The 57671-nt window shown below is 36.3% G+C and carries 49 protein-coding genes and 1 tRNA gene (2 of these 50 running past the window's edge); 37 read left to right on the top strand and 13 right to left on the bottom strand.

What is annotated here, in order from left to right; genetic code table 11:
• A protein-coding gene (locus tag EM308_RS05595) for a porin family protein (RefSeq protein ID WP_231559976.1) crosses the window boundary here: on the bottom strand, nt 1-195 show its 5' end (the start). The gene continues 540 nt to the left of window position 1, outside the view; 195 of the gene's 735 nt are visible here — the first part of the coding sequence; the start codon lies at nt 193-195; its stop codon lies off the left edge, out of view.
• 320 nt (nt 196-515) lie between these two features.
• Here EM308_RS05595 and EM308_RS05590 point away from each other — a divergent pair, with 320 nt between their 5' ends.
• From EM308_RS05590 to EM308_RS05555, 8 genes are all read left to right on the top strand, one after another.
• Complete coding sequence (locus EM308_RS05590) at nt 516-1673, top strand: XylR family transcriptional regulator (protein WP_197056107.1); 1158 nt, start codon at nt 516-518, stop codon at nt 1671-1673.
• Between the two features lie 657 nt (nt 1674-2330).
• Nucleotides 2331-3308 carry a phytanoyl-CoA dioxygenase family protein gene (locus EM308_RS05585; RefSeq protein ID WP_051877645.1) on the top strand — a complete coding sequence of 326 codons (978 nt, stop codon included), beginning with the start codon at nt 2331-2333 and terminating at the stop codon, nt 3306-3308.
• Between the two features lie 182 nt (nt 3309-3490).
• The gene (locus tag EM308_RS05580) at nt 3491-6706 is read left to right on the top strand and encodes a SusC/RagA family TonB-linked outer membrane protein (RefSeq protein ID WP_081907223.1); all 3216 of its coding nucleotides are present in this window, start codon (nt 3491-3493) and stop codon (nt 6704-6706) included.
• 31 nt (nt 6707-6737) lie between these two features.
• On the top strand, nt 6738-8546 hold the full coding sequence (locus EM308_RS05575) for a RagB/SusD family nutrient uptake outer membrane protein (protein ID WP_035634194.1): 1809 nt from the start codon (nt 6738-6740) through the stop codon (nt 8544-8546).
• 364 nt (nt 8547-8910) lie between these two features.
• Entirely contained in the window at nt 8911-10749 is a 1839-nt protein-coding gene (locus tag EM308_RS05570; protein WP_156101298.1) for a hypothetical protein, read from the top strand.
• 64 nt (nt 10750-10813) lie between these two features.
• Complete coding sequence (locus EM308_RS05565; protein ID WP_035634192.1) at nt 10814-11068, top strand: hypothetical protein; 255 nt, start codon at nt 10814-10816, stop codon at nt 11066-11068.
• 23 nt (nt 11069-11091) lie between these two features.
• Complete coding sequence (locus tag EM308_RS05560) at nt 11092-12930, top strand: hypothetical protein (protein WP_051877643.1); 1839 nt, start codon at nt 11092-11094, stop codon at nt 12928-12930.
• Nucleotides 12931-12986: 56 nt separating this feature from the next.
• Nucleotides 12987-14150 carry a glycoside hydrolase family 88/105 protein gene (locus tag EM308_RS05555; protein WP_035634189.1) on the top strand — a complete coding sequence of 388 codons (1164 nt, stop codon included), beginning with the start codon at nt 12987-12989 and terminating at the stop codon, nt 14148-14150.
• A 156-nt stretch (nt 14151-14306) separates the two neighbouring features.
• Here the strand turns inward: EM308_RS05555 and EM308_RS05550 are convergent.
• The 4 genes from EM308_RS05550 to EM308_RS05535 all read right to left on the bottom strand — a co-directional run bounded on the left by EM308_RS05550 (nt 14307) and on the right by EM308_RS05535 (nt 17449).
• Nucleotides 14307-14393 (bottom strand) — tRNA-Ser (locus EM308_RS05550).
• A 58-nt stretch (nt 14394-14451) separates the two neighbouring features.
• Entirely contained in the window at nt 14452-15480 is a 1029-nt protein-coding gene (locus EM308_RS05545) for an asparaginase (protein ID WP_035634419.1), read from the bottom strand.
• Entirely contained in the window at nt 15470-16606 is a 1137-nt protein-coding gene (locus tag EM308_RS05540) for a 1-acyl-sn-glycerol-3-phosphate acyltransferase (protein ID WP_035634187.1), read from the bottom strand. Before EM308_RS05540 ends, EM308_RS05545 begins: the two co-directional genes overlap by 11 nt.
• 63 nt (nt 16607-16669) lie before the next feature.
• Nucleotides 16670-17449 (bottom strand): TatD family hydrolase, encoded by a 780-nt coding sequence (locus tag EM308_RS05535; protein ID WP_035634185.1) that lies wholly within the window; start codon nt 17447-17449, stop codon nt 16670-16672.
• A 151-nt stretch (nt 17450-17600) separates the two neighbouring features.
• Between EM308_RS05535 and EM308_RS05525 the strand changes: the two genes are divergently transcribed.
• Entirely contained in the window at nt 17601-18038 is a 438-nt protein-coding gene (locus EM308_RS05525; RefSeq protein ID WP_035634182.1) for a retropepsin-like aspartic protease, read from the top strand.
• Nucleotides 18039-18132: 94 nt separating this feature from the next.
• Here the strand turns inward: EM308_RS05525 and odhB are convergent, their stop codons facing one another.
• Nucleotides 18133-19359, bottom strand: coding sequence for a 2-oxoglutarate dehydrogenase complex dihydrolipoyllysine-residue succinyltransferase (odhB, locus tag EM308_RS05520; RefSeq protein WP_035634180.1), 1227 nt, complete (start codon nt 19357-19359; stop codon nt 18133-18135).
• Nucleotides 19360-19444: 85 nt separating this feature from the next.
• Nucleotides 19445-22216: a 2-oxoglutarate dehydrogenase E1 component gene (locus tag EM308_RS05515; RefSeq protein ID WP_035634177.1), complete on the bottom strand. Its 2772-nt coding sequence runs from the start codon at nt 22214-22216 to the stop codon at nt 19445-19447.
• Between the two features lie 117 nt (nt 22217-22333).
• On the opposite strand from EM308_RS05515, the gene EM308_RS05510 reads away from it, so the two are divergent.
• Nucleotides 22334-22897: a hypothetical protein gene (locus EM308_RS05510; protein ID WP_035634175.1), complete on the top strand. Its 564-nt coding sequence runs from the start codon at nt 22334-22336 to the stop codon at nt 22895-22897.
• Between the two features lie 200 nt (nt 22898-23097).
• Nucleotides 23098-23751, top strand: a complete 654-nt coding sequence (locus EM308_RS05505) for a leucine-rich repeat domain-containing protein (RefSeq protein WP_035634173.1) — start codon at nt 23098-23100, stop codon at nt 23749-23751.
• A 133-nt stretch (nt 23752-23884) separates the two neighbouring features.
• Here EM308_RS05505 and EM308_RS05500 read toward each other — a convergent pair whose 3' ends face one another.
• The 3 genes from EM308_RS05500 to EM308_RS05490 all read right to left on the bottom strand — a co-directional run bounded on the left by EM308_RS05500 (nt 23885) and on the right by EM308_RS05490 (nt 27009).
• Nucleotides 23885-24967, bottom strand: coding sequence for an acyltransferase family protein (locus tag EM308_RS05500; RefSeq protein WP_035634172.1), 1083 nt, complete (start codon nt 24965-24967; stop codon nt 23885-23887).
• Nucleotides 24968-25561: 594 nt separating this feature from the next.
• Complete coding sequence (locus tag EM308_RS05495) at nt 25562-25915, bottom strand: hypothetical protein (RefSeq protein ID WP_035634170.1); 354 nt, start codon at nt 25913-25915, stop codon at nt 25562-25564.
• A 119-nt stretch (nt 25916-26034) separates the two neighbouring features.
• Nucleotides 26035-27009, bottom strand: coding sequence for a polyprenyl synthetase family protein (locus EM308_RS05490; RefSeq protein WP_035634166.1), 975 nt, complete (start codon nt 27007-27009; stop codon nt 26035-26037).
• A 526-nt stretch (nt 27010-27535) separates the two neighbouring features.
• Between EM308_RS05490 and EM308_RS05485 the strand changes: the two genes are divergently transcribed.
• The 5 genes from EM308_RS05485 (at nt 27536) to EM308_RS05465 (ending at nt 34482) form a co-directional block, all read left to right on the top strand.
• Entirely contained in the window at nt 27536-28051 is a 516-nt protein-coding gene (locus tag EM308_RS05485) for a YceI family protein (RefSeq protein WP_035634163.1), read from the top strand.
• 90 nt (nt 28052-28141) lie between these two features.
• Nucleotides 28142-28747: a TetR/AcrR family transcriptional regulator gene (locus tag EM308_RS05480; RefSeq protein WP_035634160.1), complete on the top strand. Its 606-nt coding sequence runs from the start codon at nt 28142-28144 to the stop codon at nt 28745-28747.
• On the top strand, nt 28744-30096 hold the full coding sequence (locus tag EM308_RS05475) for a TolC family protein (protein ID WP_035634157.1): 1353 nt from the start codon (nt 28744-28746) through the stop codon (nt 30094-30096). Before EM308_RS05480 ends, EM308_RS05475 begins: the two co-directional genes overlap by 4 nt.
• 11 nt (nt 30097-30107) lie before the next feature.
• Nucleotides 30108-31175: an efflux RND transporter periplasmic adaptor subunit gene (locus EM308_RS05470; protein ID WP_035634154.1), complete on the top strand. Its 1068-nt coding sequence runs from the start codon at nt 30108-30110 to the stop codon at nt 31173-31175.
• Nucleotides 31176-31305: 130 nt separating this feature from the next.
• Complete coding sequence (locus EM308_RS05465; protein WP_035634150.1) at nt 31306-34482, top strand: efflux RND transporter permease subunit; 3177 nt, start codon at nt 31306-31308, stop codon at nt 34480-34482.
• A 250-nt stretch (nt 34483-34732) separates the two neighbouring features.
• Here the strand turns inward: EM308_RS05465 and EM308_RS05460 are convergent, their stop codons facing one another.
• A complete protein-coding gene (locus EM308_RS05460) occupies nt 34733-35158 on the bottom strand; it encodes a VOC family protein (RefSeq protein ID WP_035634416.1) in 426 nt (141 codons plus the stop codon).
• A 333-nt stretch (nt 35159-35491) separates the two neighbouring features.
• On the opposite strand from EM308_RS05460, the gene EM308_RS05455 reads away from it, so the two are divergent.
• The 7 genes from EM308_RS05455 (at nt 35492) to EM308_RS05425 (ending at nt 44412) form a co-directional block, all read left to right on the top strand.
• Nucleotides 35492-36001 carry a YceI family protein gene (locus EM308_RS05455; protein WP_035634147.1) on the top strand — a complete coding sequence of 170 codons (510 nt, stop codon included), beginning with the start codon at nt 35492-35494 and terminating at the stop codon, nt 35999-36001.
• Between the two features lie 84 nt (nt 36002-36085).
• On the top strand, nt 36086-36682 hold the full coding sequence (locus EM308_RS05450; protein ID WP_035634144.1) for a TetR/AcrR family transcriptional regulator: 597 nt from the start codon (nt 36086-36088) through the stop codon (nt 36680-36682).
• Nucleotides 36682-38019: a TolC family protein gene (locus EM308_RS05445; RefSeq protein ID WP_035634140.1), complete on the top strand. Its 1338-nt coding sequence runs from the start codon at nt 36682-36684 to the stop codon at nt 38017-38019. Before EM308_RS05450 ends, EM308_RS05445 begins: the two co-directional genes overlap by 1 nt.
• Nucleotides 38020-38042: 23 nt before the next feature.
• Nucleotides 38043-39185 carry an efflux RND transporter periplasmic adaptor subunit gene (locus EM308_RS05440; RefSeq protein ID WP_035634414.1) on the top strand — a complete coding sequence of 381 codons (1143 nt, stop codon included), beginning with the start codon at nt 38043-38045 and terminating at the stop codon, nt 39183-39185.
• 112 nt (nt 39186-39297) lie between these two features.
• Nucleotides 39298-42762 (top strand): efflux RND transporter permease subunit, encoded by a 3465-nt coding sequence (locus EM308_RS05435; protein WP_035634137.1) that lies wholly within the window; start codon nt 39298-39300, stop codon nt 42760-42762.
• A gap of 165 nt (nt 42763-42927) precedes the next feature.
• Complete coding sequence (locus tag EM308_RS05430; protein ID WP_035634134.1) at nt 42928-43440, top strand: hypothetical protein; 513 nt, start codon at nt 42928-42930, stop codon at nt 43438-43440.
• A gap of 351 nt (nt 43441-43791) precedes the next feature.
• A complete protein-coding gene (locus tag EM308_RS05425) occupies nt 43792-44412 on the top strand; it encodes a hypothetical protein (RefSeq protein ID WP_035634132.1) in 621 nt (206 codons plus the stop codon).
• A gap of 158 nt (nt 44413-44570) precedes the next feature.
• Here the strand turns inward: EM308_RS05425 and EM308_RS05420 are convergent, their stop codons facing one another.
• Nucleotides 44571-44843, bottom strand: coding sequence for a DUF4242 domain-containing protein (locus EM308_RS05420; protein ID WP_035634129.1), 273 nt, complete (start codon nt 44841-44843; stop codon nt 44571-44573).
• Between the two features lie 538 nt (nt 44844-45381).
• On the bottom strand, nt 45382-45744 hold the full coding sequence (locus tag EM308_RS05415) for a toxin-antitoxin system YwqK family antitoxin (RefSeq protein WP_035634126.1): 363 nt from the start codon (nt 45742-45744) through the stop codon (nt 45382-45384).
• A gap of 297 nt (nt 45745-46041) precedes the next feature.
• On the opposite strand from EM308_RS05415, the gene aspS reads away from it, so the two are divergent.
• The 14 genes from aspS to nuoL all read left to right on the top strand — a co-directional run.
• Nucleotides 46042-47796 (top strand): aspartate--tRNA ligase, encoded by a 1755-nt coding sequence (gene aspS, locus EM308_RS05410; protein ID WP_035634124.1) that lies wholly within the window; start codon nt 46042-46044, stop codon nt 47794-47796.
• A 108-nt stretch (nt 47797-47904) separates the two neighbouring features.
• Complete coding sequence (locus EM308_RS05405) at nt 47905-48099, top strand: cold-shock protein (RefSeq protein ID WP_035634121.1); 195 nt, start codon at nt 47905-47907, stop codon at nt 48097-48099.
• 239 nt (nt 48100-48338) lie between these two features.
• Nucleotides 48339-48704, top strand: a complete 366-nt coding sequence (locus EM308_RS05400) for an NADH-quinone oxidoreductase subunit A (protein WP_035634116.1) — start codon at nt 48339-48341, stop codon at nt 48702-48704.
• 86 nt (nt 48705-48790) lie between these two features.
• Complete coding sequence (locus EM308_RS05395) at nt 48791-49339, top strand: NADH-quinone oxidoreductase subunit B (RefSeq protein ID WP_035634112.1); 549 nt, start codon at nt 48791-48793, stop codon at nt 49337-49339.
• Nucleotides 49340-49344: 5 nt separating this feature from the next.
• On the top strand, nt 49345-49866 hold the full coding sequence (locus EM308_RS05390) for an NADH-quinone oxidoreductase subunit C (protein WP_035634108.1): 522 nt from the start codon (nt 49345-49347) through the stop codon (nt 49864-49866).
• 32 nt (nt 49867-49898) lie between these two features.
• A complete protein-coding gene (locus tag EM308_RS05385) occupies nt 49899-51137 on the top strand; it encodes an NADH-quinone oxidoreductase subunit D (protein WP_035634105.1) in 1239 nt (412 codons plus the stop codon).
• Nucleotides 51138-51140: 3 nt separating this feature from the next.
• Nucleotides 51141-51671: a complex I 24 kDa subunit family protein gene (locus EM308_RS05380; protein ID WP_035634102.1), complete on the top strand. Its 531-nt coding sequence runs from the start codon at nt 51141-51143 to the stop codon at nt 51669-51671.
• Between the two features lies 1 nt (nt 51672).
• Nucleotides 51673-53040 (top strand): NADH-quinone oxidoreductase subunit NuoF, encoded by a 1368-nt coding sequence (nuoF, locus tag EM308_RS05375; RefSeq protein ID WP_035634099.1) that lies wholly within the window; start codon nt 51673-51675, stop codon nt 53038-53040.
• 81 nt (nt 53041-53121) lie between these two features.
• Nucleotides 53122-54147: a 2Fe-2S iron-sulfur cluster-binding protein gene (locus EM308_RS05370; protein ID WP_035634096.1), complete on the top strand. Its 1026-nt coding sequence runs from the start codon at nt 53122-53124 to the stop codon at nt 54145-54147.
• 3 nt (nt 54148-54150) lie between these two features.
• Nucleotides 54151-55203, top strand: a complete 1053-nt coding sequence (gene nuoH, locus EM308_RS05365; RefSeq protein ID WP_035634093.1) for an NADH-quinone oxidoreductase subunit NuoH — start codon at nt 54151-54153, stop codon at nt 55201-55203.
• A 117-nt stretch (nt 55204-55320) separates the two neighbouring features.
• Nucleotides 55321-55866, top strand: a complete 546-nt coding sequence (locus EM308_RS05360; RefSeq protein WP_035634090.1) for a NuoI/complex I 23 kDa subunit family protein — start codon at nt 55321-55323, stop codon at nt 55864-55866.
• Complete coding sequence (locus tag EM308_RS05355; RefSeq protein ID WP_035634087.1) at nt 55866-56375, top strand: NADH-quinone oxidoreductase subunit J family protein; 510 nt, start codon at nt 55866-55868, stop codon at nt 56373-56375. Before EM308_RS05360 ends, EM308_RS05355 begins: the two co-directional genes overlap by 1 nt.
• The gene (gene nuoK, locus EM308_RS05350) at nt 56375-56695 is read left to right on the top strand and encodes an NADH-quinone oxidoreductase subunit NuoK (protein ID WP_035634085.1); all 321 of its coding nucleotides are present in this window, start codon (nt 56375-56377) and stop codon (nt 56693-56695) included. The genes EM308_RS05355 and nuoK overlap by 1 nt, the downstream gene beginning before the upstream one ends.
• Nucleotides 56696-56701: 6 nt before the next feature.
• Nucleotides 56702-57671, top strand: partial view of an NADH-quinone oxidoreductase subunit L gene (nuoL, locus tag EM308_RS05345; RefSeq protein ID WP_035634411.1) — the 5' portion only. It continues 914 nt past the right edge of the window; 970 of the gene's 1884 nt are visible here — the first part of the coding sequence; its start codon is at nt 56702-56704; its stop codon lies off the right edge, out of view.

The raw sequence follows: 57671 nt of genomic DNA, 5'->3' as shown, positions 1-57671 counted from the left end.
GCTTGGCTTTTTCAAAAGAGAATTATAGTTAAGTCCAGCATAAAACTGATCTTCCCTGTAAAGGCTATCAATCTTAACATGCAAAGTATCAATTGAAAATGTCTCCTCTTGAGAATACCCTCTAAAAAGTGACAAAAAAAGAAAACAGCCAAGAAATAAGCGCACCATTATTTTGTATGTTAAATTCAGATTCACAAATATACGGTTTTGTCTTTAACAATTCGCTTGCCTTGCAAAAGCACAATGTTATTAAGTTAAGGAATTCTCGATAAGATTATTCTAAATATAGCTCGCGCAAAGGCGCAAAGACGCAAAGTTTTTGACCGAATTCTTTGCGGCTTTGCGGCTTTGCGAGAAAACAAAAAGTTTAACTTAATGACATTGTGCAATAGCATCAGGGCGTTTGTGTTTTTTAAATGCAAATATCGTGTCTAACTGACGAACATTTTTCAATATCTTTGAAAGTCATTACTTTTGGTTTATAACATTCAAAAAAAACTTAAAATTACCTAAATGTGAAAAATAAGCTGAAAATAGTAGTCTTAATGGATACTTCGAGAGCGTATGACAGAGACTTGTTGATGGGTATTACCAATTTCAACAAACTGCACGATAAGTTCACCTTTTTCTTCCTTTCTCCTAAATATATTGGAAAAAGCAATCTGCATCAAATGCAAAAAAGAATAATACAATGGGAACCTGATGGTATTTTGACCAGGGAATTGGAAGGCTTTAAAAATCTTATACGATTGAACGTTCCCGTTATCCTATTTCCCCATACCAAATTATACAAAGACTTTATCAATGTGTGGGGAGATCACCTAGCCATTGGAGAAATGGCAGCCAATTATCTGACTTCAAAAGGTTTTAAAAATTTTGCTTTCCTTGGATTCAAGGATTTTAAATGGTCACTGGAACGACAACGAGGATATGAAACAACACTTGCTAAATCAGGCTGTACAGTAAATAGTTACATCTATAACAATTCTGTTGAATTATGGGAACAACTTCCAGAAAAACTCGTGGAATGGCTGGATACATTGCCAAAACCGTGTGCAATTTTTTCGGTTACAGATGAATTAAATATTCATTTATTGGAAGCGGCAAAAAACCTGCAAGCCAAGGTGCCAGATGATTTTTCCCTACTTGGGGTTGACAACGATGTAATGTTATGTGAAATGGCTTCCCCAACGCTATCAAGTATAGATCAAAATGGCAGACAAGCAGGCTTCCTGTCTGCTCAGACATTGTGCCAATGGATAGAATCTGGAGAAAAACCCTCTTCCGATATTATGGTGAACCAAAATACCATCATAACAAGGAACTCAACTGCATTGGCGGTAGAGGATGAACAGGTACGTACCGCTTTATATTACATTGTCAATACCGCAACCACCAATGATATATCCGTAGATGCTGTTGTGCGTGCCACCACCCTGTCTCGCAGGATACTAGAAAAAAGATTTCGCGAAAGCATCAATAGTACAATACTCGAAGAAATAAAGAAAGTTCGTATCAATCGAATAAAATTTTTGTTGACAAATTCTAATCTAACCCTTAGGCAAATCGCCTACGAATTAAACTTTACAAGTTTTGAGAACATTACCCGGTACTTTAAGCAGTACACCGGCATGTTACCACTTGAGTATCGTTCGAGATATAAAGAATCCTAGTTTCTTTCATTTTAGAGAATTCTGAAAAATTCATAAGTCATCAAATCATCAACCTTGCTTGCTAATTTATATTTCATTTGCAAAAGGACAATTTTAAATTACAAAAGATTACTACTTAAAAAGTTGAATCTAACTAAATCGTTAAAGTAAATTATATATTAAAAAATAGACAACAGCACAACATGTGACGTTCAATCTGTTATACAGAATTCTAAAAAGACGATATTTTGGCATAATGTTAACAGTTTTATGAATAAAAAAATAAGATAATACGTATTTATTTGCTAGATTTTAACACTTCAAACTCAACTAATCTTTCGGTAAATTTCTTATGAATTACACTTCAAAAGTTTCTTAAACACCAGCCTCCTTTTCATAATTTACAGCATAAAAACCTTATGAATACCGCATATTCGAAAGGTTTTTTATTTTTTATCTCACCCAAAAAATTTGCTGAACAACTCAGCCTCTTCACTCACACTTTATCAGCTCATTTTACCCTATTCGCAAAATGACTGTTTTTTTTCGCAAACCGACACAAACTTATTACTTGCATTGTGATTAATTTGCTAAAATCAAGATTATTGACAAAGTGAAAAGCTTGACTTCTTAGGATTATCATAAAATATATACCAATTCTTTAGATATTTAGAAATTATGAAAAACTCAACAACTGCTTTAACTTTTGACCTAGCGAATTATAATTCTCCTGTATCTGCAATTTTTGAGCAGCCGGCTAATGCAAAAGAATGGGAAAAATATGTTCTCACCGAAGACCAAATCAAAGCATTTCAAGAAGACGGATATATTTCGGGTATTCAAATAATGACCCCACAGCAAGTTGATATCTTGAACAAAGAACTAGAACACCTACAAACAATTGATAATACCGAGAAGAATTTGTTTTACCATTATGAAAGCAATGAATCCGAAGACCCGAGTAAAGTGCTATTTCACGCCATCGGTGCGTGGAGAGTAACACCAGGATTTCATGATTTGGTATGGTCTCCGGCCTATCGCATGGCTGCTTATCAATTGTTAGGACAACCTTTTCGTCTTTTTCATGACCAATTGTTTTGCAAGCCCGCTAAACACGGCGGAGTAGTGGCTTGGCATCAGGATTTCTCCTACTGGACTTTCACCAAACCTATGCACCATTTAACTTGCTGGATTGGACTTGACGATGCCACCAAAGAAAACGGCTGTCTTTATTACGTGCCGGGCAGTCATAAATGGGGATTGCTACCAATTACAGGACTTGCCGGCGATATGGAGGCTGTAAGGGGTGTATTAAACGAAGAACAAATTATTGCTTTTGACAAAAAATTTGCCAATGAATTACCAAAAGGATATGCCAGTTTTCACCATCCGTTAACGATGCATGGATCCTATGCAAATTTTTCTGAAAGACCACGAAGAGCTGTTGTTTTAAATGCCATGGAACATCAAACACTTGGAAACACAGCCAACTACGATCGTTTAAGTGCTTTGCATAATTTTCCAAAAATGGAACAGGATCAAGTACTGAATAGCAATTTTTTCCCGCTATTAATGGGAACAGATACTGAGTTGGATGAACTGTTAAAATCTGTACCAAAAGTAGATATAACCACTTTATACAAAAACCAATTTTAAATACCCTCACAAAAAATTAAAACAAATTTAAAACTAGGATATGAATTTTTACTCACCACCACACGTTTCCAAGCCAAGGGTTGAATCAGGATAACTTTCCTTATTACCCATCGTAAACAAAAGTTTTACTGACATTTACGATAGCATTAATTAATCAAAACAAATTTAAACAACCAATATTGATGACAACTAAAATTTTTCTCAGATGCTTTCTGACATCTACTTTACTCTTACTTTTCAGTCTATCGGTTATGGCGCAATCCAAAACAGTAACCGGAATAGTTAAAGATCACAAAGGTATTCCCTTGCCGGGAGTTTCTGTTATTGAAAAAGAAAGCAAAAACGGTGTAACTACCGATTACAATGGAGCGTTCACCATTGATGTAAAACAAAATGCCACCCTTATTGTTAAATTTATTGGGTTTATTTCCCGTGAAATTACTGTAGGATCAAAAACCGAACTAACAATAGAAATGAATGAAGATGTTACGTCATTAAATGATGTAGTAGTAGTTGGTTACGGTACACAAAAGAAAATAAGCATGACAGGTGCTGTCGAAACGATTACTTCTAAGTCATTCGCAAATCGCCCTGTAACCAGTGCCGTTCAGCTTTTACAAGGGGCATCTGCCAGCTTAGTAGTTTCTACACCTGCTGGAGGAAACACACCGGGTTCAAGACCAACCATTACAATCAGGGGGCAAGCCGCACTGACTGGTGGTGCTACTGAACCATTGGTGGTAATTGATGGTATCCCTGCAAGTGTGGACCAGTTTAATACACTTAATCCAAATGTTATTGAAAGTATCTCTGTACTGAAAGATGCCGCATCATCTGCAATCTATGGTGCTCGTGCTCCTTATGGTGTACTTGTAGTATCGACAAAAATGGGTAAGAAAAATGAGAAGCCTGTAATAACCTATAGCGGAAATAGTGGAATAGTTTTCCCAGTAAGAACGCCACATACAGCTGACTCCTATACTTTTGCCCTTGCAAGAAACCAAGCACAATTGAATGGCCTTTTGGCTCCATACTTCAACGACGCAGCTTTAGATATCATCAAAGACAATATCGATCACCCGGGAAAATATACTGAGGAACAACTTACACCACCAGTAAATGGTGCATGGCCAAATGTAGTACAATCATACAACAATAACGACATGATGGACGTTTGGCTTACGCCTTCAATCCGTCAGCAACATGATTTGTCGGTAAGAGGTGGTGGTGAAAAGACCAGCTACTTTATTTCGACTTCTTTTGTGAACCAACCGGGAAATTTAAATTACATTCAAGATATAGACAACTTTAGAAGATACAATCTTAATAGCGGATTGGTTACAGAAATAAGCGATTGGCTTAAATTAACCTATCGTACCAACTACTCGCTTGGCATGACAATTGCGCCTATGGGAGAGTTCGGTACAGGTAGGGATCGTATCTACGCATTCGCATACGGTGCTTGGCCAACCACACCAATAAAATATTTTACTGGTGAATATAGTAGTCTTTCTCGTATCAGTACATCAATTGGCGGTGGGGATACAAGAGTTAGTGGTCATAATTTGGACAATATTTTGGGATTGGATATGAAATTAGGAAAGGGCTGGACAGCACATGTTGACGGCGACTGGCGAGTAGCCTTTAATGACACCCAGACTTTACGCATACCTGTTTATGAAACGGGACCAACAGGAGCAGTTACTTTGCTAGCCGGAACAGAGTCCTCATTGGCCAAATCTAACGCACTATCTACTTACTGGACAATGCAGGGCTGGACGACATACGAACGTAGCCTTGACAAACATACATTCAGTCTTCAGTTAGGGGCACAAGTTGAAGAGGCAAATGCCCGCTCACTTTCTGGAAACACGAGAGACCTTATTGATCCTGAATTGCCTGCCATAGCTATATCGACAGGGACACGAAATGTAAACGATGCAATAAACACTTGGGCAACCGAAGGATTTTTCGGAAGGTTTATTTATGATTATGACAAAAAATATTTGCTACAAGTAACAGGAAGATACGATGGTTCAGGACGTTATTCTGAAGATTCTCGCTGGGGATTCTTTCCTTCTGCATCAGCGGGTTGGAATATAAGTAGAGAAAATTTTTGGGAAAAAATTGCACCTGTTGTTAATTATACCAAGTTGCGTGCATCCTATGGTACAACGGGGAATCAAGGTAATTCTGCAGGCTATCTGCATATCCCTACCATGAGTGTAGGAAGTCAGTCACCATGGATTTTCAACGGCGCACGTTTACCTTATGTAAATACACCGGGTATATTGAACATGGAGCGTACATGGGAAAAGCTTACCACACTTAATTTAGGTATTGAATTAGGCTTTTTCAATAATCGTCTTACCTCAGAGTTCGAATATTTCAACAGAGAATCATGGGACATCATTGGGCCGGCAACACCGCTACCAGCAGTGTTAGGTACAGGGGCTCCTGAAGTAAACAATGCTGCATTTGTAACCAAAGGTTTTGAATTAAGTGTTAAATGGGCCGATAATATCACCAAAGATTGGAACTACAGTGTGGGAATGACCCTTGGAGACAACCACTCTGAAGTAACCAAATACAATACAACAGTCAACTCTCTTGGCGGATTTTATGTAGGGAAACAAATAGGTGAGATTTGGGGATACACTGCTGATCGCTTTTTAAATGCAGGAGATTTTGGTGCAAACGGAAAAACTTTAATAGACCAGACTCAATTCAACGCAAAATGGTATCCGGGAGATATGAAGTATGAAGACCTTAACGGCGACGGAAAAGTAAACCCTGGAACTACAACCCTTGAAAACATGGGAGATTTACGCAGGATAGGAAACAGTACGCCTCGCTACTATTATGGCGTTAACTTGGCAACAGGTTATAATATGAAAAATGCCGGTCGATTGGATCTTTCCATATTTATACAAGGAGTAGGCAAGCGTGATGTGTTCATGGGAAGCAGTTACTTTTATTGGGGAGCAGCTACTGGGGGTAGTTCTATTGAGACAGCTGTATACCAAGGAAAACACTTGGATTTCTACCGAGATGAAAAAAGCGACCCTAGAGTACTTTCAGTTCTGGGACAAAATGTTGATGCTTATTTCCCAAGACCTTACAACAACAGTGGTGAAGGTGGTAAAAACTTCCAGACTAGTACCAAATATTTGTTGAGTGGAGCCTATACTCGCTTGAAAAATGTACAGTTGAACTATACCTTACCTCAAGATATACTAAAATCTGCGAAAATTAACAATTGCAGCCTTTATGTTTCGGGAGAAAACCTTTTCGTAGTGTCGGACTTACCGTCTTACATAGATCCTGAATTTGTGAATGGAGGTAGAACATATCCTGAAACGGCAGTGTTTTCAATGGGGGTAAATATTGGATTTTAATGATAATTGATAATAATAATAAAGGACGATCATGATAAATAAATTAACTACAAAAACGATAAAGAGATCCATTCTATTGGGAGCTTCTTTCAGTATATTCCTTTCTCTTACTTCTTGCGATGAGAATTTTTTAGACAGGGCACCTCTAGATCAGGTATCGCAAACTGAATTTTGGAAAACTCCACAAGAATTGGATTCTTATATTGTAGGTAAATACGACGTGCTCCCAGGACAATTAAGTACCGGAGGGATGGGCTACTTTGCAGATGACCAGAATTCAGATAATATGGTTAACGGTACTGGTTACAATAAATTTATGAATGGAGAAAACAGCACCACTCCAACCACCGGTGGTGGATGGGATTTTTCGAATATTCGAGGAATAAATATGTTTTTCGATAACTACAAAAAATGTACAGCGCCTTTCTCGACCATTCAACAAACTTATGGAGAAGCTTGCTTTTTGAAAGCATACATGTATCACTCTCTAGTTGCGCGATTTGGGGATGTGCCATGGTATACTCATGTTGTTTCGGATACGGACACAGAGGCATTGTATAAAGCCAGAGACCCTAGAGCGGTGTGTGTGGACTCTATTATGTCACTTATTGATAAAGCAATCGTTAATCTTAAATTACGTTCGGCTACTGGTGTAAACAGGCTGAACAAGGAAACTGCGCTTATCTATAAATCACGTGTGGCATTGTATGAAGCAACTTGGGCTAAATACCACGCTGGACAACCTTCAGCTTCGACTGTAAATGCCAATAAGTATTTCCAAAAAGCTATAGATGCCTACAATCAGTTTAAAACAGATTGTGGTGGTTTCCAAGGCAAGTTATATACCGCCGCGGGACCGCAAAAGAGTTACTACAACCTTTTCAACCAATTTGATTATGCCGGTATTCAGGAAGTTACTTTAAGCAAGAAATATTCTACGGCACTAGGAGTAACCAATAACGTAGGCTATATCGTGTGGTTATATGGTTACAGTTCCTGCTCGTACAGTTTGGATTTGGTAAAGAGTTACTTGAAAAACGATGGAACATCAACAGATATTACCAATCCAGCTGTGGTGAATACAAAAGGTGCTGCCTCTTTAACCCAAATGGCAAACCTGCTTGATCCAAGGTTCAAACAAAGTACATTTATCCCGGGCGATTTGATCAATAATAATACTCCGCCTTATAAGGACATGTTATTTACGCTACCTCAGATGAATTTGACTGATGTTACTCGAAATGCAGTGACCGGATTTTCACCAAAGAAAGGGCATACGCCTGAATCAATAATGATTAACAATGCAGATCCACTGGTAGCAGGTATTGCTTTTAGACTACCGGAGCTGATGCTTAACTATGTGGAAGCCTATGTTGAATTGAATGGAACTTTCCCAAGCCTTACGGATAATATCGATTTATTACGCCAACGTGTGGGTATGCCTACACTTACAAGCGTGAAACCGGTTGTAAATGCATCGTGGCCTGACTATGGCTATCCTATATCAGACGCTCTGGCGATAGTAAGACAGGAAAGAAGAGTGGAATTGGCTGGAGAAGGTTACAGAAGCGGTGACTGGAAAAGATGGCGTGCACATAACTTATTTGACGGAAAACGTCCAAAAGGTTTTAAATATGATGCAGCTGAATGGACTAACATAACCCCTAAACCGGTCGTAGTTCTAGATGCAAACGGTTTTGTTGATCCACTTAAGAATTTCATGGCTAACGGAGTTTACAAATTTAATGCTGCAAGAGATTATCTTTCACCAATTCCTACGAATGAACTTGTGATGAACAAAAACCTGAAGCAAAATCCAGGTTGGGCTACTCCAAACTAAACAGTGAATTTTTTTTTTGGTTCTTTAATAAAGGGTATTCTGTGTCAAAGCAGAATATCCTTTGTTGCTAGAATTAAGATAAGAAAAACAAGCCTTTCTTTGATTTTAACTTTATGAAAAAGAATACATGAGTATTGTTTTGATGCAAATAATATATCTTCCTGCTAATAACTCACCAATCTAAACCTAACAGTTAGTCCTCCCAATTCTGTTAAGCGAAATAAAAAATTAATTCTAAATTGCAAAATAATTCAGATTGTTATTTATGGGTAAAAAATACTTAACAAGCCAAAGAATTAAAAAAATAAACAAGCACGAACAATCTCTATTCAGACTCTTTCTTTAAGTTTATAAATACTATGATATGAGAAAATTGGCAATAACAATTAGTAACGCAAACAGGAATATTCGTTTAATAAAAATGTTAATGATCATTTTTGTGGTTTCATTATCATCAAAAGCATTTTCACAGGAGAAAAATGGATTATATATTCTGGACATGGTTCACAATAACCCAGGCGAAGTATTAACACAATCTGTTTTTAATGACCCAACTGTACTTGCAAAGGAAGGTTATACAGGTCAGGTTATGAATGATTTCACCTTTGCTCATGCGGCTATTACTTTTAAAAAGCTAAATCCTAATATTTTCCCCGAAGGTTCCAAAGAATTGGAGTGGGTCATGAAAGCTGCAGAAAGAGTAAAAAAGAATATTAAAGCGGCTCATGCCGCAGGGATAAAAGTATATTACTTTACCGACATCATTGTTTTGCCAAAAAAACTAGTAGAATTGTATCATGATGAAATCTGCGATAGTCAAGGCCGAATATCATTTGAACGTCCAAAAACATTGGAAATCCACAAAATCATGTTGGACGAATTGTTTGAGACTTTTCCAGATCTGGACGGATTAGTCATTCGCACCGGCGAAACTTATACAAACAATGTTCCTTATCATATGGGCAATAATCCCATTACCAACAAAGAAGAAAGCCATATCAAACTAATAAATCTTTTACGTGAAGAAGTCTGTGTAAAAAGAAACAAAACCATATTTTACCGTACTTGGTCTTTTGGCGGGATGCACGAATCACCAGACTATTACTTAAAAGTAGTCAACAGTATTGAGCCTCATCCACAGCTCATATTTTCTATCAAACATACAAAAGGCGACTATCTAAGAACTTTTGGTTTCAACCCTACCTTAACACTTGGCAAACATCCTCAAATCGTAGAAGTGCAATGCCAGCGTGAATACGAAGGAAAAGGATCCTACCCTAATTATGTCATGAATGGTGTGATTAATGGTTTTGAAGAATTTGAAACCAATACTCCGCAAAAGGGTTATAAATCACTAAATGACATTAAGAACAGTCCCAATTTCAAAGGAATTTGGAGCTGGAGCCGTGGCGGTGGCTGGGTTGGCCCTTATATCAGTAACGAATTCTGGTGCAAGCTAAATGCTTATGTAATTGCTCATTGGGCGGCCAATACTGCACAAACTGAGGAAGAAGTTTTCAATCGTTTTATGGACGAAAACGGAATTAGCGGTGCTTCCCGCAAAAGTTTCCGTGAATTGTGTTTGCTTTCCGCAAAAGCTGTCATAAGAGGACACTACAGCAATGATTTACCCTTTAATAGTGGTTCTGTTACTTGGATGCGGGACGAATTTCTTGGTGGTATTGACCCAACTTGGGAAAGTAAAGCCTATACTTCTGAAGGAATGCTATATCATGTATTTGACAGATACTACAAAGAAGGTTTGTTGCAAAAAGCCGTTGCCGAGAAATACGAAGCAGTAAACATCTGGCAAACGATCGAATCATTGAGTCGCAAAATAGCCATCCGCGACAAAGCTGACCAAACTTATGTTAGGGTATCCAGCCAATATGGATTGCTGTTACACAAAATTATTGCCGAAGGTTGGAATATTATGGCTCTGGGGTTTGAAGGAGACAAAACAGGTGCTTACGACAAGGCTAAAATCAAGTCTTCTATTATAAAATATGATAGTTACTGGGAGCAATATGAAGAATTGAAGAAACGTAATCCTTCCTGTGCAACGCTGTACAAACCCTTCGCTTTTGTATACACGGGCCCCGAATATCATTTAACAAAAGGTATGGGAGCTTCAGTTGATAAATATAGAAAGTTGGTCAACAGTGAGATATCAGATGAGAAGGCTTTGCCAGAAAAAAAATAATTTAATCATTTTGGGAGTGTCTTTAGACAAATATAAATATTGGTTCAAAATAAAAAAGTGAAGTATGAGAAGTTCTTGGTTATTGCTGTTTTCTTTCCTATTTGGACATGCATTTGGTCAACAGCCGACCGCCCTTGCTCCACTAGGTTTTATTGAATCAAACTCATCTATCTCCAGTAAATTATTTTTCATTTGCCAGACAATAAAAACATTTGTAATACAAACAATATCACTAGCAGGAAAGGACAACACTTATATACAGTCGGGGACATTAAACGGGAAGCAAATCACTAAAACAAAACTTTTTAAACAGGAATAAATTTTAACCTGATCAATTACATTATGAATATTTTACATTTTTCTAGAACAAAAGCACCAAGTATCCACAATGAAAGTGGTACTATTGGAAAACCTTTTTTAAATCATCAAGTCAAGAAAAACAGATTGCACCAAGTTAAACTGTTCTGTTCGATGATGCTAGTTATTGGCACTTGCCATGCTCAGCAAATAAAATTTTCAAAACAGGAAAAGACCTGGTTGTCAAATTCAATAAAAGAACTTGATAAAAGTTATGACCCCAAAGAAAAAATGCTGACCAAAAAAATCGAAGGTTGGAATTACCATACCGATTCTTCCAGCGGTAATTTTCATGACACACGAGCTTCGCTTTTCTATGCCATAAAATTGATGGATTATGGAGGAAAGGAAAACATCAATAAGGCAGTTGATATTATAGAAAGTACAATAGCTCTGCAAGACACCGTTAGGCGTTCAGGGACGCGCGGCGTTTGGCCTTACTTTAAAGAAGAACCTTTGGCCACCAAAAAATCACCGGTTGACTACAATTGGGCCGATTTCAATGCGGTAAGTCTGCTGGATATTTGGATGGAACACCAGAACGAACTTCCTGCTGATTTAAAACCAAAAATGCAAAAAGCCATACTTTTGGCAGCACAGGCCATTCAAAAGCGAAATGTTGGGCCTTCTTATACCAATATTGCCATTATGGGAACCTATGTTACCTATATGACAGCCGAACTTTTTAACCAGAAAGAGATGCTGCAATACGCACAAAAACGTTTGAACAACTTCTATGACTATACCGTAAAAAGAGGTGGTTTTGAAGAATATAATAGCCCAACCTATACAATTGTGGCTTTGGACGAATTAAACAGAATGCAACGCCATATCAAAGAACCATCTGCTTTGGTAAAGATAGATTCATTGTATTCATTGAGCTGGAATATGATTGCCCGCCATTACCACAAGCCTACAGGGCAATGGGTTGGACCGCACAGCAGGGCTTACAGTCCTGTCGTGGATTCTCTTTTTCCGGCAATTCTTTATAAAGCTTCGGGCGGAAAAGTAGGTGCACCTTCTTTTACTGGTGATGTTAAAACGACACACAAAATACCTCCTTATTTATTGCATTATTTCTTGAAGCCAAACTATCCCCGTACAGAATCGGATGTTTTCATCACCAGCGAACCACAAGTGAAAGGAACTGCCTATATGACTCAAAAATACGCAATTGCAACTGCTAATCGTGCCAGTCTGTGGAACCAGCGCCATCCTTTGCTAATTTATTGGGGAACCGATAAAAAACCTCAATATTGTCAGCTGAGGCTTCTCCATGATTTTTATGATTTTAGTTCGGCAAGTTTTTATAGCGCACAAGATAAAAACAAAGTGCTGGCTGGAATTAACTTTATTACAAATGGTGGAGATAAACACATTAGCATCGATCGTATAAAAAATGGTCAATTCAAGGCAAGCGATTTGAGACTTCGATTTGAGTTCCCTGTCAGCACAACCATCAGCAATCTACAATTGCCAAACGATATTCTGCAACCATTTGGATTTATGGCTGGCGATTTACCCTTTTATATCCAACCCTACAAATTAGCATTTGGTGATTTGAAAGGAAAATGGGAAACAGGAAGAGATGGTACCAAAGCATGGATTGACTTCGTTATTTATTCTGGGGATTCAAGAGATTTTAACCTCTCTGAAATCAATACTGCTTTTTTAGGTTTTGCTCTGACTATTGACGAAACTTTAGGTAAAGGTGCTAAAAATGTAAAAGTGGATGAAACTGGAAACGATCAACTGAATGTTCAGTGGAATAATTTGCAATTACAAGTTGGGACTAAACCAACGAATCAGCCACCAAATTTATAATCGGAAAGAAAAAAATTGCTACACAAAAACTATTTAAAACAACATAATTTGATAAAATGAAACAGACAAGAACAATAAACTTTAAAGGAATTATATGGGCAAAAGCACTGGTTTTTTTATTTGTTTTACAGGCAACTAGCCAACAGAAGTGTTTTAAAAACTTTCCTGCAAAAGCAAACCCTGAGACGGTAGGGATTCAAATTACCGAACGATTTTTATCGCGTCCGCATTCCACTTACGGCAATCCGTTGAAGATGCATCTTCCGGCTCCACAAATCACGTATCCCGATGTTTGCACCTGGCTTGGAGGGTTTTGGTTTACAAAAGCAACAAATAACAAAGAACTGTTCAATAAACTTGAAGCCCGTTTCCAACCATTATTTACAAATGAAGCTAATCTGTTGCCAAAGCCAAACCATGTCGACAACAATGTATTTGGAACGCTTCCTTTGGAACTTTATATGCAGACAAAAAATCAGAAGTATTTGGATATGGGAATGCATTATGCGAACACCCAGTGGGAGCTTCCGCAAGATGCAAAAGCTTCTGAAAAAAAATGGGCTGATGGAGGTTATTCTTGGCAAACCCGTATTTGGTTAGACGATATGTTTATGATAACTTCTATTCAGGCGCAGGCATTTCGTGCTACAAAGGACAAGAAATATTTAAATAGAGCAGCCAAAGAAATGACAGTCTATCTAGACTCAATTCAATTGCCTAATGGATTATTTTATCATGCTCCGGCGGCTCACTTCAGCTGGGGTAGAGGAAATGGATGGATGGCAGTGGGAATGGCGGAATTGCTTCGTGCATTGCCAGAAAACAATGCAGACCGCCCAAAAATCATGAGTGCTTATCTCAAAATGATGGCGACTCTTAAAAAATATCAAGCGCCAGATGGCATGTGGAGACAGGTTATTGACGACGAAACTATGTGGGAAGAAACTTCATCTACGGCGATGTTTACTTATGCCATGATTGTTGGCGTACGAAAAGGTTGGCTCAATGAAAAAGAATACGGAACTGTAGCTCGAAAAGCTTGGATTACGCTGACAACAAACTATATCGATAAAAATGGTGATGTTACCAAAGTTTGTGAGGGAACCAACATAGGCAACAGTAGCGAATATTATCGCAAACGCGAAGGCTTAACGGGTGATTTGCACGGACAGGCTCCTGTACTTTGGTGCGCTTATGCATTGTTAGCTCCGAAATTGTAAAAGCTACATACAAATGTGAAGGATTTCAGAAAATAATATTACAGAAAAATTCATATCCAACTGATCCTTACACTAACTAGCAATACAAAAATCGTACAAATACCAAAATTAAAAAACCGTAATCACTATTTATAAGTTGATTACGGTTTTTATTTGCAGAGAGGATGGGATTCGAACCCACGATACAGTTACCCATATACAAACTTTCCAGGCTTGCTCCTTCAACCACTCGGACACCTCTCTATTATTTTGGAGTGCAAAGAACACTAAAAAAAATGAATTTAGGAAATAAAAAACAAGATTATTGCATTTCTCCTCTCAAAGAAGTTTCGAATGCATTTTTGAAAGCAGATGGAGTAATATTTTGACCCAATAAATACATTAATTTGGCTACCGCAGCTTCGGTTGTTATATCTTTTCCCGAAATAATTCCGAGTTTTTTCATAGTTGTACTCGTTTCATAATGCCCCATACTCACGCTTCCTATCGAACATTGCGTAACATTGACAATGTACAATCCTCTGTTTATAGCTTTTTGTAAAAGCTCCAAAAACCAATCTTCTGTCGGTGCATTTCCAGCGCCATAGGTTTCGAGTACAATTCCTTTTAAACTTTCAATATTCAAAATAGCGGATAGTACCACTTCGCTTATTCCCGGAAACATTTTGACAATAACCACATTGTTGTCCAAATGAGGGTGAACTTTCAGCGTAGCTTCATCATTTGAGGGAAGAAATAATTCTGAGTTGATTTTCAAATGTACACCGGATTCCACCAAGAAAGGATAATTAGGAGAAATAAATGCTTGAAAGTGTTCAGCGTTTACCTTAGTCGTTCTATTGCCCCGATATAATTTGTATTCAAAATAAAGACAAACCTCCTTGATTAACGGTTTTCCATTTTTCTGTAAAGAAGCTATCTGAATTGCTGTGATTAAATTTTCTTTGGCATCGGTTCTTAAATCCCCTATTGGCAGTTGAGAACCTGTAAAAATGATAGGCTTTGAAAGATTTTCGAGCATAAAACTCAATGCAGAAGCCGAATACGACATGGTATCTGAACCATGAAGCACCACAAAACCATCAAATTTATCGTAATTGTTCTCGATTGTTCGTGCAATTTCGGCCCAATGTTCCGGATTCATATTCGACGAATCGATTGGATTTCCGAAAGAAAAAGTAGCAATATCACAATCCAATAATTGTAATTCGGGGACACTGTGAAGGAGTTTGCCAAAATCAAAAGCCTTGAGTGCTCCTGTTTCAAAATCTTTTCTCATACCGATCGTTCCACCGGTATAAATCAAAAGAATTTGTGGCTTAGAGTTCATTAACATATTTCAGTTTATTGACAACCGGGTTGGCATACATATCCAAAAACCCTTGCTTGGCAACCGGATGCTCGTGATCGATTCGTAACTCTAATCGTCGTTCAAAAAGCATTTTTTCATTTTCTGTATACAAATGAGAAAAACGATTTGATCCGTTCAAAATATCATATGCAATAAAATTGGTTGTCCACAAGTGGTAATTACTCAAAATAGAATCATCAATTACTTGTGCCAATGCTTGCACCTGCTTATTCGTAGTATCTACATTTGCAATAATATCATCAATTTCCTTGTCCAGAATATCGCCAACATGTATGTGGATTCTTTTCTTTTGTCCAATGATTCCGCTTAACAAAGTCTTGAAATCTTCATTTTTTTCTTTTTTATAGATTTCATTATTGGCTTCCGCCAATAATTGCGGCATTTTTAAGGCATCGGTTGGATCATATTCGTAGGAAATGGAAACTGGAACAATTTTAATTTTCTTAAAATAATCCATTACATTAGGTTCGTCAGATCCCATTGCAATCATTTTCAAAACCCCAGGATTTGTTTCATCGTTTCCGTCTTTGGTTCTCCCTTCGCGTTGCGCAATCCAAACCGAACGGTTTTCGTGCAGCAACAACTGACACATATATTCAGACAGCAATTTGGAACTACCTAGCAATTCTCTTGGAGACAACCCACGTTGTACCAAAAAATTCCTATTTAGTTTTGCCAATATTTTTAAAAATGGTTTGTGAACCAAATTGTCGCCAATGGCCGATGACGTCATTTCCAGGCCATGTTCAAACAAAGAAGCATTGAGCAAAGTAGTATCCAAAACAATATCCCTATGATTGGACATAAAAAGATAAGCGGTGTTTTTTTCTAATTTTTCAAAACCGGATGTGGTTAAACCTTCGGAACTTTTCTCCAACACCTGTTGCACTCCATAATAAATAAAGTTGCACTGAAAATCACGAATAGAATGAGTTTTTCGAAGCTGTTCTTTCCAAATTTCATCGTCTTGGCCCGGAAAACAAAAGTTCATTAAACCTTTCATCATCGGATGGTCAATTACTTTTAATATGCCATCGTTTACCTCAGACTCATAAAAAAACCTTATCGCATCAAATTTATTCATTTTTGTTTTCAATTTAGTTGGACAAAAGAACAAAAAAAATATTAAAGTTAAAGAAAAACGGTATTAAATACTGAATATTTTAGCAGAATTGTCGGTTGTTACCGCCGCTATTTCATTTGCCGAAAGGCCATAAATCTGAGCCAATTTATCGACAACATTCACTAGATAACTACTTTCGTTTCGTTTGCCACGATATGGAATCGGAGCCAAATAAGGGGAATCTGTTTCCAAAACAACATGTTTTAAATCTATTTGACCCAAAAATTGATCTATTTTTCCGTTTTTGAAGGTTACCACTCCGCCTATCCCCAATTTCATATTGTACGATATAGCCTGTAAAGCCTGCTCATAGGTTCCAGTAAAGCAGTGAAAAATCCCAAATAATTCGGGTGATTTTTCTTCTTCTAGAATTTCGAAAATTTCATCAAAAGCCTCACGACAATGTATCACAATAGGAAGTTTGTATTGTTTAGCTAATTGAATCTGCTTTCGGAAGGCAAATTGTTGTTCGGCCAAATGTGTTTTGTCCCAATACAAATCAATCCCAATTTCGCCAATGGCCACAAACTTTCTTTTGGATAATTCATTTTCAACATGTTGCAATTCATCCAAATAATTATCCTTTACATAAGTAGGATGCAAACCCATCATCAGGAACACATTATTAGGATAATCATGTTCCAAGTCGTACATACTTTGGGTACAGCTAGAATCAATCGCCGGAACAAAAAAACGGGAAACACCATTATTAATGGCGCGTTGCATCATTTCGTTTCGGTCCACATCAAATTCTTCCGAGTATAAATGAGTGTGGGTATCAGTAAGTGTTGCCTTTGTTTCCAAGTGTAAATTTTAATGCAGCAAAATTACTCGAAAAAACAGGCATTACCAAAAAAAGGAGTTCCTTAAAGACTCTTTGTACTTTTTTACAAAACAAATCATAGAACATAACGCCTATAACACTATTTTTACTTAACAAAAAGTCATCTTCAATATGAAAAATTTGCACGAAAAATTAAAAAAGGTTGATTATAAAAAAATCAAGTTCAAAGTCACCAAGACACAACACCTTTTAATCAAGGCAAAAATCAATGGTGTAAAAGGAAATTTCATACTGGATACAGGCGCATCCAACAGTTGTGTTGGGTTTGAAAGCATTGCAACTTTTATGCTAAAAGCCGAAAATTCTAAAACTCAAGCTTCTGGTGCCGGAGCAACTGGAATGTTTACCCAAATGGCTTCTGGAAACAAACTGCAATTGGGCAAATGGAAAAACAAAAACCTTGACCTTGTAATCTTCGATTTATCGCACGTAAACGACGCTTTGGGGCATTACAAAGTAAAACCGGTGCATGGCATCATTGGAGCCGATATTTTGATGCAGGGCAAAGGGATTATCGATTATTACAATCATTGTTTGTATTTGAAATAAAAAATTCCAAATTCCAAATTTCAAATTCCAAAATAAAAAAAATCCCAAACTCCTTAATTGGAATTTGGGATTTGTATTTTGAGATTTATTCTGATTATAGTTCCAATGCTTTTTTAGCATTTCCGCCCATCAATAATTCCAATGGGTTTTCCAACGCTTCTTTCACAGCAACCAAGAAACCAACAGACTCACGTCCATCGATAATTCTGTGGTCATAAGAAAGCGCCACATACATCATTGGGTGTATTTCCACTTTACCGTTTACAGCAATCGGACGCTCGATAATGTTGTGCATTCCAAGTATTCCAGACTGTGGAGGGTTGATAATTGGTGTAGACAACATACTTCCGAAAACACCACCGTTTGTAATAGTAAATGTTCCTCCTGTCATATCATCAACAGTGATTTGTCCATCACGGGCTCTCAAAGCCAATCTTTTGATTTCAGCCTCAATTCCACGGAAAGTCAGGTTTTCAGCATTACGAACAACAGGTACCATTAATCCTTTTGGTCCAGAAACCGCAATTGAAATATCACAGAAATCAAATCCAAGTTTGTGGTCACCGTCCATCATAGAGTTTACATCAGGGTACAATTGCAAAGCTCTTGTAACCGCTTTTGTAAAGAAAGACATGAAACCTAAACCAAGTCCGCCATGTTTTGCTTTGAAAGCATCTTTGTATTCATTACGAATCAAGTTGATTGGCGTCATGTTTACCTCGTTGAAAGTAGTCAACATAGCCGTTTCGTTTTTGGCAGAAACTAATCTTTCAGCCACTTTACGACGCAACATTGACAATTTAGTTCTTTCAACACCACGGTTTCCACCTGTAGGAGTTCCCATAGAAGGTACGGCATTTACAGCATCGTCTTTGGTAATTCTTCCCGCTTTTCCAGTTCCTGTAACCGAAGATGGAGCGATATTTTTTTCATCCAATATTTTTTTGGCAGCTGGAGATGGCGTTCCCGCAGCATACGAAGCTGGAGCTGGAGCCGCTTTTGGAGCTTCTGCTTTTACTTCTGCTTTTGGAGCTTCAACTGGTTTTGCAGCCTCAGCAACTGGTGCTGCACCTGCTGGTTTTGCACCATCTGTATCGATAAGACAAACAACTGCACCTACTGCAACTGTATCTCCTTCTTCCGCTTTTAGCGTAATAATTCCACTTACTTCTGCTGGTAATTCAAGAGTTGCTTTGTCAGAATCAACCTCAGCAATTGCCTGGTCTTTTTCTACATAATCTCCATCTTTTACTAACCAAGTTGCAATTTCAACTTCTTTGATTGATTCCCCTGGTGATGGGACTTTCATTTCTAAAATCATACAATTTTTCTTTAAATTTTAAATTATTCAAAGCTTCAAATAGTATCAAAACTGAAACTTTAAACCTGAAACGATTCTTTTTTTTTTATCTAAATAAATTTTTATCAAATACCATTCTCATAGCATCTGCGTGACGACGTTTTGCACGAGTGTAACTTCCTGATGCAGGAGCAGAATATGCTTTTAACGAAGCCAATCTCCATTTTACAAGGTCAAAATTCATTAACATAAAGCTGTAAGCTCCCATGTTTTTAGGTTCTTCCTGAGCCCAAACATAGTCGTCGGCATTTGGATATTTGGCAATGATTTCTTTGATTTGATCAACTGGGAAAGGGAACAATTGTTCGATACGCACCACCGCAACGTCGTTACGCCCGTTTTTCTCACGTTCTGCGGTAATGTCATAATAGAATTTACCCGTACAGAAAACCAATGTTTTTACGTCTTTTTTGTTTACTGTGTTATCATCGATTGTCTCCTGGAAATGTCCGGAAGTAAAATCTTCAACTGGAGATACGCATCTTGGATCACGCAACAAACTTTTTGGCGAAAACACAACAAGCGGCTTACGGAAGGTAGTTTTCATTTGTCTTCTCAACAAGTGGAAGAAGTTCGCCGGCGTTGTACAATCAGCAACATACATATTGTGACGGGCACATAATTGTAAGTAACGCTCCATTCTAGCCGATGAGTGCTCTGCTCCTTGCCCTTCGTATCCGTGAGGCAATAACATTACCAATCCGTTTTGGTTGTTCCATTTATCTTCACCACAAGAAATATATTGGTCAATCATAATTTGGGCTCCATTTGAGAAATCACCAAACTGTGCTTCCCAAATTGTCAAGGAATTTGGATTTGCCAATGCATATCCATAATCAAATCCTAGTACTCCATATTCTGACAAGAAAGAGTTATAAATTCTAAAATTCCCTTTTTTGTTTTCGATATTGTCCAATAAGATTACCTCTTCTTCAGAATCTTCAACTTTCACAACAGCGTGACGGTGAGAGAAAGTTCCACGCTCAACATCCTGACCTGAAACACGCACATCGAAACCTTCAGTCAATAATGAACCATAAGCCAATGTTTCTGCAGTTCCCCAATCAATAGCATTATTATCATATACCGATTTTCTGTCAGTAACAATTTTTGTTATTTTGCTAATGAATTTTTTATCAGATGGTAAACTTGAAACTGTTTTTATAATAGAATCCAAAGTTGATTTTTCAACAGCTGTATCTACTTTTTGCAACATTACATCATTTGAAACCTGCTCAAATCCTTTCCATTCATTTTGCATAAATGGAGTAATAATTGTCAAATCTTTTTTACGAGAAGCTTCTAAATTCTGCTCAAGATCTAATTTATATTCTTTTTCCAAAGCATTTACATAAGTGGCATCGATAACTCGTTCTGCCAATAATTTCTCAGCATAAATGTCTCTTGGATTTTGATGTTTTGCAATGATTTTATATAAAACCGGCTGAGTAAAACGAGGCTCATCACCTTCGTTATGACCATATTTTCTGTATCCTAACAAATCGATGAATACGTCACGTCCAAATTCCATTCTGTAATCCAACGCAAAAGACATTGCGTGAACAACAGCCTCGGCATCATCAGCATTTACGTGCAATACCGGCGAAAGTGTTACTTTGGCAACATCTGTACAATAAGTAGATGAACGAGCGTCAAGATAGTTAGTTGTAAAACCAACTTGATTGTTGATTACAATATGGATTGTTCCGCCAGTTTTGTATCCGTCAAGCAAGGACATTTGAATGATTTCATACAAAATTCCCTGACCTGCGATTGCAGCATCACCGTGAACGGCAATAGGTAAAACTTTTGAGAAATCATCGGCAAAATATTTATCTTGTTTTGCTCTGGTGATTCCTTCAATTACCGCTCCTACAGTTTCTAAGTGAGAAGGGTTTGGTGCCAAATTGATATTGATGCTTTTTCCTGTTCTGGTTTTTTTATCGGCAGTAAGACCTAAATGGTATTTTACGTCGCCGTCAAAATATTCCTGATCGTAATCTTTACCGTCAAATTCACCAAAAATATCTTGAGTCGATTTTCCAAAAATATTAGCCAAAACGTTCAAACGACCACGGTGAGCCATTCCCATCACGAACTGCTCCACTCCTTTTTCGGCCGCTTTTTCAATTAAAGCATCCAAAGCTGGGATAATTGATTCTCCACCTTCCAATGAAAAACGTTTTTGCCCTACGTATTTAGTATGCAAAAAGTTCTCAAAAGAAACCGCTTGATTCAATTTATTTAAAATATTCTTTTTCTCTTCTGTAGAAAAATTAGGCTGATTATTGTTAACACCCAATTTATCCTGAATCCATTTTACAACGCCAGGATTACGGATATACATATACTCAACTCCAATATGTTGACAATATATTGCCTGAAGACGCGCTATAATTTCCTGCAAAGTACTTGGCTTGCTTCCGATTGCCTGTGCTGCATCAAAAACTGTAGAAAGATCGGCTGTTGTCAATCCAAAATTTTCGATATCTAAAGTTGGAGAACTTTTTCTACGGTCACGAACCGGATTGGTTCTAGTAAACAAATGCCCTCTAGAACGATATCCGTCTATCAATCTCAATACTTTGAATTCTTTCTGTAATTTGTCCGAAACCAAACTACAGTCTGCGTTACCAGAAGCCACTTCAACAATTTGCTGAACAGGGTTTTCATCATTGTAAGTAGTCATTCCAAAGTCAAAACCTTGAAAAAAACTTCTCCAACTTGGTTCTACGCTATCTGGGTTCTCTAAGTACTGATCGTATAATTGTGCAAAAAATTCTGTATGTGCTGCGTTTAAAAATGAAAACCTATCCATAATCTTATTGAATATACTTTTTGTTAAATAGTTCGGCAAAAATACAATAAAGCAATTTATTTGAATCTATTTTTTACGTACTTTTACGTAAAAATATGTTAAAAAAAAGCCATTGACATGAAAAAAAATCGATTTCTCTCGGTAGCAAAATTACTTTTTGTAGTATTTGCAGTGTTTTTTTGCGAAAACGTAATAGCTCAATATCAACAAGCTCCCCAACAAACAATGCAGCATCAGCCCCGATTTTGGGATAAAGTACAATTTGGAGGAGGCTTAGGTTTAAATTTCAGCAATGGATATACCGACATCTCAATTTCTCCAAGTGCCATTTACAATGTAAATCCTTATTTGGCGGTTGGTTTGGGCTTACAAGGCAGTTATGTTTCATCAGGATATTATGATTCTGGAATCTATGGAGCGAGTCTACTAACATTCATTAACCCGATTCCGCAAATTCAGTTTTCAATAAACCTGAGCGAATCCTACGTTAATAATCATTATGAAGCTGGGTATTACGGTCCAAACAGTTATACAGACAATTTCTGGAATACGGCTTTATTCCTTGGCGCAGGTTATCGAACTGGAAATGTCACTGTGGGAATCGCCTATAATGTTCTGTTTGATGAAAACGACCATGTATATACAGAAGCATATATGCCGTTTGTGAGAGCTTATTTTTAGTCGCCAGCCCCTTCAAAGGAGGAGAGACTAAGCTAGAAAAACTTAATTAATAGCATTTTTTTCTTAAACTTATTCGAAAACCGAATTAAAACACTAACAATTAATAATTTAACACTTAAAATTTACAAAACATAAGAAATACCCTTATATTTGGCTATCATAAATTCTTACTTATTTTATTAATAAAAATTTATATAACCATGAAAAAAATAGTATTTCTTTTGTTTTATTCTTCTGTTTTTGCCCAATACACAACTATTCCAGATCGCAATTTCGAAAGAAAATTGATCGAAATAGGAGTTGACAATGTTTTAGACGGAAAGGTTCAAACCGATTCAATTTCTACACTCACAGTTTTGAATATAAGCGGATCAAACATAAAGGACTTAACCGGAATAAGCGATTTTAAAAATTTGAAAAAATTAATTTGCTTTAACAACCAACTAACATCACTTGACATTTCACAAAATTCGCAATTAACAATAGTAGACTGTTCCACAAATAAAATATCGATATTAAAAGCGACAGAAAATAGAGCATTAGTCGAATTGGATTGTTCAGGAAACACCATTTCGAGACTTGAATTATTTAAAAATCCTAATTTAGAAAAATTGGATTGTTCGGGTAACAAACTGATTTACCTCGACTTAAAGAGTTGCCGTCGATTACGTGACATGAACGCTTCTTATAATTTATTAAGAGATGTTGATCTTAGAAACAAGAACTCAGGATTCACAAGCGACATGGGTATTGTAGATCTTAGAATCAACAAAAAAGGAGTAATAGTGCGAATGGACTGGATTTCGGGTTTAACCGTTATGTGTGATCAAGATTATGTTTGCTTACGTAATTAAACAAGAATGAAATTTAAAAATAGCTCAGCATCTTAGAATCTCAGAAACTTAGAATCTTATTTATATTTATTCCTAAACCACACATTAAAATAACAAAGGAAAGCCTCCCGAAAAACAGAAAAAAAAGATTTCTTTAACGCATTTTATTCTTCAAAAAATTACGGACGGGGATATCAACAAATTTTAATATCAAATGGGCAAATGCTATTAAAAGTAGTACCCCTATAACCATTATACTGTGCATTGTCATCAAAGTGGGTTTGTTTGCTTCGACATAACTTAAAAACAACCATAAAAATAGGTAGTGGATCATATACAAGGGATACGATATTTCTCCAGAGAATTTACAAATTCCTTTTGCTTTTTTTGATACATCAATTCCAGCTCCTAATGCTAGTAAAAAAGGAAAATAAAATAATACTATCACTGTATCTATAATCCAATTTAGATCTTTTATAAATGGAATAAAAAAAGCAACGGCCAATAGAATGCTTAAACTTGTAAAATTAAGGTTAGACTTAATGATCCATTTGCTTCTAAAAGCTAATATTCCAACCAAAAAAGAATAAAATATACGAGCACCACCACCAAAGAAATTATCACCACCAAAGCCAACAGCAAGATTTTCATAATGATGACCAACATAAACTAGCAGAATAGCGGCTACTATAGTAAACAACCAAAGTGCTTTTTTGTGCAGTTTAAACAGAATGATTGCATAAAAAATATTGGCAATATATTCCCAAAATAAAGACCATGTTGGGGGATTAAAATGAAATAAGTTAAAATAACGTTCTGTTATCAACGGATAAGGAATCATAAAGGCTGACGAAAGAAACATCAATAGGGTTTCCTTAATGCCATATTGCCCATAAAGTGAACTAAATGGGTCAAAAACAAAAGTCAGTAATCCTATAAACGCGCCAATAAAAACTAATGGCTGCAACCTAATTAATCTTAATTTAAAGAAATTTAGCGTTCCGATTTCCTTAACCCTGCTATCATAGGCATATGCAATTACAAAGCCCGAAAGACAGAAAAAGAAATCAACCGCAAGGTAGCTATGTGCAATCCAGTTATCGACATAATCCGGAACTGAAAATTCTAAGAAATGAAAGAAGACAACTGCCACAGCCGCCACACCTCTGAGTCCATCTAAAATTTCAAAATGTTTTTTACCCTTTAAAACAGCAGGAATGATCGGAGTTGTTGTCATAAGTAATTTATATTAAGTAAATTGTGATTGTTTCAAATTTTGCACAAAAGTATAAAGGAATATCGCTTAAATGTGTATTTAATCGATGAAGTGTGTGTTTTTAACACTTATTAAGCAAAATTAACAATCATAATCCACAAAATTTCTCTGTGCAATGATATGTCTGTTAAAAGAAAAATTAGATTTTACATTTATCAAAATGCCTCATATACAAAGAGATACTTCAATACTAATTTTTTTATTGGTCTTAGCAATTGTGTAAATTTTTTAACTGCAAATAATGTGAAGTTTAATTATGTAGAAAAGGGAAAAGTAAAATCTATTGAAACGAAAAACATTGAAGTAAAGTGCTAAGAAACTTTACCCGCAAAATTTAACAACTTTTATTGTGAGCCAGAAAAAAAAGGAAAAAATTCAACTATCAAACTATTCTCTAATCATTTAGGCATTAAAAGAGATGAAAAAATCAGTATAATTCTTGGAGACTTATCATTTTTTATTAAAATTTTCATCAAACAAAAACTTAAAAACGACACCAAAAACGACACCTACAAAAACAAAACACCTATAAATCTTTATAATTATAGCATTTTTCTATTTATACTTGTTTCTGAACCAAACCTTTTGCCATTCCCTTTTTAGGATTAAAAAGGCAACTTGTTCAGCAAGAATAACCAAATCCGAACCGTCGAGTTTTTTTATTTCGTCTTCGGAGACATCGATTATGTAAAGTAGATTGAGATACTCCGCAAATTTATACTGAATAAGGCGATATACTTTTTCATGAAGTTGAATTTTCAATTCATCTGGAGTTATACTTTTGGGAAAGTCAACTGCTTCATTGGCCAAATTAAAATCCTTATTCAATTGTGCAATCAAACTAATGTAAAGCTCTTCCTTACTGGCTTCCTGAAGTAATAAATCGGTATTTGCTGGCGCTATAAACATATTTTAAATTTCAAAAATCAATGGCAATTTCAATTACAAAAATCAATAACAATTCAGACTTCAATGATAAATTTCAATTTCTAATTTGTTATTGAAATTGATTTTTGCCATTGACATTGCTACACTTTCCTGCCCATAAGGTTTTCACCAAAAGTTCTTAGCATTTCCTTTTTTGAAAGTTCTATATTCAACTTTTCCAAGGTTTCAAATGCCTTAAAAGTAAATTTTTCTATAGCTTCCTGAGTCGCTTTAGAAGCACCTGATTGGTTAAAAATAGCTTTTGCGGTTTCTATTTTCTCGGTATTATCGTCTAATTGCAAAGTGAATAATTTTTCTAGTTCCAACGCTTTTTCGGGAGTCGAAAACTCCAATGCTTTGAGATACAAATAGGTTTTTTTATTCTCAATAATATCTCCACCAACTTGTTTTCCAAAAGTTGCTGGATCGCCAAAAGCGTCCAGATAATCATCCTGCAACTGGAAAGCCAATCCTAAATTAAGTCCGAAATCGTAAATCAAATTAGCTTCCGTTTCTGAAGTACGGGCGATAATAGCACCCATTTTCATTGCAGCCGCCACCAAAACAGCCGTTTTGTACTCAATCATTTTGAGATATTCCGGAATGGTTACGTCTTTTCGGGTTTCAAAATCAACGTCCCATTGTTGGCCTTCGCATACTTCGAGAGCTGTTTTACTAAACAATTTTGCTAAATCCCTAAAAACTTCTGGCTCATATTGCTCAAAATATTGATACGCCAAAATCAGCATCGCATCTCCAGAAAGGATTCCGGTATTGACATTCCATTTTTCGTGAACAGTCTCATTGCCTCTTCGCAAAGGCGCGTCATCCATGATATCATCGTGAACTAGCGAAAAATTATGAAAAACCTCAACAGCCATTGCTGCTGGAAGCGCTTTTATATAATCAGTATCAAAAACTTCGGCTGCCATCAAAGTCAAAACGGGTCGCATTCTTTTTCCTCCCAAGCCTAAGATATAATCTATAGGCCGATATAAATTTTGGGGTTCTCTATTGAATGACTGATTTTCTAAATAGCTAATAAAAAATTCCTGATACTGATGAATAGCGTGCATATAATAAAATTTCTGCTACTCTTCGTAGCCTTAAACTTTGAAAATAAAAGCCCAAAGATACAAATTCATTTTTTACCATATAAGTCATATAAGATTAAACAACCAATCCAAGCGTAATTTCCCTGACCATGAATACCTAAGTTTAAAACAAATAATCTTTGTTTTTTAACCTTATAAATCTTCCAAAAAAAAAGGTTGTCAGCGGGAAAAATAATCTCACAATTTAAATCTTAAAAAAATTCACACAACCTGCATATTTAACATTTTAGACAAAAAAAAACAACATTTAAATCGATTCAATTATGAATTATTAAATTCTAAAACAGCCCAAAATAAAGGCATAGTTTTTGACTATTAAAATATTTCAAAAAAACATTGGAAACTTTATTGGTATTTAAAGTTTCCTTTCTACATTTGCAAAAACAAAAGAAACTTTTATAGTGTCTAAAGTTTCCGATTTAAACTTACAACATCAAAATTTACAAAAACCAAACATTAGGAAACAACTTTACTAAAACCAAGAATAATGGAAAACGAATGGTCAATTGATTCGAACGAATCAGACGTACTAATAAAATCAAGACATTCCCTTATAGGATATATGCCGGGCACCAAGAACAATTTCAAAGGACATGTAGCCATTCAAAATGACGAAGTGGAAGACGCTTCGATTGAGTTTTCTTTGAATGTAAATGATAAACCAATCCACGCAAATCCCGAAAATAAGGACCCGAAATTCAACTATCTTTTTAATGAAGAGGAAACTCCAGTTATTAAATTCAAATCCACTTCTTTTGAAAAAATTAACAAAAACCTCAATTTCCTAAAAGGCTTTCTTACTATCAAAAATGTTACCAAAGTCGTAGAATTAGACACTGAATTCATTGGATATAACAATTACAATGGCGTTCAGAAAGCTTCATTTGAGGTTACCGGAAATTTCAACCGCAAGGAATTCGGCCTCAGCACCAATCATCATCTCGATGGACATCCAATTGGTAGAGATATAAAACTTATTGCCAATTTGGAATTTTCTCATTAAGAACAAACTTTCAACAAAACCAAAACTCATTTGATGACTAAATAATACAATACCACAACTCCGATTATTAATTACAAAGAGTTACTCACGATGAAACAAAAAATTATACTAAAATCAAACGAAATGTTTCTCAAACACGGTTTTAAAAGCGTGACAATGGATGATATTGCAAATGAAATGGCAATTTCGAAAAAAACAATATACCAACATTTTGAGAACAAAATCGACCTGATTGAAGCAACAACACAATACTTATTTGAAACTATTTCCTGTGGTGTAGATGAAATTTATGCTATGGACAAAAATCCAATCGAGGAACTGTTTATCATCAAGGATTTTGTTTTGAACAAATTAAAAGACGAAAGCACATCGGCCATTTATCAATTGCAGAAATTTTATCCGCAAATTCACAAAAAACTGATGGCGGGGCAATTTGACAAAATGGGTGATTGTGTGATAGAAAATTTGCAAAAAGGGATTAAGCAAGGTTTGTTCAGACCTCAGATAAATTCTGAAATTATTGCCCGCCTCTATTTTGCTGGAATGTCAAATCTAAAGGATGCTGAACTTTTTGACCCAAAAAAATTCAGCCCGACAACTGTTCAGGAAACGTATTTAGAATATCATCTCAGATCAATTTGTACCGAAAAAGGCTTAACCATATTAGAACATTTTTTAAACCCAACCCAATCATGAAGAGAATACTTTTAGCAACATTCTTAAGCTTTGCCCTTAACGCACAATCCCAAGGAACAAGCACAACGGCAGTACAGCCGCTGACATTAAAAGCAGCAATTACGTACGCTCTTGAGAATAAAGCCGAAGCAAGAAAATCAAAATTAAGCATTGAAAACAGTGAATATAAAATTCAGGAAATCCGTGCGAAAGCTTTACCGCAAATCGCCGCGAACGGAAGCTTAACCTATAACCCTATTTTACAAACCAATGTTCTTGACGGTGCCATGTTTGGAAAACCGGGAGAAGCAATCCAGGTTTCGTTTGGGCAAAAATGGACTTCGGGAGCGGGAGTTTCATTAAACCAAACCATTTTTGACGAAGCAGTATTTACAGGCTTAAGAGCCGCAAAATCTACTCGTGAATTTTATCAAATAAACGATCAGTTGACAGAAGAACAAGTGATTGAAAGAGTTGCAAACAATTATTATTCGGTTTACGTTCAACGTGAAAGATTGATTTTATTGGACAGCAATTATGTAAATACCACAAAAGTGCGAGACATCGTAAAAGGACAATATGAAAATGGTTTGGCCAAAAAAATTGATTTGGATCGTATCATCGTAAAATTGTCAAACATCGATACGGATCGTCAACAAATTCAGAATCAAATTGAATTGCAGGAAAATGCCTTGAAATTTTATATGGGAATGCCAATTGAAACGAAAATTGTAATCCCAAAAACCGAATTTGCAGTAACGCCTCACGCATTGACCGAAGCGCCAAATACGGCAAACCGAAGTGAATTTTTGCTTTTGAAAAAACAAGAAGAATTATTGGAATTCAATAAAACAGCTGTTAAAGCAGAATATTATCCAACGCTTTCTTTGTTTGCAGGATATAATTACATCGGACAAGGACCTGAAATGCCCCTTTTTGCAAAACCAAAAGATGGCGTGTATTGGTCGGATTACTCTGCAATTGGATTGAATATGAGAGTTCCTATTTTTAATGGTTTTGGAACCCGAGCAAGAGTAAGACAAGCCGATGTTCAGATTCGATCACTTCAAGAAGACATCAAAGACACACAGCTTGCGCTTGATTTGGATTACAGAAATGCAAAAACTCAGATAGAGAACAATATCAAAACCATTCAAATCCAAAAAGAGAACATGCGATTGGCAGGTGAAATTTTGAAAAACACCAAAAATAATTACCTGCAAGGACTAGCTTCATTAACAGATTTATTGGATGCCGAGAATGCATCACTCGAAGCACAAAACAACTATACAAGAGCCGTATTGGCCTACAAAATAGCAGAAATAACATTAATCAAATCTAAAGGAGAACTTAAAACCCTATTAAACTAATAAATAATAAGATGAAAAAGAATTTAATAACCGCAGCTGTAATTTTGGGAGCATTGACACTTATTGCTTTTACTTTAAATAAAAATAAAAAAGAAAACGCTGCAAAAATTGCAATTGTAGCCGAGAAAAACGCTGCCGTTTCTGTAAAAGTATCTGAAGTTAAAACCGAAGAAGTTTCTCTTGATTTTGTCGCAAACGGAAATTTTGAACCTACTCAGGAATTAACATTTTCTGCAGAAAAATCAGGAAAAATAATTCAGGTTTTGGCCAAAGAAGGAGATCGAGTAAGCGTTGGGCAAACATTGGCCATCATGAGAGGTGACGCCATTAATGTAAATGCTCAAGCTGCCGAAGCGACTTATATGAACGCAAAATCGGATTATAGCCGTTTTGAAAATGCATATAAAACCGGAGGAGTTACCAAACAACAATTGGATCAATCCAAAGTGGCTTTGACAAACGCCGAAGCAAATTACAAACAATCCAGAATCAACATTGGCGACACTCATATCAAAGCTCCAATAAACGGAATCATCAATAAGAAATTTATCGAACCAGGTTCTATTATTTCGGCAACTCCGGCAACTTCTTTATTCGAAATTGTAAACGTTTCAAAATTAAAACTTACCGTAACTGTTGACGAAAGCCAAGTTGCGAGTTTGAGAGTTGGAAACACAATCGAGGTAACAACAAGTGTTTATCCTGATAAAAGTTTTTCGGGCAGAATTACATTCATCGCAGCAAAAGCAGATGGCAATTTGAATTTCCCTGTTGAAATTGAAATTACAAATAATGCCAATAACGATCTTAAAGCAGGTATGTATGGTACTGCTGAATTCAAGTCGGCACAACAAAAACAAGTGATGACTACCGTTCCAAGAAATGCATTCGTAGGAAGTGTAAGCAGTAACCAAGTATTTGTTGTAGAAAATGGAATCGCTAGATTGAAAACAGTTACAGCGGGCAGAATTTTGGGTGATAAAGTTGAGGTTTTGAATGGTTTATCAAATGGTGAAACAGTAATCACAACTGGACAAATCAACCTTCAGGACGGAAATGCAGTAGAAGTTATTAAGTAAAATAGTCCTTAGTTGTTAGTCCTTAGTAATTAATTAGCCTTTAGTAATTAGCCAAACTAAAAACTAGGGACTAAGGACTAGTGACTAATCACTAATTACTAGCCACTTATCCACTCTTTAAAAGAAAAAAATGAAATTAGCAGAAATATCCATAAAACGTCCTTCGTTAGTGATTGTATTATTTACAATTCTAATCTTGGGAGGACTGTTCAGTTACAAGCAATTAGGGTATGAATTGATCCCTAAGTTTGACATGAATGTAATTACTATTGCAACCGTTTATCCTGGAGCTTCTCCAAGTGAGGTTGAAAATACGGTTACTAAAAAAGTCGAAGATGCGATTGCTTCTATAGAAAATATCAAAAAAATCGATTCCAAATCATACGAAAGCCTTTCGGTTGTAACCATCACATTAACTTCCAATGCCAAAGTGGATGTTTCTATGAATGATGCGCAACGAAAAATAAACGCCATTATTAGTGATTTACCTGATGATGCCAAAACGCCTTCGCTTAATAAATTCTCATTAAGTGATATGCCAATTATTACTCTTGGTGCGAATGGAAAAATGGATGAAGCCGCTTTTTACGATTTGATCGATAAAAAAATTGCTCCTGTTTTGTCTCGTGTTCAAGGTGTAGCTCAAGTAAATATTATTGGTGGTCAGGAACGCGAAATTCAAGTAAACCTTGATGCCAAAAAAATGCAGGGATATGGTTTGTCTGTACCACAAGTGCAACAACTTATCTTATCCTCAAATTTGGATTTCCCAACTGGAAGTATCCAAACCAGAAACCAAAAAATATTAATTCGTTTAGCGGGTAAATACAAAAACGTTGAGGAATTAAGAAACTTGGTAATTTCATCTGCAAATGGAGCTCAAATCCGCTTACAAGATATTGCCGATGTACAAGACACTCAAAAACTGGCTGAAAAAATTGCCCGTGTTGATCAAAAAAGTGCGATTATTTTACAAATCATCAAACAATCAGATGCTAATGCTGTAGCAGTAAGTGAATTGGTTGCCAAAACTATTACCAAATTAGAGAATGATTATAAATCAAATCATTTAGAACTAAAAACGGCCAAAGACAGTACAATTTTTACCTTAGAAGCAGCAGAATCTGTATTACATGATTTATTTTTTGCTGTATTATTAGTAGCATTCGTAATGTTGTTCTTCTTACATAGTGTTCGAAACTCTTTGATTGTAATGGTATCGATTCCGGCTTCGTTAATTGCAACTTTCATCGGGATTTATCTTTTAGGATATACTTTGAACTTAATGAGTTTACTTGGACTTTCATTAGTAGTAGGTATTCTTGTGGACGATGCGATTGTAGTTTTGGAAAATATTTACAGGCACATGGAAATGGGCAAAAGCCGTATCCGTGCTTCCTATGACGGAACTGCCGAAATTGGAGGAACCGTAACTTCGATTACTTTGGTAATTGTGGTGGTATTTTTACCAATTGCAATGAGTTCTGGATTGGTATCCAATATTATTACGCAATTCTGTATGACCGTAGTAATTTCGACTTTATTATCTCTTTTGGCTTCGTTTACAATTATTCCTTGGTTGTCTTCTCGTTTTGGAAAACTAGAACATTTAGAAGGTAAAAACCTATTCGAAAGAACTATTCTTGGATTCGAAAATTTATTAACTCGTTTTACCAATTGGGTTACTGAAATATTAGAATGGTGTCTGGATCATTATTGGAAAACCATTGGAGTTGTAGTTGTATTATTCTTTGCATCAACTGTAGGTTTAGTTGGTGGTGGATTTATTGGAGGTGAGTTTTTCGCGTCTTCAGATAGTGGTGAGTTTTTAGTTCAAATTGAAATGCCAAAAGACGCTTCGGTAGAACAAACCAACTTTATGACGCAAAAAGCAGAAGCGTATTTGAAACAACAGAAATACGTTAAGAGTCAATTTACAACTATTGGACAAACTTCTGAAGGAATGGGAGCTTCTCAAGCGACTGCCTACAAATCGGAAATTGACGTTCAAATGATTGACCAAAAAGATCGTACCGATGATGCTATGGTGTATGCTGCAAAAATTAAACGTCAGTTGCAATCTGTTTTAGTTGGTGCCAAAGTAAAAACAGTTCCGGTTGGTATTACAGGTACTGCTCAAAATGCTACTTTGGGATTAATTGTAACAGGTTCAAGTACGGAAAGTGCAATGGCTTTTGCAAAATTAGCAGAAGCAGAATTAAGAAAAATCCCTGGAACTACCGAAATCAAATTAACCGTTGAAGACGGAAATCCAGAAGTAGATGTTAAAGTAGATCGTGATAAAATGTCGGCTTTGGGATTGACATTGCAAACTGTCGGTATGACTATGCAAACTGCTTTCAGTGGTAACACAGATGGAAAATACAGAGCCGGTGATTACGAATATGATATCAACATCAAATACAATGCTTTTGATAGAAAAAACATTACCGATGTTAGTAATCTGATTTTTATAAACAATCAAGGTCAACAAATCAAATTATCACAATTTGCGACTATTACCGAAGGTTCTGGACCAAGCCAATTAGAGCGTAGAGACAAATCGGCTTCGGTTACTGTTCAAGGTCAAAACGTGGGGGTTCCAACTGGAACTATCGTTCAACAATGGCAAAAACAATTGGATAAACTGAAAAAACCAACCGGTGTAGATTACATTTGGGGTGGAGATCAGGAAAACCAATCCGAAGGTTTTGGTACTTTAGGAATTGCATTGTTAGCCGCTATTATTTTGGTTTACTTAATTATGGTTGGATTGTATGACAGTTTTGCTCACCCGTTTGTGGTATTATTTGCAATTCCGCTTTCGTTCATTGGAGCGATGTTAGCTTTGGCATTAACCAATAAAACATTGAACATCTTTACCATTTTGGGTATTATCATGTTGATTGGTCTGGTGTGTAAGAATGCGATCATGCTTGTCGATTATACCAATCAAAGAAGAAAAGCTGGTGAAACAATCCGTAAAGCTTTAATTCAGGCGAATCATGCTCGTTTACGTCCAATTTTGATGACTACCATCGCGATGGTTTTCGGTATGTTCCCGATTGCATTGGCTTCAGGTGCTGGTGCTGAATGGAAAAACGGTTTGGCTTGGGTAATTATCGGAGGATTGATTTCATCTTTGTTCTTAACCTTAATCATCGTTCCGGTTATCTATGAAATGATGGAGAAATTAATTGCTAAATTCTCTAAAGGAGACAAAATTGATTACGAAGCCGAAATGGTCGCTGACTATGTTCACGAAGAATTAAGCGAAGACGGCTTTAACCCAAAACACACATTATAGTACCTGATAATTGTGATAGAGAAACCACCAGAAATCTGATTTTTGGTGGTTTTTTGTTTTATAGCAAAAAAAGGGCTTTCAATATGTTTGAAAGCCCTTTTTTATTGAACATATCAAGAGAGAAAATTGCGGTTTCTAGTATTTAAATCTTTGTGTTCACGAGCGGGACGCTCGCGCTAGCGGTGCCAAATTGGCTCCTCAAGATTCCCGATAACACGGATTTTATTTATTCTAACTGTATTAAACTCTGCTATTTTTTGGGGCTAAAATCCACCATCCATTCAATACCATATTTGTCTCTAAACATCCCAAAATAGGAACCCCAAGGACTATCGCCCATAGGACATTCAATGTTTCCGCCTGCTGAAAGTCCGTTAAATAACTTGTCGGCTTCTTCTCTACTTTCTACGCTAACAGATATTTTAGATCTATTTTCATTTTCATCTACGCGACCCATACTTTCTGGAACATCATTTCCCATCAAAATATTTTGACCAATAGGCAACGCAATATGCATTATTTTATTCGCTTCATTTTCTGGTATTGGATATTCTGCGCTTGATATATCTTTGAAACGAACGATTCTTTCGAACTCTCCACCAAATACCGATTTGTAAAAATTGAATGCTTCTTCGGCATTTCCGTTGAAGTTAATGTGAGGATTAATAAGTGCCATAATTTTGATTTTTAAAGTTGTTGCTTTTCCTTTCTTATTCCAAATACCTGAGTCCAAAGAGTAGCAATACAAGGATGTCTCACTCATTTAGTAGGTCTCATAAAATTGCTCTAAAGACCATAATTTGGATAGTTTGGTCTGAAAAAAGGTTGAGTTATCTTTTCTTTCAAATATAAGAAATAATAGTCATAAATTAATTTTGTACTCTATCAATCAAAAGCTAATTACTTAATTTTTAATACAATCCGACCAAAACAACGGAAACTTAATTTGTTTTTAAAGTTTCCATTATTATATTTGCATTACAAAATTATTACAAAAAAAAACTTAAACATGGAAAATGAATGGAAAATTGATTCAAACGAATCAGACGTGTTGCTAAAAACAAAACGTTCTTTGATTGACTACATGTCTGGAACCAAAAATAATTTTAAAGGACACGTTGATATTCAGAACAACGAAGTGAAAAATGCATCTATCGAATTTTCTTTGAAAGCAAACGATAAAAGCAAAAACTCCGACTTAAAATTTATTGACTTTTTTGATTATAATGAAACTCCGGTTATTCAGTTCAAATCGACTTCTTTCCAAAAAATCAATAAAAACCTCAACTTCCTGAAAGGGCTTTTGACTATCAAAAACATTACAAAAGTTGTGGAATTGGACACCGAATTCATTGGATACAACAATTACGATGGAGTAGAAAAAGCTTCATTTGAAATCACAGGAAGCATCAACCCAAAGGATTTTGGTCTCAAGTACAACCCGTATTATGTTCACGGCGGATACGCGGTTGGTTCTGATATTAAACTCATAGCCAATTTAGAATTCATTCATCAATAAAATCGATTGCAACTATATTTATCGAAAGCAACAACTTCATAATTTTACACTAACCAACTGACCAACAACAAAATACCACACAAAATGAGAGATAAAATCGTATCCAAGGCAAGTGATTTGTTTTTAAAACTTGGTTTTAAAAGCGTCACTATGGATGATATCGCCGGCGAAATGTGCATTTCCAAAAAAACGATTTACAAATATTTTTGCAATAAAGAAATATTGATTGAAGAAAGTACCGAGATGGTTCACAAAACCGTACACGAAGTCATCAGCACCATCGCTGCCAAAGACTACAACGCGATTGAGGAGAATTTTGAAATCAGGAAAATGTTCAAAGAAATGTTTCAGGTAGCCGACACCTCTCCGTTATATCAATTAAAAAAACATTATCCCGAAATCTATCAAAAAGTAATGAATAGAGAACTCGACGAATGTAATAAGTGTTTCAAACAAAATATCGAAAAAGGAATTCGTCAGGATTTGTACCGTAACGATTTGGATATCGATGTTTATGTTAAATTTTATTACATGTTAATTTTCAGTATTAAAGAAAATACAAGCTCCGAAAAAGAATCCACAAAATTGGAATTACAGGCGCTAGAATACCACACCAGAGCGATGGCAACTTCAAAAGGAATTGTCGAGCTTGAGAAACAACTACTTAAAATCAAACCATAATGAAGAAGATATTTATTATAAGCCTCACTCTTCTAGCCATGTGCGTCAATGCTCAGGACTCGAATAAGACTTATTCTTTTTCGCTGCAACAAGCTATAGACCATGCACTGGAATACAATTATTCGGCCATAAATACCGGTCGTGATATCGAAGCTGCCAAAGAAAAGAAATGGGAAACTACCGCAATGGGATTGCCTCAAATAAATGCCGGAGTCGACTTTACCAACAACTTTGTTTTGCAAAAATCGGTAATTCCTGCCGAATTCTTTGGTGGAGAACCCGGAACTTATGCCCCAGTGGCTTTTGGAACAAAATACTATATGATTGCCCATTCCTCTTTGAGTCAGCTTATTTTTGACGGCTCTTATATAGTGGCGCTTCAGGCCTCCAAAACGTATTTGGCTTATTACGAAAATGCCAAAAAAAGGTCGGACATCGACATTAAGGAAATGGTAATTAACTCCTATGGGAATGTTCTATTAACCAAAGAAAACATAGACATTCTAGAAAAAAATATTGCTTCGCTTCAAAAAACACTCAATGATACCAAAGCCATTTACAAAAATGGTTTAATCGAAGAAGAAAGTGTCGAACAACTAGAAATCACTTTGGCTTCGCTAGAAAGTACCTTAAATTACAACAAGCGTTTACTTGACATTACTTACAAAATGCTTAAAATTAATTTGGGAATCGACATCAATGACCAAATCACTCTAACCGACAAACTGGATGCGCTGACGGTTCAAAACATGGATCTTTCGTTTTCCAATTCGGATTTTGACGTAAACAATAACATCAATTATAAAATAGCCACCAATTTTGAGGAGCAAAGAACATTGGAGTACAAACTTCAAAAAAGCAAAGCGTTGCCCTCACTATCTGCCAATCTAAATTTTGGATATAATGCTTTTAAAGATCAGTTTGAATTTTTTACCAAAAATCAAAACTGGTTCAATTATTCCAATCTAGGACTTAGTTTGAATGTACCAATCTTCAGCAGTTTGGCCAGAAGTTCCAGAACACAACAGGCAAAAATTGCTTTGGATCAGGCAAAAACACAATTAAGCGAAACCGAACAAAAATTAAAATTGCAATATGCTGCCGCAAAAAGTGAATACGAATACAGCATCGCTGATTATGAAACAGCCAAAAGCAATTTGAATCTCGCCGAAAGAATCGAAAAGAAACAACAAATCAAATTCACAGAAGGGCTTTCAACAAGTTTTGATTTCAATGACGCTCAACGCCAATTGTACACCGCCCAGCAAAAATATTTGCAAACGATGGTGAACATCATCAACAAAAAAGCCAGTTTAGAAAAAATCATAACTAAATAATGACTCCCATTAAATATAAACTTATGAAAAAGATATTCATCCTAACCACCCTCTCCATCGCATTGATTGCCTGCAATTCATCCGAAAAAAACCAATCGGTTGACGCTATTATCGCATCCAAAGATGTAAAGGCTATAACCGCAAAAAAAACCGAACTCCAAGCGCAACTTACCCAAATTGACGAAGCATTGGCAACTTTGGACGTAAATAAGGAAGTCATTGCATTGGTCAGTGCCGTACAACTGAAAGACACCACCTTCAACCACTATCTAGAAATACAGGGAAATATTAATACTAATGAAAATGTATTGATTCAGCCAGAATTTCCTGGAAACTTGGTGGAATTGAATGTAAAAGCTGGACAAAAAGTAAGCAAAGGACAAGTTTTGGGCCGTACCGATGATGGTGGTATGAGTCAACAATTGGCGAGCGCCGAAAATCAATATGCTTTGGCCAAAACCACTTTTGAGCGTCAAAAAAATCTTTGGAGCCAAAAAATCGGTTCCGAAATACAATACCTTCAAGCACAAACACAAATGATTTCGGCACAAAAAGGAGTTGCCCAAATCAAAGCCCAAATTGCCAAAACAGTAATTAGAGCGCCTTTTTCGGGAACTATTGATGAAGTTTTTGTTGAAAAAGGAGAAGTCGTTGCCGCAAATCCAAAAGGATTAATGCGAATCGTAAATCTGGGAAATATGTATGTTTCTACTTCTATTCCTGAAACCTATATCGGAAAACTAAAAATAGGCACCGAAGTTGATGTTTATCTAACTTCATTGAACAAAACTTACAAAGGAAAAGTGCGCCAAATTGGTAATTTCATCAACCCGAATAACAGAAGTTTCGGAATCGAGGTAAGTGTTCCCAATCCGGAAAATTTATTGCGCCCGAACCAAGTAGCAAAGCTGAAAGTAATCGATTATGTAAGCAAAAATGCTATAGTTGTACCTACTAATGTGATTCAGCAGGATTCTAAGAAAAATAATTTTGTTTATACGGTGGTTGATTCAAAAGGAAAATCGGGTATTGCAAAAAAAGTGATTGTTCAAACAGGCCAGTCTTCAGACAATGTAACGGAAATTTTAAACGGTTTGGATGCTAATGCCATAATAGTTACCGAGGGAATGAACACCATTTCCGACGGGATGAAACTAAACTTTTAAAAGTTTAAAATTGTTTAAAAGTTTAATTGTTTAAGGTTGTTTAAAAACAACTACCCTTTAAACCAAATTAAACAACTTTAAACATTTTTGAACCAAATTAAACCAAAATCATATGTCACATCAAAATAAAGAATTTGGAATATCAAGCTGGGCTGTCGACAACCGCGTTACAGTCTATATCCTGACTTTGTTGATTGTAATCACTGGGGTAATTGCCTATGTTACGATGCCGCGTGAGGATTTTCCCGAAATTATAGAAAATAAGGTTTATATCTCGTCTGTTTTCCCAGGGAACTCTGCCGAGGATGTAGAGAAATTAATCATCAAACCGCTTGAAAAGGAAATCAAAAACATCAGTGGCGTAGAAAAAATCACCTCTAGCTCCTTTCAGGATTATGGGATGATTATCGTTGAGTTTGAAGATAAAGTAACCATTCTGGATGCAAAAACGAAAATTAAAGACAAAGTAGATATCGTAAAAGCAGACCCTGATTGGCCAAACCTCGACAACGGAAGCAAGGTAGAACCAAGCGTATTTGAATTGAATATTTCTGAAGAAGTGCCAATTCTGAACATCAACCTGCAAGGAAATTATACGACACAACAACTTAAAAAATACGGAGAATTGCTTCAGGATGATATTGAGGAAATTCCTGAAGTGAAAAAAGTAGACATTCTCGGCGTTGATGACAAAGAGGTGGAAATTGCTGTTGACATTTTCAAAATGACGGCTGCTCAGGTTTCTTTTGATGATATTCAAAATGCGGTCAAATACGAAAACATGACACTTTCGGGTGGGAATTTGATTTCGCAGGGTTCCAGAAACAACATCAGAATCGTAGGTGAAATCAAAGACCCAAAAGAACTGGAAAACATCATTGTAAAACACAATGGCGGAACCGTTTACCTGAAAGATATTGCTGTAGTCAGTTTCAAAGAAAAAGAAAAAACGACCTATGCCCGTGAGAAAGGTACCGAAGTAGTTATGTTGAACGTAAAAAAGCGTTCCAACCAAAACATGATTTCGGCAATTGAACAGGTAAAGGAAAAGATAAAAGAAGCACAAGCCTCCTATTTACCATCCAACCTAAAAATTGAATTGACTAACGACCAATCTTCGCGTGTAGAACACCAAGTAAACGAACTTTCAAACCACATCATTTTCGGGATTGTATTGGTTATGATTGTGTTGATGTTTACCATGGGACTTAGAAACTCGTTGTTTGTGGGAGCTGCGATTCCTTTATCGATGCTGATGGCGTTTAGTATTCTGTCAGCATTTGGACTGACATTGAACACGATGGTACTTTTCGGATTGGTAATGGGACTGGGAATGTTGGTGGATGACGGTATTGTAGTCGTCGATAACGTATTTGCCAATATGAAAAAAGGAATGCCCCGCTTGGAAGCTTCCAAAATTGGTATCGGCGAAATTGCATGGCCCGTAATAGCCTCGACAGCAACCACGCTAATGGCTTTCTTGCCTTTTGCCTTATGGCCTGGTACTATGGGAAAATTCATGAAGTACTTCCCAATGACACTAACCGTAACACTATCGGCTTCTTTGTTCGTTGCGATGGTCGTCAATGCTGCCATGACAGGTGGATCCATGGAAATAGAAGACAAAAATGTAAGTAAAAAATCGGCAAAATTATACTCGATAATTTTCACCATAATTGCAGTTATTTTTGTGTTTATCGGAAACATTTACGATTCAAAGTTGGCAAGAGCCATAGGTCATTTGGCCATCATATCTTTTGGACTGATGTGGTTGTACAAAATAAAGCTCTACCAATGGACACAGGATTTTCAACATAGTTTTTTCCCAAGAATGGAAGAAAAATACAAATCCTTTTTGAGAAAAATTTTGACTGAAAGAAAAGCCTGGTTTGCCTTGGCAGGAATTATCGGAATGCTGATTTTATCTTTTATGCTTGTGGGCATATTCCCGAGAAAAGTATTGTTTTTCCCTGATAATATTCCGAATCAGGTAATTGCCTACATCGAATACCCGCAGGGAACCGATATTGAAAAAACCAATAAGGCTACCCTTTTTGTAGAAAAACAGGTTATTGATATTCTAAATAAATATGTAGATCCAAAAACCAAGAAAAACTTCCTTGCCGAATCCATTGTTTCGCAAGTGGGCGTAGGTGCCGGAAACCCAAACGTAGATGCGGGATCGGCTTCGGAAACGCCTTTCAAGGGAAAAGTGACAGTAAATTTCTCCGAATTTAAATTCCGAAAAGGAATCAATACTGCCGATATTCTCGAAGAAATCAGAGGTAAAGTTAAAGGAATCGCAGGAGCAACCGTAACGGTCGAGAAAGACTACAATGGACCTCCAGCCGGTTACCCAATTAGTATTCAGCTAACCGGAAATGATTATGACGAAATGCTGAAAGAAGCCGATAAGATGATCACTTTTATCAATTCTAAAAACATTCCCGGAATCGAAAAACTTAGTATTGATGTAAACAAAGAAAGTCCGGAACTTGAAGTAAAAGTAGATCGCGTAAGCGCTGGAAGTTTGGGCGTTTCAACCGGACAATTAGGATTCAATTTGCGTCGTTCTGTTTATGGACAAGAAATTTCGACCTACAAAGAAGGCGATGACGATTACAACATCACCATGCGTATGCAAGATGATCAGCGCAAGAACGAAAACATTTTGTTTAACCAGTCTTTGACGTTTCGAAACCAGACCAATGGACAAATGATGCAAGTACCGATTTCGGCCGTTTCAGAAACGGAGAAAACGAACACTTACAACCAAATCAAAAGAAAAAACCAAAAACGTATCATGACGGTTTATTCCAATGTTTTGACTGGCTACAATGGGGACGAAATTACCAAACAAATTGCCGCCGATTTAAAAGGCTATCAATTACCAAAAACAATTACCTATTCCTTTTCGGGAGTGCAGGAAGAGCAAGGCAAAAACCAAAGCTTCCTTTTCTATGCCTTGTTTTTGGCAATGTCCGGAATTACAATTATCATCGTGTTGCAGTTCAACTCGGTTTCAAAAACCATGGTGATATTATTCACGGTATTGCTCAGTTTTAGTGGGGTATTCTACGGTTACGTTATTGCTGGAATGGATTTTATAGTTTTAATGACCATGATGGGAATCATTTCGCTGGCGGGTATTGTTGTGAAAAACGGAATCGTATTGATGGATTTCTTTGTTTTGTTATTGGACAAAAAAGTAGCTGACAAACACCTGCAAAGCCATGACGACCTAAGCTTAGACGAAATCAAAGAAGTAATCATCGAATCTGGAAAATCAAGGCTGCGCCCGGTATTACTGACAGCATTAACAGCAGTATTGGGATTAATTCCGCTTGCCATCGGACTGAATTTTGACTTCTTCTCCTTGATAACCGACTTGAATCCGCACATCTTCATGGGAGGAGACAACGTGGTTTTCTGGGGACCATTGGCCTGGACTATCATCTTTGGGTTGACCTATGCAACGGTCTTGACTTTGATAATGGTACCCGTAATGTTCTATTTAGTAAAACGAACCAAATATTGGCTAAGAGATAGAAGATTAGCTCGAGCTACTGAAGAATAATTTTTCCTTTTTAAAATTTATACAAACCACCTGAAAATTTGATTTTTGGGTGGTTTTTTGTTTTGTAGTTGGGATTGTCTATATTCGGGGAGAGTAATGATTCCAAAATCAAAGCGCTTTGTTTAACAGAACAAAAGTTGTCAGTCACCTAACCTTAAGCAATTTATGAAAAAAGGACTTTACATACTATTTCTAATTTTATTTTTGAATTGTACAGGAATTTCAAAATCAGATAAACAGGAGTTTGGAAAGGTGAAAATTGGCGATGAAATGTTTACTCAAAATCCTCAATCTGAAAACCTATTTATTTGTAAAGACCATGTAGAAGATTTTGATAATGGATTTTCTAAAATTGAACTAAACCCAGAAAATATTAAAATATTAAACTCCAAAAATGATGGTTACGAATCAACTCAAATCGAATTTGTAATCGACAAAAATTTAAAAATCTATAGTGTTAAATACACATATAGCGATGATGTGGAAGATGGATCAAAAACAGAATATAAAGTAATTGATGCTAAAATCAATATCAACAAAAATCCATTTGAACAAAATTCGAAACAAATTATCTCATCTTATTTATTAACAATTAAAGAAACAAATATTCCGGGTGAATTTTGGAAATTCAAAAAAGAAAGGGAATATTATTTTAAAGGAAAAATTGAATGTAAATAAACTGGTTCTGTTAGTGTGCAATTTCGTTAAGTTAAACTTTGTATTTTCTCGCGAAGACGCGAAGACGCAAAGTTTAGAACCTATTTCTTTGTGTCTTCGCGACTTTGCGAGAACTATATTTTAAAAAAAACCGCTAGCGCGAGCATCCCGCTCGTGAACGCAACAATAAAGAAATAACCATTGCCAATCGGCACGAGCGGGACTCTCGCGCTAGCGAAGTAAAAAAATTAGTAACTCTTTCATAAACTAAAGGCTAGCGCGAGCTTCTCGCTCGTGCCCGCAATACAAATCATTTTTTATATTTAAAAAAATAAAAAACAATAACTTAGCATACAACTAAGAGATACAGTCATGAGAGTTTTATTCATTTCCATCCTACTCTTAACAGTACAATCCTGTGCTACAAAAAAGGATATCAAGAAACTACTTTTGCCTGAAGGAATAAAATCGGCTACAGAAGAAATATATTCTGTGGTAAATAATCAAAAAATGCTTTTGCAAAAAAAAGAAATGGTTTTTACCCGAAACGGTCGCATCAAATACTCCAAAACTGTCGATGCTTCTGGAAATTTAGTACAGGAAACCAAAAAGAAATTATGGTTTGTGGTGGAAAAGTATCCAAATAAAGAACCTTATTACTGTAAAACACGATGGAAACCCAACCAACGAGAACGCATCAGTTGTTACACCCAAAAACAATACAAACAAAACGAATCCATTTATCATTATAATTCTGATGGATCCATCAATAAAACAACAGATAATTTTAGTCCTTTCTGCACACAATATTTTTATTACACTGATAAAAAGCTTTCCAAAATTACCATCAAAAACAAAAATGACACGATTGTTGACGAAATTTTAATCACTTGTGAAGCCAACGACGAAAAAGGCGCTTGCTTAAAACAAACTCGGATTTCGACCAAAACAAACAATAAGCAAGAAATACTCTTGTTTCCAAGTTATGATTAATTGACGTTTATTTTAAAAAATTACAAACTAATTTATTTGAGTTGAATCGTCATTTGTATTACAACCAAGTAATGGCAAATTAGCTTTCTTTACAGGCAGAAAAAAGGAGAAAACCGTTTTGATTTTCTCCTTTTTATTTTATAAAGTCAATCGCTATGCTACTCCGCTGTAACCGGGTCAATTATTTCGGAAACAAGGCTTATTTTAGTGACTGGAAACCCACCTTTATCGCCATGTTCCCGTATCATTTCTTCATTTGGCGCGATGTAAACGCAATAAATTTTGTCATTGGTCACATAACTGTGCTTCCATTGTATTTCTGGTCCCATTTTTCTTAAAACATCACAAGACGCATTCGAAATTTCTTTTAATTGTTCAGGTGTCAAATTCCCTGCGTTGGGAATTTCCCTTTCAATAACATACTTTGGCATACTAATTAGATTAAAAAAGTTAGAATAAAACGAGAATTCACATTAGGATTTCGTTGATTTTTTTCACGCAGACTACGCAGATTATCGCAGATTTTATGCTTTAAAACAATTAAAAATCCGTGTGACCCGAGCGAAGCGAATAGACGAAGTAATCCGTTTAATCTGTGTCATCTGTGTTCCATTGCGTAATCTCGAACAAAAGAGATTGATGTAGAAAGTGGCAGTTTTCACAATTGCATTTCAAATTCAATAAATCTGAAAGCACTAAAAGAATCAAAATCGGCTGATACAGTAACCCATAAAAGCCGATTTCTTAACAAATACAAACTTTATGATTCTCAACTGTAGTAAATAGATATTTAAAAAACTAACTAATTCTCTATTTTGCCCAAAATCATACGCTGTATTTCTACGTTAAAGTTACGATAAATAGCAGCAAACCTATCACAACTTAACAAAGTTATAACACTGAAAATCAATAAAAAAAGGAGAAAACTTTTGATAGCTTTCTCCTTTTCTTAAAATTAACTATGTATTGCTATTCGTTTGAATTTGCAAAAGCATCCTGTCTCCAATTTTTAACTTTTGCAATTTGGTTATTGGAGAAATCTACTTCGGCTAGACTATTTTTCCCGTCTTTTTGTGACCAAAAAAACCATTTGCCTGTTTTTACGCCCGCAGTATATTCGCCTGAGGCAATTTTATCTCCAGATTCATTGTAAGAAACCCAAAGTCCTTCCAATTTACCGTTTTCAAAATAGCCTTCTTGTTGCACTTGCCCATTTTCATAAAAATAAGTGGCTTTAACTCTTTTGCCAAATGGCTCCAAAACAGGTTTCGCATTTTGTCCAAAAATAATACCTGAGAATAATACCGCTACTAAAATTACAAGCTTTTTCATATCGTTAGTTTTTAATTGTTTACATCTTATTGTATCAAAATTAGAGACAAATTTTACATTAAAAAAACATTTTGGTAACAATTTCGTAACATAGACGAAAACTTAACATTGGAAATTAAAAACAAGGAAAATTCTTTCTAAAACGGGATGATTTTACTTAAATTGTGTCAAAATTGAATTTTTAAGAAAAATTTAAAAAAGGTAAAAGGTAAAAAAATGCCTTTCGCAATCTATAATTGATAATTAGTCCTAAATTTGCACTCGCGCAAAAATGGGCAAAAAACTAAAATTTATATCATGTACAGAAGTCATAATTGTGGCGAATTGAACGCCTCACATATCAATACAGAAGTTACTCTAGCAGGTTGGGTTCAAAAATCCAGAGACAAAGGATTTATGAATTGGGTTGATTTACGCGACCGTTATGGAATTACGCAATTGATTTTTGACGAAAGTCGTACTGTGAAAGAAGTTTTTGAAGCTGCCAAAACATTGGGACGCGAATATGTGATTCAGGTAAAAGGGACAGTTATTGAGCGTGAAGCCAAAAACAAAAACATTCCTACGGGAGAAATCGAAATTTTGGTTTCGGAACTGAATATTTTAAACACAGCTTTGACTCCTCCGTTTACTATCGAAGATGAAACTGATGGCGGCGAAGACATCAGAATGAAATATCGTTACCTTGACATTCGAAGAAATCCGGTAAAAAACAGTTTGCTTTTCCGTCACAAAGTAGCGATGGAAGTACGTAAATATCTTTCGGATCTTGATTTCTGTGAAGTGGAAACACCATACTTAATCAAATCAACTCCAGAAGGCGCAAGGGATTTTGTCGTTCCATCGAGAATGAACGAAGGACAATTCTATGCCTTGCCCCAATCGCCTCAAACTTTTAAACAATTATTGATGGTGGGCGGAATGGACAAATATTTCCAAATCGTGAAATGTTTCCGTGACGAGGATTTGCGTGCCGATCGTCAGCCAGAGTTTACACAAATTGACTGCGAAATGGCTTTTGTGGAGCAAGAAGATATTTTGAACGTTTTTGAAGGATTGACTCGTCATTTGCTGAAAGAATTAAAAGGCATCGAAGTAGCTAAATTCCCAAGAATGACCTACGAACACGCGATGAAAACCTACGGAAATGACAAACCAGATATTCGTTTCGGAATGGAGTTTGGTGAGTTAAATCAATTTGCACAACACAAAGAATTCCCCGTTTTCAATTCGGCTGAATTGGTAGTGGGAATCGCTGTTCCGGGAGCAGGAAACTATACTCGTAAAGAAATTGACGCATTGATTGACTGGGTAAAACGTCCACAAGTTGGTGCCAGCGGAATGGTTTATGTAAAATGCAACGAAGACGGAACTTTCAAATCATCTGTGGACAAATTCTACGATCAAGAAGACTTAACGAACTGGGCAAAAACCACAGGAGCAAAACCGGGCGATATGATTTTTGTACTTTCCGGTCCAGCCGATAAAACAAGAACACAATTGAGTGCCTTACGTATGGAATTGGCAACTCGTTTGGGACTAAGAAATCCTGCTGAGTTTGCACCACTTTGGGTTGTTGATTTCCCATTATTGGAATTTGATGAAGAAAGCGGTCGTTACCATGCGATGCACCATCCATTTACATCCCCAAAACCAGAAGACATGCATTTATTGGAAACCAATCCTGGAAAAGTTCGCGCCAACGCCTACGATATGGTTTTGAACGGAAATGAAATCGGTGGAGGTTCAATCCGTATTCACGACAAAGCAACACAACAGTTGATGTTCAAATACTTAGGTTTTACCAAAGAAGAAGCCAAAGCGCAGTTTGGATTCCTGATGGATGCTTTCCAATTTGGAGCTCCTCCTCACGGTGGTTTAGCGTTTGGATTGGATCGTTTAGTCGCTATTTTAGGCGGACAAGAAACAATTCGCGATTTTATTGCTTTTCCAAAAAACAATTCGGGTAGAGACGTCATGATAGATGCTCCATCAATTATAGATGAATCCCAATTAAAGGAATTGCATATTAAATTAAATTTAAAAAACTAGACAAAAACATTGAATATCAATAATTTTAGAAAAAAAAATATGATTAATGATTTTCGTATTGTATTAAAGATTACATTTGTTTTATTATAAATTATTATTACTATTACAATGCGTACAGGTACAGTTAAATTTTTCAATGAATCTAAAGGTTATGGATTCATTACAGACGAAGAAACAGGAAAAGACATTTTTGTTCATGCATCAGGAATCAGCGCGGAAGAATTACGCGAAGGTGACAGAGTAAGCTATGAAGAAGAAGAAGGAAGAAAAGGTAAAGTTGCAGCTAAAGTTGCAGTTATCTAATATAAAAAAAGATAGATACCTTTTTTTGCGTAAGCGTCTAGAGAACGTTCCGATGTATCGGGACGTTTTTTTTTGCATTATTCTCATTTATGAACATTTCAAAAATGGTATTATGAGTAGTAGGTAAAAATTTATGATAATTTTTTATTTTTTCTAATATTAATTTTGATTTTCCACTTGTGATTTACACTCACTAGAGCTATCTTTGTCGTTCATTTCTAAGCAAAATATTTACAATTATGCAATCAGAACAAATAAACTACATTCCGGTCTTTATGCAGCTTGCTTTGGCTGTGCTATTTGTAATAGCCGTAATTATAATTTCCGGCAAACTAGGACCAAAAAGATCATCAGAAAATAAAGACAAAAACTTTGAGTGCGGTATCGAATCGATAGGAAACGCAAGAATCCCATTTTCGGTCAAATATTTCCTTGTAGCCATCTTGTTTGTACTTTTCGATGTCGAAGTAATATTTTTATACCCTTGGGCAGTGAATTTCAAGGATTTAGGAGTCGAAGGAATGATAAAAATGATTATCTTTATGATGCTTCTTTTAGTTGGTTTCTTCTATATCATCAAAAAGAAAGGTTTAGAGTGGGAATAAAATAATTTTAAATTATTAATGTTGAATTATAAATTAATTAAAACATTTCAAAATTTAAAATTCAACATTCAAAATAAAAAAACAAAATGAGCGATTCAAAAATAAATATGGTAGCCCCTCCAGAAGGTGTTGTTGGTGAAGGTTTTTTTGCCACAAAACTAAATGATGTAGTGGGATTAGCACGTGCCAATTCTCTTTGGCCATTACCTTTTGCAACTTCTTGTTGCGGAATCGAATTTATGGCTACAATGGCTTCGCATTATGATTTGGCCCGTTTTGGCTCTGAAAGAGTAAGTTTTTCACCTCGTCAGGCTGATATGTTATTGGTAATGGGAACCATTTCAAAAAAAATGGCACCAATTTTGCGTCAGGTTTACGAACAGATGGCAGAACCTCGTTGGGTGATTGCTGTTGGTGCTTGTGCAACTTCAGGTGGAATTTTTGACACTTACTCAGTATTACAAGGGATTGACAAGGTAATTCCGGTAGACGTTTACGTTCCTGGCTGCCCTCCTCGTCCCGAACAAATTGTGGATGGTGTCATGAGATTACAAGAGTTAGTAAAAAGCGAATCTGTAAGAAGAAGAAGTTCACCAGAGTACCAAGAATTATTGGCATCTTATAATATTCAATAAGTAAAATGGCGTTAGAAACAACAGAAATTCAACAAAAAGTATATGAAACTTTTGGTTCAAAAGTTTTAGGATTCAATCAGGATAAAGACATTTTTACATTTGAAGTAGAATCGGATATTATTACAGCTGTTATTCTTTATTTAAAAAATGAACCTACTTTACGGTTTCACTTTTTGACCGATTTGTGTGGTATACATTATCCAGACAATGAAGAAAACAGACAATTTGCAGTTGTTTATCATTTACATAATTGGTACGACAATAAACGCATCAGGATTAAATCCTTCCTTAACGGATTAAATCCTGAAATAAAAACCGTCACCAACATCTTTTTATGTGCCAATTGGATGGAAAGGGAAACCTATGATTTTTTCGGAATCAATTTCATCGGGCATCCACAGTTGAAACGTATTTTGAATATGGATGAAATGACTTCTTTCCCAATGCGCAAGGAATTCCCTTTGGAAGACAGCGGAAGAACCGACAAAGACGACAGGTATTTTGGAAGAACGCCATCAAATTGCTAAAAAAAATATATATAATTTTTCACATTAGATAAATGTCAGAACTATTATTACCACCGGAGCATCGCTATGCTAAAATAATTCAGGAGAAACACAATGAAGACGGAAGCGAGCTTTCCATTCTGAATTTAGGTCCTACACACCCCGCAACGCACGGTATTTTCCAAAATATCCTATTGATGGACGGTGAAAAAATTCTGGATGCAGAACCAACCGTTGGATACATCCACAGGGCTTTTGAAAAAATTGCCGAAAATCGTCCTTTCTATCAAATTACTCCACTTACAGACAGGATGAACTACTGTTCTTCGCCAATCAATAATATGGGATGGTGGATGACATTAGAAAAACTTCTTGATATAAAACTTCCTAAAAGAGTCGAATATTTACGTGTAATTGTAATGGAACTTGCCCGTATTTCTGACCACTTAATTTGTAATTCAATTTTAGGAGTTGATACAGGTGCCTATACTGGATTTCTGTATGTTATGCAATTTAGAGAAAGAATCTACGAAATATACGAAGAAATTTGTGGTGCACGTCTAACGACTAATATGGGAAGAATTGGCGGTTTTGAAAGAGATTGGTCTGAAACTGCTTTCAAAAAACTTGATGCCTTTCTTGAAGATTTTCCTGCAGTTTGGCAAGAATTCGAAAACTTATTCACCAGAAATAGAATATTCATAGACAGAACAGTTAATGTTGGATCCATAACTGCTGAAAAAGCTATGGCCTATGGCCTTACTGGACCTAATTTACGTGCTGCCGGAATTGACTACGATGTGCGTGTAGCACAGCCTTACAGTTCTTATGAAGACTTTGATTTCATTGTTCCTGTAGGGAAATCAGGAGACACTTACGACCGCTTTTGTGTTCGTAATGCCGAAGTCTGGGAAAGTTTAAGCATTATCCGTCAGGCATTAGCCAAAATGCCGGAAGGAAATGAATACCATGCTGATGTTCCTGAATACTATCTTCCTCCAAAAGAAAATGTTTATACCGATATGGAATCCTTGATATACCATTTCAAAATTGTGATGGGTGAAGTTCCTGTTCCAGTTGCCGAAGTTTACCATCCTGTAGAAGGAGCTAATGGTGAACTCGGTTTTTATTTAGTTACTGACGGAAGCAGAACCCCATACAGATTGCATTTCAGAAGACCTTGTTTCATTTATTATCAAGCTTATCCAGACATGATTAAAGGGCAAATGTTATCTGATGCCATTGTTATTTTATCAAGTTTAAATGTTATTGCTGGAGAATTAGACGCATAAATTATGGTACACACACATTACAAACAAGAAATAAATATGACTGAGGAATTGATGTCCCGCATCAATGAGTTAATCAGTCATTATCCAGAAGACAAAAGAAAATCGGCTTTACTTCCCGTATTGCACGAAGTCCAAGATGCTCACGACAATTGGTTAAGCATTGAATTACAAGATAAAGTTGCCGAAATTTTGCAAATAAAACCAATTGAGGTTTATGAAGTGGTTTCGTTTTACACGATGTACAACAGAAGACCCGTTGGTAAATACATGCTTGAATTTTGTCAAACTTCACCTTGTTGCTTGAACGGTGTTGAAGATTTGATGGATTATACCTGCGAAAAATTGGGCGTACAAGTAGGAGAACCTACAGCAGACGGTCTTTTTGAAGTAAGGGGTGTAGAATGTTTGGGAGCTTGTGGTTACGCTCCTATGATGCAATTGGGTGATTTTTACAAAGAGCATTTGAACAAGGAAAAAATCGACCAACTAATTGCCGATTGCAAAGACAATAAAATAATATTACACGATAAATAAGATGTCACAAAAAATATTATTAGACAAAATCAATATTCCAGGGATTAAAACCTACGAAGTATATCGTGCAAACGGCGGTTATGCTTCTGTAGAAAAAGCACTGAAAACATTAACTCCTGACGAAGTAGTTGAAGAAGTGAAAACTTCTGGGTTACGTGGTCGTGGTGGTGCTGGTTTCCCTGCTGGAATGAAATGGAGTTTTATCGACAAAAAATCAGGAAAACCACGTCATTTGGTTTGCAACGCCGATGAGTCTGAACCGGGAACTTTCAAAGACCGTTATTTGATGGAATTTATTCCTCATTTATTGATCGAAGGAATGATTACTTCCAGTTATGCATTGGGTGCAAACCGTTCCTACATCTACATCCGTGGGGAATATATGTGGGTATTCAAAATATTGGAAAGAGCCATCGCCGAAGCAAAAGCTGCCGGCTGGTTAGGAAAAAATATATTAGGTTCTGGATTTGATTTAGAATTATACGTTCACTGTGGTGCCGGAGCTTACATCTGTGGTGAGGAAACTGCTTTGATTGAATCATTGGAAGGAAAAAGAGGAAATCCTCGTATCAAACCACCATTCCCAGCTGTTTCGGGATTGTGGGCAAATCCAACCGTAGTAAATAACGTAGAAACTATCGCTGCCGTGCCATGGATTGTAAACAATTCTGGGGCTGATTATGCGAAAATCGGTATCGGAAGATCTACAGGAACCAAATTAATATCTGCTTCGGGACACATCAAAAATCCTGGAGTTTATGAAATTGAATTAGGATTAAGCGTCTACGAATTCATGAACTCTGATGAATACCTTGGTGGAATGAGCTCTGATCGTCCATTGAAAGCTTTTGTGCCCGGAGGAAGTTCTGTTCCTGTTTTGCCGGCACATTTAATCTATAAAACCGCTGCAGGCGAAGACCGTTTGATGACATACGAATCATTGAGTGACGGTGGTTTTGCAACCGGATCTATGTTGGGTTCAGGAGGATTTATCGTATATAATGATACTTCTTGCATCGTTCGAAATACTTGGAATTTCTCCCGTTTTTACCACCACGAAAGTTGCGGACAATGTACTCCTTGTCGCGAAGGTACAGGCTGGATGGAAAAAGTATTGCACCGTATCGAAAACGGTCACGGACGCGAAGAAGACATCGAATTACTATTAAGTATTCAAAGCAAAATAGAAGGAAACACTATCTGTCCTCTTGGTGATGCAGCAGCTTGGCCAGTGGCAGCGGCAATTCGTCACTTTAGAGATGAATTTGAATATCATATTCGTTTCCCAGAAAAAATAAAAAACAGAGACCATTTTGTTGCCGAACCATTTGAAAAAGTGAAGCACCTAGTGGCAAAACAAGAAGTATAAATAGTTTCAAGTTTCAAGTCTTTTTAGTTTCAAGTTATAATACCTGAAACTTTAAACCTGAAACTAAAAAAACAAAGGATAATGAAAGTAACCATAGACGGTCAAGAAATTGAAGTAGAAGCAGGAACAACGATTCTGCAAGCTGCGCGCATGATTGGTGGAGACGTTGTTCCGCCAGCGATGTGCTATTATTCAAAATTAAAAGGGAGCGGTGGGAAATGCCGTTGTTGTTTGGTTGATGTAACCAAAGGAAGTGACGCAGACCCAAGACCAATGCCAAAATTGATGGCATCGTGTGTAACAGGTTGTCAGGACGGAATGGAAATCGCCAGTAAAGCATCTCCAAGAGTTCAGGAAGCTAGAAAATCAGTTACCGAATTTCTATTAATCAATCACCCATTGGATTGCCCTATATGCGATCAAGCAGGGGAATGTGATTTGCAAAATCTGAGTTTTGAGCACGGAAAATCAGCATCCCGCTTTATCGAAGAAAAGAGAACTTTTGAACCAGAAGATATCGGTCCGAACATTCAATTACACATGAATCGTTGTATTTTATGTCAAAGATGTGTGCAAGTCGCAGATCAATTGACAGACAACAGAGTTCACGGAGTATTGGATCGTGGTGACCATGCTAACATTTCGACTTGTATTTCTAAAGCGATTGACAATGAATTTTCAGGAAATATGATCGATGTGTGTCCGGTAGGAGCTTTGACTGACAAAACCTTTAGATTCAAGTCAAGAGTTTGGTTCAACAAACCATTCAACGCGCATAGAGATTGCGATAAATGTTGCGGAAAAACAACCGTTTGGATGTTTGGAAATGAAATCCAACGTGTTACAGGTCGTAAAGATGAATTCCATGAAGTAGAAGAATTCATTTGCAACACTTGTCGTTTTGACAAAAAAGAAGTTTCTGATTGGGTAATCGAAGGGCCACGCGAATTTGAAAAAGATTCGGTTATTAATCAAAATAACTATACTCGCCCAATCGAAAAAGTAGAAATTGACACTGAAAAAAATATACTTTTTGGTAGAGATCAAGACAGAAAAAAAATAAGTATGGCTTCAATTCCATTGGACACTAACAACCAAAAATCGTAAAAAATGGAAAGTACATTTGTTATAGAAAAAAGTGTTGTTATTATAGCAGTTTTTGCTCTTACCATGGTTATGGCTATGTATTCCACATGGGCAGAACGTAAAGTGGCCGCTTGGCTACAAGACCGTATCGGGCCAAACAGAGCTGGACCATTAGGTTTGTTCCAACCTCTTGCCGATGGTTTGAAACTGTTTTCAAAAGAAGAATTTGAACCTAATACACCCAATAAATTTTTATTCTTTGTAGGACCCGGAATCGCAATGGGAACAGCGTTGATGACGAGTGCAGTTATACCTTGGGGAGACCGTTTACATTTATTTGGAAGAGATATTTTATTGCAGGCTACAGACGTAAACATTGCCATATTGTATATTTTCGGAGTAGTTTCTCTTGGAGTTTACGGCATCATGATTGGTGGATGGGCTTCCAATAATAAGTTTTCATTAATGAGTGCTATTAGAGCCGCTTCGCAAATGGTTTCTTATGAAGTTGCAATGGGATTGTCCATAATTGCTTTGATTATGATGACAGGAACTTTGAGCCTAGCAGAAATTTCAAAACAACAATCAGAATGGCATTGGAATGTATTTTATCAGCCATTAACCTTTTTGATTTTCCTTATTTGTTCTTTTGCGGAGTTGAACAGAACACCTTTTGATTTAGCAGAATGTGAATCGGAATTGATTGGTGGTTATCATACTGAATATTCTTCCATGAAAATGGGATTCTATTTATTTGCCGAATATGCAAATATGTTTATTTCCTCGACAATTTTGGCTGTTTTGTTTTTTGGCGGTTACAATTATCCTGGAATGGGTTGGGTATTAGATCACTTTGGTGTAAATGTTGCCAACGTACTAGGCATGATGGCTTTGTTTATTAAATTATGTGGTTTTATCTTCTTTATCATGTGGGTTCGTTGGACGATACCAAGATTTAGATATGACCAATTAATGCATTTGGGATGGAAAATTTTGATTCCGCTTGCGATTGTAAATATTATGATTACCGGAGTTGTGATTTTAAGAACTGAAATAGCTACTTTTTTCGGATTTTAACAGAACACCTATAGATAACGGGACTAGCCCTGATAGAAGCGGCATCCTTTTATTTTTTCCTTTAAAAAATAAAAGATACAGCGGATAGCAGGATTAGCTACAAATAAAAAATATAAAATGTCAATAGAAACTATATCCTTATCAGGAAGAAAGAAAGTGGTCTCAAATAAAGAGATGACTTTTTTGGAGCGCATGTATCTAATTGCGATTGTAAAAGGTTTGTTCATCACGCTGAAGCATTTATTCAAAAGGAAAGCGACGATTCAATATCCTGAGCAAGTTCGTGAGATGAGCCCCGTGTATCGTGGACGCCATATGCTAAAACGCGACGAACAAGGCAGAGAAAACTGTACTGCCTGTGGTCTTTGCGCCTTGACTTGTCCGGCCGAAGCCATCACAATGAAAGCCGCCGAGCGTAAACCTGAAGAAAAGCATTTGTACAGAGAAGAAAAATATGCTGAGATATATGAAATCAATATGTTGAGATGTATTTTTTGCGGACTTTGTGAAGAAGCCTGTCCAAAAGATGCTATCTATTTGACTATCTCCAAAGAATTGGTTCCTTCCAGTTATGACAGAGAAGATTTCATTTTTGGGAAAGACAAACTGGTTATGCCAATGGAAATGGCTTTGAAAAATACTCAACTTAAAAACGCTAACTAATGTCAACAGTACTTATTTTATTTTGCGTATTGTCTGCAATCACTTTGCTTACTGCATTTTTGACTATTTTCAGTAGAAATCCAATTCATAGTGCCATTTACTTGGTAATTTGTTTTTTCTCCATTGCAGGGCATTATCTATTGTTAAACGCACAGTTTTTGGCAATAGTACATATAATTGTCTATTCTGGGGCAATTATGATATTACTGTTGTTTACCATCATGTTGATGAACCTGAACCATGAGGATGAAGTTCACAAACCAAGATTCACGAGATTGGGTGCGATTGTTTCCTTTTGTTTGGTTTGTTTGGTTTTGATAAAAATCTTTATCGACTCAAAACCTATCGTAGAATACGATTATACGGGTGAGGATTATCAATCGATAAAAGTGCTCGGAAAGGCATTGTTGAATGAATATATGGTTCCTTTTGAATTTGCTTCCATTCTGCTTTTGGTGGCTATGATTGGAGCTGTGCTGTTGTCTAAAAAAGAAAAAATAGGAAAATAATGAACAATATTTTAACTCAAATTGGTATAGAGAACTATATCTTCCTGTGTGTAGTCCTTTTTTGTATTGGAATTTTTGGTGTTTTGTACAGACGAAATGCAATCATTGTGTTTATGTCTATTGAAATCATGCTGAACGCCGTTAACTTATTGTTTGTGGCTTTCTCAACTTATCACCAAGACGCACAAGGGCAAGTATTCGTATTTTTCTCCATGGCAGTAGCGGCGGCAGAAGTTGCAGTTGGTCTCGCCATATTAGTTTCGATATTTAGAAATATTGGATCTATCAGCATCGATAATTTAAAAAACTTAAAAGGATAAATGGCAATGGATACCAACTTAGCTTTAGTCTTACTATTAACTCCTTTTTTAGGATTTTTAATTAATGTTTTCTTTGGAAAAAGTTTAGGAAAATCGGTTTCGGGAATTATCGGAACGCTTTCTGTGGTGATTTCGTTTATTGTTACCGTTTCCTTTTTTCTTCAAATAAATCAAACAAAACAGGCCATAGCAATTCAATTGTTTGATTGGATTCAAATCAGCAATTTCAATGTGAGTTTTGGCTTTTTGCTGGATCAATTATCTGTTATGTGGTTATTGTTTGTAACCGGGATTGGTTCATTGATTCATTTGTACTCCATCAGCTATATGCATGATGACGAAAAACTGCATTCTTTCTTTGCTTATTTGAATCTTTTCATCTTTTTTATGATTACCCTTGTTGTTGGAAACAACTTATTGGTAATGTTCATTGGTTGGGAAGGAGTTGGACTTTGTTCTTACTTACTAATTGGATTTTGGTACAAAAACCAAGATTACAATGATGCCGCCAAAAAAGCATTTATCATGAACCGTATCGGGGATTTAGGATTACTGATTGGAATATTTATCCTAGGTAGCCAATTCTCCACTTTGGATTTTACAACATTACAATCTGCTATCGCCGGCGCTCACAATGTTGATACACTTTGGTTAAGTATTGCCGCTTTGGCTCTGTTTATAGGAGCTTGTGGTAAATCGGCACAAATTCCTTTATACACTTGGTTGCCTGATGCGATGGCTGGGCCTACGCCTGTTTCTGCATTGATACACGCTGCAACGATGGTTACTGCTGGTATCTTTATGGTATCCAGAATGCATTTTTTATTCGACTTAACACACGATATACAAACTATTATTGCCGTAATTGGAGGCGTAACTTCATTGGTTGCCGCAACTATTGGTTTGGTTCAAAACGACATCAAAAAAGTACTGGCCTACTCTACTGTTTCCCAATTAGGGTTAATGTTTTTGGCAT

Source organism: Flavobacterium gilvum (genome assembly GCF_001761465.1).
In the GTDB taxonomy this organism is placed as follows: domain Bacteria; phylum Bacteroidota; class Bacteroidia; order Flavobacteriales; family Flavobacteriaceae; genus Flavobacterium; species Flavobacterium gilvum.
Note: the sequence above shows the minus strand (reverse complement) of the source record. Positions and strands in the feature narration are given on the sequence as shown.

What these genes read in the sequence shown, in the direction of transcription:
- EM308_RS05585 (WP_051877645.1), top strand. Translation starts at nt 2,331, where the DNA reads ATGAAAAACTCAACAACTGCTTTAACTTTTGACCTAGCGAATTATAAT.
- EM308_RS05580 (WP_081907223.1), top strand. Translation starts at nt 3,491, where the DNA reads ATGACAACTAAAATTTTTCTCAGATGCTTTCTGACATCTACTTTACTC.
- EM308_RS05575 (WP_035634194.1), top strand. Translation starts at nt 6,738, where the DNA reads ATGATAAATAAATTAACTACAAAAACGATAAAGAGATCCATTCTATTG.
- EM308_RS05570 (WP_156101298.1), top strand. Translation starts at nt 8,911, where the DNA reads ATGAGAAAATTGGCAATAACAATTAGTAACGCAAACAGGAATATTCGT.
- EM308_RS05565 (WP_035634192.1), top strand. Translation starts at nt 10,814, where the DNA reads ATGAGAAGTTCTTGGTTATTGCTGTTTTCTTTCCTATTTGGACATGCA.
- EM308_RS05560 (WP_051877643.1), top strand. Translation starts at nt 11,092, where the DNA reads ATGAATATTTTACATTTTTCTAGAACAAAAGCACCAAGTATCCACAAT.
- EM308_RS05555 (WP_035634189.1), top strand. Translation starts at nt 12,987, where the DNA reads ATGAAACAGACAAGAACAATAAACTTTAAAGGAATTATATGGGCAAAA.
- EM308_RS05545 (WP_035634419.1), bottom strand. Translation starts at nt 15,480, where the DNA reads ATGAACTCTAAGCCACAAATTCTTTTGATTTATACCGGTGGAACGATC.
- EM308_RS05540 (WP_035634187.1), bottom strand. Translation starts at nt 16,606, where the DNA reads ATGAATAAATTTGATGCGATAAGGTTTTTTTATGAGTCTGAGGTAAAC.
- EM308_RS05525 (WP_035634182.1), top strand. Translation starts at nt 17,601, where the DNA reads ATGAAAAATTTGCACGAAAAATTAAAAAAGGTTGATTATAAAAAAATC.
- odhB (WP_035634180.1), bottom strand. Translation starts at nt 19,359, where the DNA reads ATGATTTTAGAAATGAAAGTCCCATCACCAGGGGAATCAATCAAAGAA.
- EM308_RS05515 (WP_035634177.1), bottom strand. Translation starts at nt 22,216, where the DNA reads ATGGATAGGTTTTCATTTTTAAACGCAGCACATACAGAATTTTTTGCA.
- EM308_RS05510 (WP_035634175.1), top strand. Translation starts at nt 22,334, where the DNA reads ATGAAAAAAAATCGATTTCTCTCGGTAGCAAAATTACTTTTTGTAGTA.
- EM308_RS05505 (WP_035634173.1), top strand. Translation starts at nt 23,098, where the DNA reads ATGAAAAAAATAGTATTTCTTTTGTTTTATTCTTCTGTTTTTGCCCAA.
- EM308_RS05500 (WP_035634172.1), bottom strand. Translation starts at nt 24,967, where the DNA reads ATGACAACAACTCCGATCATTCCTGCTGTTTTAAAGGGTAAAAAACAT.
- EM308_RS05495 (WP_035634170.1), bottom strand. Translation starts at nt 25,915, where the DNA reads ATGTTTATAGCGCCAGCAAATACCGATTTATTACTTCAGGAAGCCAGT.
- EM308_RS05490 (WP_035634166.1), bottom strand. Translation starts at nt 27,009, where the DNA reads ATGCACGCTATTCATCAGTATCAGGAATTTTTTATTAGCTATTTAGAA.
- EM308_RS05485 (WP_035634163.1), top strand. Translation starts at nt 27,536, where the DNA reads ATGGAAAACGAATGGTCAATTGATTCGAACGAATCAGACGTACTAATA.
- EM308_RS05480 (WP_035634160.1), top strand. Translation starts at nt 28,142, where the DNA reads ATGAAACAAAAAATTATACTAAAATCAAACGAAATGTTTCTCAAACAC.
- EM308_RS05475 (WP_035634157.1), top strand. Translation starts at nt 28,744, where the DNA reads ATGAAGAGAATACTTTTAGCAACATTCTTAAGCTTTGCCCTTAACGCA.
- EM308_RS05470 (WP_035634154.1), top strand. Translation starts at nt 30,108, where the DNA reads ATGAAAAAGAATTTAATAACCGCAGCTGTAATTTTGGGAGCATTGACA.
- EM308_RS05465 (WP_035634150.1), top strand. Translation starts at nt 31,306, where the DNA reads ATGAAATTAGCAGAAATATCCATAAAACGTCCTTCGTTAGTGATTGTA.
- EM308_RS05460 (WP_035634416.1), bottom strand. Translation starts at nt 35,158, where the DNA reads ATGGCACTTATTAATCCTCACATTAACTTCAACGGAAATGCCGAAGAA.
- EM308_RS05455 (WP_035634147.1), top strand. Translation starts at nt 35,492, where the DNA reads ATGGAAAATGAATGGAAAATTGATTCAAACGAATCAGACGTGTTGCTA.
- EM308_RS05450 (WP_035634144.1), top strand. Translation starts at nt 36,086, where the DNA reads ATGAGAGATAAAATCGTATCCAAGGCAAGTGATTTGTTTTTAAAACTT.
- EM308_RS05445 (WP_035634140.1), top strand. Translation starts at nt 36,682, where the DNA reads ATGAAGAAGATATTTATTATAAGCCTCACTCTTCTAGCCATGTGCGTC.
- EM308_RS05440 (WP_035634414.1), top strand. Translation starts at nt 38,043, where the DNA reads ATGAAAAAGATATTCATCCTAACCACCCTCTCCATCGCATTGATTGCC.
- EM308_RS05435 (WP_035634137.1), top strand. Translation starts at nt 39,298, where the DNA reads ATGTCACATCAAAATAAAGAATTTGGAATATCAAGCTGGGCTGTCGAC.
- EM308_RS05430 (WP_035634134.1), top strand. Translation starts at nt 42,928, where the DNA reads ATGAAAAAAGGACTTTACATACTATTTCTAATTTTATTTTTGAATTGT.
- EM308_RS05425 (WP_035634132.1), top strand. Translation starts at nt 43,792, where the DNA reads ATGAGAGTTTTATTCATTTCCATCCTACTCTTAACAGTACAATCCTGT.
- EM308_RS05420 (WP_035634129.1), bottom strand. Translation starts at nt 44,843, where the DNA reads ATGCCAAAGTATGTTATTGAAAGGGAAATTCCCAACGCAGGGAATTTG.
- EM308_RS05415 (WP_035634126.1), bottom strand. Translation starts at nt 45,744, where the DNA reads ATGAAAAAGCTTGTAATTTTAGTAGCGGTATTATTCTCAGGTATTATT.
- aspS (WP_035634124.1), top strand. Translation starts at nt 46,042, where the DNA reads ATGTACAGAAGTCATAATTGTGGCGAATTGAACGCCTCACATATCAAT.
- EM308_RS05405 (WP_035634121.1), top strand. Translation starts at nt 47,905, where the DNA reads ATGCGTACAGGTACAGTTAAATTTTTCAATGAATCTAAAGGTTATGGA.
- EM308_RS05400 (WP_035634116.1), top strand. Translation starts at nt 48,339, where the DNA reads ATGCAATCAGAACAAATAAACTACATTCCGGTCTTTATGCAGCTTGCT.
- EM308_RS05395 (WP_035634112.1), top strand. Translation starts at nt 48,791, where the DNA reads ATGAGCGATTCAAAAATAAATATGGTAGCCCCTCCAGAAGGTGTTGTT.
- EM308_RS05390 (WP_035634108.1), top strand. Translation starts at nt 49,345, where the DNA reads ATGGCGTTAGAAACAACAGAAATTCAACAAAAAGTATATGAAACTTTT.
- EM308_RS05385 (WP_035634105.1), top strand. Translation starts at nt 49,899, where the DNA reads ATGTCAGAACTATTATTACCACCGGAGCATCGCTATGCTAAAATAATT.
- EM308_RS05380 (WP_035634102.1), top strand. Translation starts at nt 51,141, where the DNA reads ATGGTACACACACATTACAAACAAGAAATAAATATGACTGAGGAATTG.
- nuoF (WP_035634099.1), top strand. Translation starts at nt 51,673, where the DNA reads ATGTCACAAAAAATATTATTAGACAAAATCAATATTCCAGGGATTAAA.
- EM308_RS05370 (WP_035634096.1), top strand. Translation starts at nt 53,122, where the DNA reads ATGAAAGTAACCATAGACGGTCAAGAAATTGAAGTAGAAGCAGGAACA.
- nuoH (WP_035634093.1), top strand. Translation starts at nt 54,151, where the DNA reads ATGGAAAGTACATTTGTTATAGAAAAAAGTGTTGTTATTATAGCAGTT.
- EM308_RS05360 (WP_035634090.1), top strand. Translation starts at nt 55,321, where the DNA reads ATGTCAATAGAAACTATATCCTTATCAGGAAGAAAGAAAGTGGTCTCA.
- EM308_RS05355 (WP_035634087.1), top strand. Translation starts at nt 55,866, where the DNA reads ATGTCAACAGTACTTATTTTATTTTGCGTATTGTCTGCAATCACTTTG.
- nuoK (WP_035634085.1), top strand. Translation starts at nt 56,375, where the DNA reads ATGAACAATATTTTAACTCAAATTGGTATAGAGAACTATATCTTCCTG.